Here is a 57671-nt window from a genome sequence, read left to right as displayed (position 1 = left end):
GGAGGTGATTCAAGCGGATTACTTTTGAGATTGAGCGATTTCAGTTTGGTGAGTTGTCCAATTTCCGGTGGCAGACTGCTCAGTTTATTACTGTTGAGGTCGAGCGATCGCAGGTTGGTGAGTTGTCCAATTTCCGGTGGCAGACTGCTCAGTTTATTACCGTTGAGGTCGAGCGATCGCAGGTTGGTGAGTTGGACAATTTCCGGTGGCAGACTGCTCAGTTTATTACTGTTGAGGTTGAGCGATCGCAGGTTGGTGAGTTGGACAATTTCCGGTGGCAGACTGCTCAGTTTATTACTTCTGAGATTGAGCGATTGCAGGTTGGTGAGTTGGACAATTTCCGGTGGCAGACTGCTCAGTTGATTACTACTGAGGTAGAGCGATTGCAGCTTGGTGAGTTGAACAATTTCCAGTGGCAGACTGCTCAGTGGATTGCTACTGAGGTAGAGCGATTGCAGGTTGGTGAGTTGTCCAAATTCTGGTGGTAGACTGCTCAGTTGATTACTGCTGAGGTAGAGCGATTGCAAGTTGGTGAGTTGTCCAAATTCTGGTGGCAGAGTCCTCAGTTGATTGCTTCTGAGGTCGAGCGATTGCAGGTTGGTGAGTTGTCCAAATTCTGGTGGTAGACTGCTCAGTTGATTACTTCTGAGGTCGAGCGATTGCAGGTTGGTGAGTTGTCCAAATTCTGGTAGCAGACTACTCAGTTGATTGAAACGGAGGTCGAGCGATCGCATCTGACTAAGTTGTCCAATTTCCGGCGGCAACGTTGTTAACTCTTTATTAGAAAGGTCTAACTCTGTCACGTTATCTCTGGCAGCTTGTTCGATAATTTGCAGCAGTTCTTGGTTACTCATGAGCAGGATTATTTGGCGATCGCACCAGTAAAATCAAGTTAATTAATAATTTAACCTGTATAAACAGTTGCATCTGACGTAGTTATACTTCCGAAAGCTAAGTTTTGTGTAAAAAGTGCGATTTTTCAAGCTCAGAACACCATCATTTGACTTCTGAACACGAAAGCTTGAGTTAAAAGTGCGATTCTTCAAGCTCAAAACACCATCATTTGACTTCTGAACACGAAAGTTTGTGTAAAAAGTGCGATTTTTCAAGCTCAGAACACCATCATTTGACTTCCGAAGGTGAAAGTTTGAGTTAAAAGTGCGATTCTTCAACCTCAGAACTCAACGCGAGAAGCTACAAGACGATAGAGCCAAGAACAAAATTCTTGATTAAGGCTGATCTCAACTTTAGATATTTAATTTATGCTGACTAAATGCCCTATTTTCTCTTAAGCTATGTCATTTGATATTTATGATGTTGTGATAGTCGGTGCTGGGCCTGTTGGATTGGCAACTGCTCTTGGCTTACGCAAGCGGGGAATTGAAAATATTTTGGTATTAGATCAAACTCGTGCTTTTCGTCAGGTTGGTCAAGTTTTGGATCTTTTACCTAATGGGTTAAAATCTCTCAAATATATAGATACTGATGCCTATGCAGCAGTGAAAAATGCTGCTTTTGATTTTTTCAATTCTCAACAATTAATTAGTCAAGAAAAAAAGACTCCTCAATGGTCTTTTAAAAACTTGCAAGGAGAAACAATTCGCTCTATTTCTCTGAGTTTTGATGAATGGTTGCAAGATTATGGTGAAGGTCGAGTGTCAATTCCTTGGTATGTTTTGCAAACCACTTTAAGACAGCAACTTCCTGAAGATAGAGTGAAAGCAAATCACCGTTGTATTCATGTTGTCGATGAGCCAGAGAATGAATGTGTCAGGATTGATTGTGTATCTGACACATCGATAGCAGCGAATCCCTATGCCTACTGGAATGAGGAAAAAGGGCAAAATTCCGAAAATGTTTCTCCGCAAACAGTGACAAAATCTTTCCGCGCTAAACTAATTGTTGCCGCAGATGGGATTAATTCTACTATGCGCCGAGTAATTTACCAAGATAGCCCATATCAAGATTTTGCTCAACCAGAATATTCTGGATATGCAGCTATATCTTGTCGGCAAATAGTCGATATTCCTCATGAATTGCAAGTAGAAATTGCTGATAAATTTTTACAAAACTCTCCCATTATTACTATCTGTCATGATGAATCTTCTAAAAACTCTGTGGGTGATGTAGAAGATACCAGAATGATGTTATTCCGTAATGCAAGTGGTGAATATGGATATCTGATACATCTGGCTGTAAGTTTAGCATCACTACAAAATCAGTCGGGAAATTCATTAATTGAAATAGCTTTGCAAGCATTGGAGAAAGCAGGATTTGCTAATGCACTCAAGCAGCTAGTGCATTTATCTCCCCCTCATAATATGCAGCAGCGTCCCTATTACATTCACCGGGTAAATATTGCCGATGATGAATCTCAGCAAATTCAACCTCCTTGGAGTGTAGGTAGAGTTGTCTTAGCCGGTGATGCAGCACATGGAATGCCTCCATTTATGGCACAAGGAGCTAATCAAGGATTGGAAGATGCGATCGCTCTAGTTACAGTAATTGCTAAAATTGCCAAGGAGCATAACTGGGACGACAAACCAGCCATAATAAGAGCCTTCCAGAAATATGAGTCACTGCGTCGTCCATTAATGGCTTATGTACAACAGGCAACCTTAGAACGATATCCCTATTCTTCACATCAAGACTGGCGGCATTATAGTCAACAGGTATACAGACGCGATTTTGACCAAATTCTCGCAGCGTTATTGTGAAATTGCTAGTCATAATTAAGTCAACTCACGTCTTGCATCCAGCCCTAGCGATTAGACATCGCGGCGATACCAACCAAGTCCGTGAAGGCTGACTAACGTAAAATCAAGCTTTTAACTCGCGTAGGCGGGTTTTGTCTGTGTAGCTGCGACTTCTAGTCGCTTGGTGCAACATATGAGTCAACTTCACTCAACACTAATGACCAATGACTATTGACTATTGACTATTGACTATTGACTATTGACTATTGACCAATGACCAATGACCAACTCAGTAGAGTTTTCTGGTTCTAGCTTGGTAGTCTAACAAAGCACCCTGACTAATTACCGTCCGTCCATTACTCCTGTGAGTGGGAATTTGTCCTTTTTGCAGAGCCATATACAGAGAGCTTTGATCCATCCCCAAAAATCGAGCAGCTTGGACAAGCGAAGTACCTTGTCTAGGCATACTCTGATTTCTTCTTCTACGGTGCGATAGAAATTTCAACATATCAAAATGTAAAGAACAACTTAAGAAAACTCAACTTTTCTCACAACAAATCGCAAAATTAACATTAATTCACAATTAAACCAAGCAGAGCTTGTGCTGCATCAGACGAAGGCAGCATCGGTAATTCGATCCAGCTCTAATTAGATTGAGATCGAATCGATTATAACAAATTATGAACAAAGAACAATTTCAGACCCTACTGCAATTTTTCAAAGCATTGGCTGACGAAAGCCGATTGAAGATTTTAGGGATTTTAGCAAATCAGGAGTGCAGCGTCGAAGAATTGGCGGTACTTATGCAACTCAAAGAACCTACTGTTTCTCATCATCTGGCAAAACTGAGAGAACTAAACTTAGTGACAATGCGTCCAGAGGGTAATAGCCGGATATATCAACTAGACAGTGAAGTCTTACAAACTATGAGTAAGGAAATTTTGACTCCAGAGAGAATAGCTTCTTTAGTAGACGATGTAGATACTGAAGCTTGGGAAAGTAAGGTGTTACAAAATTATCTGGAAATAGAACCCGGTACTACAGAAGGAATTCAGCGACTTAAAGAAATTCCGGCCAGCCGTAAAAAACGTTTGGTCATTCTCAAGTGGTTAGCTAGTAAATTTGAGTGGGAAATCAAATATCCCGAACGTGAAGTTAACAACATCCTCAAGCGCTACCATCCAGACTACGCCACACTAAGACGCGAGTTGATTGGTTATCAGTTAATGCAACGAGAGGATGGAGTTTATTGGCGAATATAGAGGTTAGGGGCTAGCCTCTAGCCTTTATTTCCCTAAATAAGCTTCTAAAACTTGGGAATTACTTTGAATTTCTGGTGGTGTACCATCGGCTAGATTCTGTCCTTCAGCTAGTACCCACACGCGATCGCACAAAGACATGATCACGTCCATGTTATGTTCAATAATTAAGAAAGTCATGCCTTCTTGGCGATTCCAAGTAATAATGCGATCGCAAATATCATCAATTAATCTGGGGTTCACGCCGGCGGCTGGTTCATCCAGCAAAATCAACTTGGGGTTCGTCATCAAAGCCCTACCCATTTCTAGCAGCTTGCGTTGTCCACCAGATAAACCACCAGCATATTCATGAGCTTTTTGTGCCAAACCCACAGACTCTAACAAAAACATCGCGCGTTCTTGCAATTGCTTTTCTTCCTTAGCAACTACGTGCGGTTGTAACTGCACCTGCCAAAAATTCTCCCCAGTTTGTTTTTGGGCTGCCAGTAGCATATTTTCTAACACCGACAACCGCGATAAGGTGCGGGCTACCTGAAAAGTCCGCACCATTCCTTGTTGGGCAATTTGATGCGGTTGTAAGTGCTGAATGGGTTCGCCGTCAAAAACGACACGTCCTTTGTCTGGGCGGATGAAATTGGAAAGTAAATTAAATAAAGTAGTTTTACCAGCACCATTGGGGCCAATCAAGCCAGTAATGCTACCTTGAGCAACTTCGATTTTTGCCTCCTTCACAGCTTTGATCCCGCCGAAACTTTTACAAAGTCCGGTAGCTGCTAATAAAGGCACAGGGCATGACTGGTTATTTACCAAGGGTGAGTTCCTCCTTTTTCCCTAAGATACCTTGAGGTCGCCAAATCATCAGCACCATCAAAATTAGACCAATCACCATGATGCGAAATGCACCCAACCTGGCTTCATCAAGGGGGACGATTTTTGGTAAAACTTCGCGGGTAATCGCATCATAGGCAAAATAAATGACTGCGCCTAAAATTGTGCCGATGTTATTCCCAGAACCGCCGAGAATGACCATAATCCAAGAGTCAAAGGTCAGTTGGGGTTGGAAATTATCGGGGTAAATAGCGCTAATTTGCCAAGCGAAGAAAGCACCAGCCACTCCAGCGATCGCACCCCCTAGCATGAGAGATTGAAGTTTATACCAAAAAACATTTTTTCCCATAGCTTTGGGGATTTCTTCATCTTCACGGATAGCTTTGAGGACTCGACCCCAAGGCGATCGCACTAGATATTCCAAGCGCCAGAAGACAAAACCCAGAACTAGCAAAGATACTAGCATCAAACCTGCTTTGGGAATGTAATTGTACAGGGTAATCACACCAGAAATATAAATGGCTGTTGCCAACAATCCTAAAACAATTCCCACTCCCAAACGAGAAACAAACTCTTGCTGGCTACTAGATTTGTGCAGCGTATCAGTCACCCGCGACTTCTGCGCGCGACGAATCCACCCCCACAAAGAGAAAACAGTTACAGCAAATAGCAGCGTCAACAACCCAATCATTAAAAATCGCCAGAATAAATTTGGTTCTGTTGACAAAGGGATGGGATAACTTTGCACACCAAACGCCCCAGACACCCAAGCATCACCCACCGGTAATTCCTGATTATTCACCACCAACCGGATCAGTTCCCCTGTGCCAATCGTCACAATCGCTAGATAATCTTCCCTTAAACGCAAAGTCGCAAACCCAATCACCAACCCCAACAAAGCAGCGACAATTGCCCCCACAATAGCCGATATAAATAAAGGCACACCCTTGAGGCTTAACAACACCGTGGTGTAAGCACCCAAAGTCATAAAAGCAATATGACCAAAGTTAATTAACCCTGTAAAACCCCACTGTAAATTCAGTCCTAAACCAAACAGGGCGAAAACGGCTGTAGAAATTGCGAGAAAAATTAGGTATTCAATCATTGGTCAATAGTCAATAGTCATTAGTCAATAGTCATTAGTCAATAGTCATTAGTCAATAGTCATTAGTCAATAGTCATTAGTCATTAGTCATTAGTCATTAGTCATTAGTCAATAGTCATTAGTCAATAGTCATTAGTCAATAGTCATTAGTCAATAGTCATTAGTTAGCACTCTCCGACTTCCGACTTCCGACTTCCACTCAGCACTCCCTCACTCCCCAAATCAGTTACCAGTTAATAAACGTTCACTGTTCACTGTTTACTGTTCACTGTTCACTGTTTACACCCCTCACTCCCTCACTCCCTCACTCCCTCACTCCCCAATCCCCTATTCCCTGTCACCTGTCACCTATCACCTGTCACCTGTCACCTGTCATCTGTTCCCAATCCCCAATGTAGTCTATCTTGCGTGACTCATCAGAAAAATGGGTTTGAAACCCCGTGCTTCTAGCACGGCTTTACATGATACAATGGGATGAGTATTTAACTCACTCCAATGCAAACTATATCTGTTAAATGCAAGCTTCAAGTACCTGTAGAGTTGCGCTCTGAGATAGACCTTACCTTGCAAGGATTTGCTGACGCTTGTAACCAGATATATGAAACCGCAAAACGCGAGAACTGTTGGAATACGACTAAGCTTCACCACATGGTTTATAAGGCAGTACGTGAAGCAACGGGCTTGAAGGCAAACCATGTGTGCCAAGCAATTCGTCGCGTGATTGGTAACGCTAAGGCAGTTAAACAAGTCCACAAGTTCAGACCAACATCGTTGAATCTGGATATTCGGACTTTTCAATACCTGGAAGAACTGCAAACCGTTGGCGTTACATTGATGTGTGGTCGAGTTAAGTTCAAGTTGAGTATTGGTAACTACCAGTTGGCATTGCTCAAAGGGCAATCCCCAACGGCTGCTACCCTCAACAAGACGAAACAGGGTGACTACTACATCAATATCTGTGTTGATATTCCAACCCAGCCTACGGGCAAAACTCCCAAGGCTAGCACTGAGCGTAGCCGAAGTGTAATCGGGGTTGATTTGGGTAGGCGCGACATCGCCACTACTTCTAGGGGTGAATCGTGGAGTGGTAAACAGATTCAATTGGTTCGTGACCGATACAGTAAGGTCAGGGCGAACGTTCAAAGCAAACGCACTCGCAGTTCTAGGCGACTGATGAGAAGGCTTTCTGGCAGAGAACAACGCTTTCAAAAGTGGTTGAATCACAACATTTCTAAACAGCTTGTTCATGACGCAAAACAGGCAAACGCGACACTGGCTTTTGAAGATTTGACTAATATTAGAGAGTCGCTTAATCAAAAGCCAAGAAGCAAGACTGAACGCCGTAGAACTAATAATTGGGCGTTCTATCAACTGCGTTTGTTCGTCGGGTACAAGGCAAATATTGCTGGCGTTCCAGTGGTATTTGTTCCACCTGCTTATACTAGTCAAACTTGTTCGCGTTGCCATCACGTCCACCCAGTCAAGGGGAAGTCGTATCGCAACGGGAAGGTCTTTAAGTGTGGGCATTGTGGATTTGAGCATGATTCTGATATAAACGCGGCTAATAATATTGCTGCTTTGGGGGCTTGTGTAAGCAGTCCCGAAAGTCCGGGGATGAGCTGTCAATTGCAGGGGCAAATGTCTCTGTTTCCGGTATCTCAAATCTGAGGCTAAAGCCTCGTACCTTTAGGTCGAGGTAAGCTTACCGTTAACCAATGGTAATTTTTGGGAACAATACCATTGTGTTTTGGGCAATGTGAGTAGTGTATGAACTTACTGAGAATCAGAATTCATCATTTAATTGAACAATTGGGTGATGAAGAATTGGAGAGTGTTTGGCTGGATATCCATGCTTTGCACTGTGACTTTTATATGACAAAAGCAATACAACAAGTCAAGCGATCGCAGCAACCGTGGGATATCTTAACCCAAGAAGAAGCAATACGGATGTTGATGTTTGTTTAAAACAGAGTAGTGAGTGCTGAGTAGTGAGTGCTGTTAGCGGAAGCGGGGCGTTTAGCCCGTGCTGAGTGCTGAGTTGTGAGTAGTCATTAATTATTCTCCCCTGCCCCCCCTCCCTGCCTCCCCTGCTCCCCCTGCCTCCCCTGCTCCCCCTGCCTCCCCATCCCCCTTACGGTGACTCTAGTGACTCTGGAAATGCGCTATGCTAGGTCTTTTTTAGTAGACCTGAAAAGTTTAGAGCCTGCTGCCTATCAGCGAGTATATGATTTTGTGTTTTTTGATTTTGCCGAAAAGTGGCCTTTGCATTGTTTGCCGGAATTGAGACGACTGGATGATGAAGGAATTTTTCATCGCTTTACGATAGATAATTATTTAATTGGCATAGAAATTCGCGGTGAGATTGTAAAATTTCTTCGGGTCATACCTATGCCAGATGTTTAGAGTGAGGAATTTTTCAACACTTAAAACTGTATAAGACTGAGCAGGGGTGGCTCTAAGCTTACATTAAACTTGATGTGGAAAGACACTTTACTAGAGATATCCCTATGGATGCAAAGGCACTTTGGCAACGATACCAAGATTGGTTATATTTCCACGAGGGATTAGGACTGTATCTAGATGTAAGTCGGATGCGTTTTGATGATGCCTTCGTGGAGTCGTTGCGACCGAAGTTTGACAAAGCGTTTGCGGATATGGAACAGTTGGAGAAGGGCGCGATCGCTAATCCCGACGAAAACCGCATGGTGGGACATTACTGGCTGCGAAACCCAGATTTAGCACCCACTCCAGAACTTACACAAGAAATAGTCCAAACCCTAGAACAAATCGAAGCCTTTGCGGAAAAAATCCAAACAGGTGCTATTCATCCACCCAAAGCTAACCGCTATACAGATATTATTTCCATTGGCATTGGTGGTTCTGCCCTTGGCCCCCAATTCGTCGCTGAAGCCCTAGCACCAGAATTTCCTCCCCTCAAAATCCACTTTATCGACAATACTGATCCTACTGGCATAGACCGGATTTTAACTCACCTGCGCAATCATCTTGCCAGCACCCTGGTAATCGTCATCTCCAAATCTGGAGGTACACCAGAACCCCGCAATGGCATGATTGAAGTCAAAAAAGCCTACGCTGGACAAAATCTAGATTTTGCTCAATATGCAGTAGCTGTTACTAGTGTTGACAGCAACTTAGACAAAATCGCTAAATCCGAAGGTTGGCTGGCTAGATTCCCCATGTATGATTGGGTGGGTGGACGTACCTCAGAATTGTCTGCTGTCGGCTTGGTTCCCGCCGCATTACAAGGTATTGATGTTCGTGCCATGTTAGATGGTGCAAAAGAAATGGATGACGCTACCCGCATCCCCGATGTCAAGAAAAACCCGGCGGCTTTGTTGGCTTTATCTTGGTATTTTTCTGGCAATGGTAAGGGTGAAAAAGACATGGTTGTCTTACCCTACAAAGATAGCTTGCTGTTGTTTAGTCGTTATTTACAACAGCTGGTGATGGAATCTTTGGGTAAAGAAAAAGATTTAGACGGCAATGTGGTGCATCAAGGTATTGCTGTTTATGGTAACAAGGGTTCAACAGACCAACACGCTTACGTCCAGCAGTTGCGCGAAGGTGTACCGAATTTCTTTGCTACCTTAATTGAAGTTCTCGAAGATCGTCAGGGTATATCCCCAGAAATAGATCCCGGTGTGACTGCAGGGGATTATCTGTCTGGTTTTCTCCAAGGAACTCGCCAAGCCCTTTACGAAAATCAACGCGACTCAATTACAGTGACAATTCCCCAAGCTAATGCTCGCACAGTCGGTGCATTAATTGCTTTATATGAACGCGCTGTTGGGTTATACGCTAGCTTGGTTAACATTAACGCCTACCACCAACCAGGAGTAGAAGCTGGTAAAAAAGCTGCTGCTGTGATTCTGGATTTGCAAACCAAAGTTGTCGGGTTACTGCAAACTGAAAAAACACCCCTGACTCTAGAACAAATTGCTCAAAAATTAGATGCAGTTGATCAAATTGAAGCAATTTATAAGATTCTGCGTCATTTGCACGCCAATCAACGCGGTATCGTCTTCCAGGGAAGTCTAGCAGAACCCGGCAATTTGCAAGTCTCTCTTGGCTGATAGTTGAAGATTAAGGACTGTAGGGTGTATGAGTAGCGTCACCCTACACCAAAATATCCATTGGGTTTTTTAGATCATGTTGGGTGACGCAAAGCCTCCACTCAACCTACATTTCTGGAAATCTCTTAACCCGCGTAGGCGGGTTTTGCCTGTGTAGCTGCGACTTCCAGTCGCCTGCTGCAAAATATGAGTTTCTACAATAATCCAGTTTTCAGGGCAACTAGTCCCAGCAAAATATGACTAAGAGTAACACTATACAGATTTTTGAACCGAATGTAATGATATCCCCAAATAAAACCAATTATTAGCGTCAATAATACAGTTGTTAAATCCCAGTAAATAGCATGGACAAAGCTATACAAAATAGAAGAAATAGCAAGGAAATATTGAGAAAAACCTAACTTTGAGACAAGATGCAATAGATAACCTCTATATAAAAATTCTTGTATAGGTGCAGATATAAAGATAAAAAATAAATAAAAGTACCACTGGAGAGTAGAATTATCAACTCGTGTTCCCTGAAGAAAATAACGCAGTGTAATTAATACAATAAATCCTAATGTTATCGGTAATATATCTCTTAGCGCCGGTAATAGATTGTCATCAGCAAAACCTAGCTCTTGTAAATTTAGATTTTTGACCATAGCAGATAAGATTACTAAAATAAAAACTATTATTAGTAATAAAAATCGATAGCCAAATGGGATAAAACCAACCAGCATTGAAGCAACCGGAAAGATATATAATGCTCCAATAATTAATGTCACTTTAATTTTTTCATATCCTGATGCAGCCATTTTATATTTCTCTGACGTTATGATCAATTAAATAAATGATTAGCAGAAACAAAAAAATAAAAAAGGCAATTGCTCCTAACCAAGTAATAAAGATACTGTTACTACTAATTCCAAACATCTGATCAATGAGAGATATGCCACCCCAAATCCTCATAAGATTGGTAAGCACTACCACAGCAATCACAATCAGACTTAAAGTATGGCGATACTTTGGTATTTTCAGCTGAGTCATCGTCACAATGAGTGTCAGCACTAATAGAGCAAATAGAAATAAGTATAAAAGTCCAGTGAGATTCGTTAATTCTGTTTGTATATTAAATAATAATGTCTTTGTGTTGTGTATATAATACGAATAAAATGGTAACCAAAGTAACAGTCCTGTATCGCAGAGAGTTAAATAAATAATATATTTGTGCTTCTTGAATACTGATGTAGGTTCAAGTAAGTTTTGAATCAGTAAAGCAAATAGCTCTGCTCCACAAAAAAAGATCACGAAGTAACTAAAAGCATAAAACCAACGACTGATAGATAATTGACTCTGCCATAGTTGATATTTTAAGGTAAGTTTTAGAAAACTATTGTAGCTTTGATAGTTTTGCTTCTGGTTATTTTGAAGCTTAACACTAATAATTTTTTGTACAGATTCTTCAATATATTGCTTTTTTATTCTCAGATTACCTGCTGAATCAATTAATTTAGTAACATCCAATAAATCTTGATTAATAGTTTTTATTTCATTTGAGAAGACTTTCTGCTCTTGATTAAATGCCTCACCCAGGTCTTGTGAATGTACAAATACCATTGCATTCGGTTTTAACTCTAACAGCAATGGGGGATCAGCACTTAAATCTAAAGCCAAAGAAATACAACTAAGAACAAATACTACTGCGGTGAAACTCCAAAATATCTTGGCCTTTTGGCGAATTAGGCAAATTGCTCGGTATAGTCCATATAGTGAGATGCCAAGAAATAGAGATGGATAAATGACAATATGTGGATAAAGTTGAGCATAAAGCTTGAAAGTCTGGAAATTTCCAAACTCTAACCAAATGCTGAGTGGTAGTCCTATAACTGCTAATAGCAAGATGGCCAAAAGCAGAAATTCCCATTTTCTATCTAATCGACGCTCAGTAAACATCCCATCCCAGGTGAGCGATCGCGCTTCCGGATTCGCTACAATTACAGGTAGCCAACTTTTACCAGGATGTTTACCATCTTCGTCAAACTCTTGGCGCAAAAACTCACGCGCTGTACGCATGGAAGCAAATAGCGATTTACCTTTGACAAAAGCGGTGAGCAAATGTCTCAATAGCCTCCGAGCCAACAAAGATTCGACAGGCTCACGCATGACGATACAGTAAGGTAAAGATAGAGAAGTTAGTTGATTTGCTAAACCCAAACCATCACAAGAATTAAAAATAGCTAACTGTAACTTATCTCGAATTAGCTTTTCTAATTGAGTTGTGAGATCATCAATAGGAATCCTTTCACCAAGTTTGATTTCAATCCAACCAATTTTACCGTTCTGATCACTGCCACTATGACCAGCAAAGAAAAATATATGCCAACCTTTTGGTTCTTGCAACGCTTTTTCTAAAGCTTCTCGATTTGGTTGGTGCAAAAATTCAATTAGTCCCCCATATTTTTCTAAACTGGCAATTAGACTCTTTTCTTCATCTAAATCTAGTGTTTCATCTCCAAAAACTGCCAGAATTCTCACTCGTGCATCTAACAAAAGTGTTTGTTTTTGCTCTGGACGCTTGAAATTTGTGGCACTAATCGATACTTCCGTATGAGAGTGATTAATAAAAAATCTTTGGAGTACGTCCCATTCTTGCCAAGGTAGCGCTCTTAAATCTCTATTTTCAGTTTGAATAAAAACCTGGATCTCTTCTTTACCTGCATAGTAACTTTCTAGAACTTGCTTAATTTTAGGATCTTGATTGCCATCTTCATTAATCCATCCACTTTCATTCAGCCATTGATTTAATCCAGTCTTAAAATTATTCGCTATTTGCTCAAAGTTAATATTGCTATCATCACTTTCAACATGATTATTTTTGGCTAGAGGTTCTAACTTAATTCGCCTGACAGAAGCATCATGAAGATTAGGTGCAACATATTTTTGCCATTGACGCAATGAATTTATCAGATTTTTAGGTAAAAGAGATAAATAAGAACCAGAACCCAGTTCTTGCAACAGTCCCACATCATCATAAACTGTGAGTGTGACAGGTAAAGCTGCTACAGTGACACGTTCTAATTGGACGCAAGACCCAAATTTCAGGTATATTCTTTTCACCATGACAAACAGCTACCCTGGAAAATCTTCTTGAATAGTTTCATTTCCCAAAGTTAAGCCAACACTAAAGCGATCGCTCAATTCACAAGTAAATCTTTGACCATAAGTAATATCCAGTATATTACTTTGAGCATCCGCAGATTTTTCGAGAATAATTTCGCCAAATTCATCAAAGATGCTGGCTTTTAATCCTACAGGTAAATACCCCTTACCTGCGAGTGGACGAACTTGCAAAAATATTTGAATTTCTGTTGGACTTAATGAACCTATTGTGATTAGCAGTTCTACAGAATTATCCTGAAATTTAATTAGCTTGATACCTGTAGTAGATTGGGTACTTCTGACAGCTGGTTGTAATCCCTTTTGCCAAAGACTATCTAACCAAACCCTGTATAAATCTAATTCCAATGCTGCTGTTGCTGGCTCAGATTCTAGTTGTTCAGCAGACACCATCTTCACATCTAAAACTTTTATATCTAAGAGGTTATTTAATTCGCCAGCTTCAAAAAGAGCTAGAATTTCGTCCAGTTCATCTTGAGGGCCTTCAATAATAAAAGTTTTGCGTTTTGGCATAATGTTATGTCTCTAATATTGGTTTAATGCTCAATGACTCGACTAATTTTGCTGTGGTAGCCTCTATTTTTTAAGAAAGATTGAAGTTCATCAGCACTGATATCACTTTCAACTAACATCAGATTTACTTGTCTTGTCGATGTACAAGTTTGTGCTATTTTATAGCCACTTTTTTCTAAAAATTCAGTAATATTTTTCCAGGGTGGCATACGTTGATTTTCATTTGTCAAATTCATTAATCGCTTAATATATTTGTGTATGCGATTAGACATTTCCGAATTCAAGTTTTTTATCTGCCTTTCTATATCTTTACAAGCAGCTAATTCTTGCATAGTGGGAATTTTATGTTTGTAAAAATAGTAAGCAATCTCTCCTTTGCTATAGCGAGATAGCGAAAGACAGAGGTATTTAATTTCTTTATCAGATAGCTCTTGACTTTGTGGATAATACTCATACTTGAACTGTGTAAGTTGCCACAACAAGCGTTTAACATCTATTCCCGACCTTTTTTGAGCTTCTAAGCACTCTGGACAAAGGCTTGCGTCTGTATTTGGGTGACACATATTAGTATCAGAATATACTTTTTTATTATATTTATTGATATCACTGTCTATTCATCAACCAAAAATCAAGGGTTTCAGTAATTTTGACAATGATATGAATGGTTACATAGTACCAGTATTTTGAAGCGTGTAAGCAAGAAGTGTCAACAGCCCAACTAATAGAGCTTAAATAGCCCAACTTATACTTAATTGTTGTGTAGCGTGTTGAGTCGGTGGAGCTGTAGGGTAGGTCACACTTCATCAGAACTTAATACACGAGTTAAGTAATAGGAGTTGAATATACGGAATTGAATAATTGATAAGTATGTCACGTATTCAAATTAAGACTGATGCGATCGCCTACACCCGACTGTAGATCATTGCTATCTTGATCAGACTGGTGTAGGCTTCATGGATTTTCATCCTTCTGAAAAAATTAAGTGAGAGGTAACAGAATTAATTTTATTAACTCCTGAGATTCAACCATAATCAAAAAAGAATTAGGAATCCAGAACCGAAAGGAGAACCATGCACATCCTATCCCTTAATTATCCCGATGACTTACTCATTACCTCCGGCAAATCACCCCAAGCATTAGAAGCAGAACTTATATTTTTGCTTGCTGTCAAATTATTTGAACTACGCCGACTATCGCTTGGTAAAGCGGCTGCTTTTTGCAACATGAACAAACCTCAATTCATGTACGAACTAGGGCGTTTGCAAATCCCTGTTATCAACCTAGATGATGACCAAATAGCCGACGAATTGCGTGATGATTAACTCTGTCATCGTTGCCGATAGTAGCCCTCTCATCTCGTTGTCAATTATCGCGCAACTAGAACTTCTACCCCAACTGTATCAACGAATATTAATTCCTCCAGCCGTATGGGACGAAGTAACAGTCCAAGGTGCAGGTTTACCAGGTTCACAAGCCATCAGTCAATTATCTTGGCTGGAAATTCAAACGCCTGAAGCCCTCATATTAGAGCCATTATCAATCCTAGTTGATCGTGGAGAAGCTGAAGCTATTGCTTTAGCTCAGTCCATTCCAGATAGTACAGTACTTTTGGATGATGCTCAAGCACGACGAGTTGCAGAACGTTTAGGAATTCGCCGGATTGGAACTCTGGGCGTTTTACGTCGGGCGAAAAAAACAGGTTTGATTCTTGAGGTTAAAGCATACATTGAGCAGTTACGTACTAATGGAATTTATATCCGATCTAGCCTCATTGATGCAGTGCTACGAGATGTCGGGGAAATAGACTAATCAGAGCTTCTATATCCCACACTTTTAATTGTGCGATCGCTATTTTAATAATTTGGCAGGAAAGTGCAAAGTACCGCTTGCACAAAAACTCTAATATACCTTTGTTGTGCAAAATTGGTTTCGCTCTAAATAACTAGCATAGAGAGAAGTATGTCATACATTCAACGAATTGCTACCCCTGTCGATAAATGTGCGATCGCTCTTTTGTGGAAAGCATTTATTGAAGTGCGATCGCCACTTTCACATTTTGGCACAAAGTGCAAACCACTGATCGCAGACAAATTCTAGTATACGTTTGTTCTTCAAAACTGGTTTTGCCACACAGGCGATCGCTCTTTGATGGAAAAGCTTTAAACCCAAATCACTAGCATGGAGAGAAGTATGTTATACATTCAACGAATTGCTACCCCAGAAGATAAATGTGCGATCGCTTCTTTGTGGAAAGCATTTATTGAAGTGCGATCGCTATTGCAGTTGGGCTGATATAAATCTCAAAAATTTTTCTTCATTCAATCAAATACTAGGAGTAAAACTAACATGGGTTTTTTTAGCGATTTCTTTGATGATGTTCTAGGGATAGACCCTAACGGCGGCGGAATTTACAGTTTATTTGATGATGTTCTGGGTATCGATCCAAATGGTGGTGGAGTTTTTACTTTTTTAAAAGATTTAGGTGTTGAAGCTGATCCTCAAGATTTTTATGATGCCTTAAATCAAGCAATATCCGATGGTTTAAAATTTATCATCGTCTATGTAACTGATATACCAATTAATGTTGACATAAAGTTGTTTAAGAATCCAAATCTATTTTTGGGTAATGATTTAATTAATGGTGGCCCAGCTAATGAGATATTTTACAGTAGGGGAGGAAATGACACTATTTCTGGTTTTGGCGGAAATGATGGAATTAATGGTGGTGATGGTGTTGACACTGCTGTTTACAGAGGAAATCGTGCTGAGTACCACATTGTTTTCTACTCCAACAATTTTACTCATGTCAGTGACTCTATTAACAGAGATGGTACGGATACTCTGTCTAACATAGAAAATGTTCGATTTGCAGATGGAACTTTTTCTTTAGCACAAATCAGAGAAATGGGCGCTCGTTTCTCTGGTCTTGATGGAGATGATGTTGTAACTGGCGGGGCTGGTAGTGACTTCTACATCGGTGGTAATGCTGGTAATGACAAGCTCTTTGGGCTTGGGGGTAACGATAACCTTTTCGGACAAGATGGTAATGACACCCTTAATGGTGGTTTAGGTAATGACACCCTTGATGGTGGAGATGGCAACGATACCGTTATTCTGACTGGTAAATCGATTGAATATAAATTTGATTTCAGTATATCAGGAAGTCTAACAATCACCGACACCAAAACCAATCGAGATGGTCAAGATACTTTGATTGGCTCTGAATTTATCCAATTCTCAGATCGTAATTACCGTATTTCAGAACTTAAAGACTTTGAGCAATTCTATCGTCTAATTAACAAAGATGTAGATAACGAAGTCAAAGTAGGATTAATTAACTCAGGGCTTCAACACTACGAATTATACGGCAAAAATGAAGGTAGATTAACAGCAAATGACTTTAATGAGCAATTCTATCGTCTGATTAATCAAGATGTCGATGCAGCAATCAAAGCTGGTACAATTCCTTCTGGAATTTTCCACTATATTAATTGGGGATATGGAGAGAAACGAGCAACTAATTTTCAGTTCGATCAAGCCTTTTATCGTCTAGTTAACTCAGATGTAGATAATGCTATCAAAGCAGGAATACAGCCTTCTGCTCTACACCACTACATCAACCATGGCTATTGGGAAGGACGAGTCACAAACCTCAATTTCGACGAACAATATTACCGCAGTAATAACTTAGATGTTGACCGAGATATCAAAGCGGGAATTTTATCATCAGCTATCTATCACTACATTAATTGGGGCTATCGAGAAGGACGAGTTGCTAAATTTAATGCTGTCAATAGCAATGCACCTCTTCGGGGTACTTCTAATTCCGATATCCTGCAAGTATCTCATGGTAATAATTTTCTAGACGGTGGAATTGGTAACGACACTCTAGTTGGGGGTGACGGTAATGACATCATGGTTGGTAGTTTAGGTAACGATACGCTTTATGGAGGTAATGGTAACGATATTGCCATATTCAAAGGCAATCTATTTGATTATTCAATAGTTTTTTTCCAAGACGGTTTTCATGTTAGCGATAGCATTCAAGGACGTGACGACACTGATTTCTTAAAATATGATATTGAAGCAGTACGCTTTGCTGATGGAGAATATTCCCTGCGCTGGCTCCAATCATTTGATAGTGTCTATCGTCAGATGTACCCAGAAATTGACTGGAGTAAATACAAGTCAGCCTTTGAATATCACTTATTTAAAGGCAAGAATGAAGCAAGATTAACCCTAAAAGATTTCAATGAATCCTTATATCGTATGATTCATACAGGAGTTGATCAAGCTTTGCGAGAAGGAACTATTCCCGATGCAATTCATCATCTTGTAAATCACGGTTTGAGTGAAGGTAGAGCTAGTAATTTCACTTTTGATGAAGCTGCTTACCGTGCGCGTTATCTTGATATAGACGCAGAAATCAAGCAAGGAAAAATACCATCTGCTCTCTATCATTACATCATTTGGGGATATCGTGAAGGTAGAATGGCTACCTTTGTGGTTAACAAAAATGGCAAGCTATTTGGCGGTAATGGTAATGATGAAATCAAAGGGAGTCAAGGTAATGATACTCTCTTGGGTGCAGAAGGTAATGACATTATCTTTAGCTTTAATGGAAACGATTTCTTAGACGGTGGTATTGGTAATGACACCATGATTGGTGGATTAGGCAACGATACATACGTTGTTGACAGTACAGGTGATGTTGTGACTGAAACCTCTACCTTAGCTACTGAAATTGATACAGTTCAATCCTCTGTCAGCTACACTTTAGGCGCAAACCTAGAAAAATTAATCCTCACAGGTAGTGCTGCTATCAATGGTACAGGCAACAGCCTAAATAACACTATTACGGGCAATACTGCTAACAATATCCTCAATGGTGGTGCTGGTAACGACACGATGATTGGTGGATTAGGCAACGATATATACATTGTTGACGCTACTGGTGATGTAGTGACAGAATCATCAACTCTAGCTACTGAAATTGATACCGTCCAGTCCTCTGTTAGCTACACTTTGAGCGCAAACTTAGAAAAATTGGTTCTCACAGGTAGTGCTGCTATCAACGGTACAGGAAACAGCATCAGTAACGCTATTACAGGTAATGCTGCTAACAATACTCTTAATGGTGCGGCTGGTAATGACATTCTTTCTGGACGAGCTGGAGCAGATATTCTCACTGGAGGACTAGGTGCAGATCGCTTTGTCTACCCTGATTTTAAAGATTCTCTCTTAGCTGCACCCGATCGCATTACCGATTTTAATCCATCTGGAGGCGATCGCATTGTCGTCAATACCCCAACTTCACTGCCCACCGCACTCTTCAATGCTGGTATTTTCTCAACCGCTAGCTATTCTACATTGAATGCTGCGGCGATAGCTGCTTATGCAGATGTCAATCCCAATTTGACTGGAACCCAAGCATTAGCAGTTAAACAAGCTGTATTCTTCGGTTGGAATGGAGGGACTTACCTATCAGTCAACGATAGTACTGCGGCATTTAATGCTACCACTGACCTCTTAATTAATGTCACAGGTATGACTGGTACGCTAGCTACTGGTGCGTTAACTCCAAACAACTACTTTGCTTTATGACATCTCAGTAGTCAATAAAGAGATTAGCTTTCTGGTACGCTATGCTTGGTGTATTGTGAGGATTGGTTTCTTGCAGACAAAAAAACAGTCAGATACAGCAATATTTCTCTGCCAATTGCTCTCAAATCTATATCAGCCCATTCAAATATTTCGTTACGACCAAACGTTAAAAACGCTTTACATTCAAGCTGGTAGAGCAGATGAAATTGCAGTCATAATTAATCAAGATGGGAATTGGAACTTCGTATTATGATGCAAAACCTTAGCCACATGACCAATACTGAGCTAAAACGTTTTCTCTCAGAAAACCGTAACAATGAAGAAGCATTTCGTGCAGCGTTAGAAGTTTTGATGAGTCGTCGCGATCCCGCGACACAGCAACCTTACCCATTTGATTTAGAAAATCCTGAAACTCAAGTAGAAGCTCTGTTAAGAGAGAAACTTGGTCAGTCTGAGTAGTTATTCACCAGATGCTTGTGCGACGATGCTCCGCCCCAAGCCCTACAAAAATTACCAAGTAGCGATAGTTCAGTATGGCCAAAGATATTTTTCATAACGCCGTTAAAACTGCGCTGCAAAAGGACGGTTGGACGATCACCCATGATCCTTACCAATTGCGCTACGGTCTTGTCGATGTCTATATTGACCTAGCCGCAGAATCGGCGATCGCAGCAGAGAAAGAAGGACGTAAAATAGCAGTAGAAGTAAAAAGCTTTGCTGGTGGCTCGACGATTTCTGAGTTTCATACAGCGTTAGGTCAGTTTCTCAATTACCAAGCTGCCTTAGACGTTTCCGATGAGCCAGAACGTATCCTCTATCTCGCTGTACCCAGAGATACTTATCAAACCTTTCTCCGCTTTGAACCAGCTAAAACAGTCATTGAAAAATATAAGGTGAGATTAATTAATTATCATCCTGTTCTGGAGGTCATAGAACAATGGATCGAATAGCAGAATATCGGCGAATTGTCTGTGATTTTTTACAAGAATTTACTATTTACGATGTGCAAGCGCAGTTGATTTTTGATCCAGTGCGCGATCGCTATTTAGTTATGCACAACGAATGGCGCAATGAATCCCGCATTTACGGATGTGCGATGCAGCTAGATATTATCGAGGGGAAGATTTGGATTCAGCATAACAGCACTGAGATTTTTATAGATCGAGAACTAATTCAGCGTGGGGTTGATCACAAAGACATTATTCTAGGTTTTCGTTCTCCCAGTGTTCGTAAGCTTCTGGCTGAGAAGAATTAAAAATAAAAATCCCTCAATTACCCCAGTTCTCTGCCTACAGAACTCTTTCATGCTGGGAGCGTCGTGATCCAGCGACACAACAATCTTACTCATTTGATTTAGAAAATCTTGAAACTCAAGTGTAAGCTCTATTGAGAGAGAAACTTGGTCAGTCTGAATGATCAGGTATTCATGGTAAAATTCTCTAAGTTTAGAAAAAAATCAAATAATTGTCGATAAAAGACAGGATTAAAACTATGAAATTATTTAAATTATTTCCAGCAGTCGGTATTACAATAACTTTAGCAGCTTATTCTATCGTTAGTAACTTACAAATAACGCAAGTATTGGCGCAGGGAATTCGAGGAAATTACTCATTTAGTTCTTATAATTTTCCAGATCGCTATATTCGTCATCGAAACTACTTAGGATATATCGAACCTGTCAATGATGAATTAGGAAGAAAAGATGCTACTTTTCGTCTTAGAAATGGATTAGCAAATTCAAAATGTACATCATTTGAATCAATAAATTTTCCAGGACATTTTTTAAGACATCAAGATTTCAGGCTGAAGTTGGCTAGAAATGATGGTAGTAGGCTATTTCAACAAGATGCTACTTTCTGTCAAAGAGCAGGAGTTGCAGGTACAGGAACGTCTTTTGAATCCTATAATTTTCCCGCACACTATATCAGACACAAAAATTTTGAACTTTGGATTGATCCTGCCGATGGTAGTGATCTTTTCAGAAAAGATGCTACTTTTATTCCTCAATCGGCTCTTTACTAAGTGTTTTGATAGCGTTACTTAAAAGCTCATTCAACTTGTCTTCAGTTAAACCACATTCTTGAGCTTTACGTCCGATACTTTCTCTAAATTGTTGAAATTCTTGAATATTAAGACGAGTTATGCGTTGATAATCTTCAATGGACATAATAACCGCAACATCACGATTTTGTTGACGGATAGTTACAGGTTCACGTTGCGCTTGATCAATGACTGCGGCAAAAGCTTGACTAGCTTCCGTGTCTGAAACAAATTACATAATCTCACCTTATTTGTTTTTATTATAGACAAATTTTCCATCACATTTTCCCTTAATTCAATATCCACACTGACTTTAATGGCGATCGCATTGTTCTCAACGATAGTATAGCGGCATTTAATGCTACCAGCGACCTGTTGATTAACGTGACAGGTATGACTGACACAATAGCTACTGGTAGGTCACCCACAATCCTTATTGAATGCGGCGGCGATTCTCTTTCAGAGAGGCTACGCCAACGCTGCCTATATTGAGAAATATAGGATTTCTGTATGGTTTTGTCTAATTTTCTTTAAACTATCGTTTAATTTCGGAAGCGAGAGTGTATTATTAATTCGTTAATTATAGCGGTTCCTAGTCAGATGACGTACAGTCTAGTATCTAATTTCCAGCCTCAAAAAAATATAACTAACTAAAGCGAGAAAATCTATACTCAAAAATTTTAATCTATTTTTACTAATAAAACATACAAACAAAGCAATTTTTTAGGAAGTGATATTTATGATACCTACTCTCATTGTTGCTTGGATCGTATTTATAATAGTTTGGAAAGTATTAAAAGCCACTATTAGCAATGCCTTAACGCTTGCGGCAATTCTTGTGTTACTCAACATCGGTTTTGGTATCACACCACAAGATATCTGGCATCAAATCATGAAATATGCTCAAACTTTATCACAAGTACAGATTGGTAAGTAAAAGATAGTCTCTGACTTGCCTAATTAGCTAGTTGTAGGGTGGTAAAGCTAAAATGTTACGAAAAAATTGCCAGTTGGGAAGCCACTGGGTTGCTTTGGTTTCTAATATTGTAGCAAGTGACTATAATCTTTAACGGTAATTTAGTAAGATTACTAATTATTGCCGTTCTTGTGGCTACTGCCGATGAGATTTCGACTGAAGAGACTGTCAAAGAAACGACCACAGCGAGTTCACATCAAAATTCAAGATGGACAATTTGAGATTATTGGCATGGGTGCATGGTACTCCTATTGGCGCGATCCTTATCATCTGCTGCTAAAAATTCCTTGGACTGGCTTCGTATTTCTGATTTGTCTTTTTTACATAGCGATTAACCTCCTATTTGCCCTAGCTTACTCACTAGGGGGAGATTGTATCGCCAATGCTCGCCCAGGATCTTTTGCTGATTTATTCTTTTTTAGCGTGCAGACACTCGCATCCATTGGCTATGGAGCGATGTACCCGAAGACAGTTTACGCTAACATCATTGTCACCATCGAAGCCATGATTGGTTTGATGGGAATTGCCGTCATGACAGGATTGGCGTTTGCTCGCTTCTCCCGACCAACTGCGCGTGTTACATTTAGCCGTGTTGCGGTGATTACACCCTATGAAGGTGTACCCACTCTCATGTTTCGCACAGCTAATCGTCGGCGCAATTTAATTTTAGAAGCACATATGCGGGTGTATTTGATGCGTGATGAAATTACCGCCGAAGGTCAATTTATCCGCCGCTTTCACGATCTTAGATTGTTAAGAAATCAAACACCTAGTTTTACATTAAGTTGGCTAGCAATGCACCCTATTGATGAGTTGAGTCCCCTGTATGGCATGACAGCAGAATCACTATCTCAGACAAACACCAATATTGTCATTTCTATTAGTGGCATCGATGAAACGGTAGCACAAGTAGTTCATGCTCGTCACAGTTATACACCTAGGAATATTTTATGGAATAGTCGATTTGTGGATATTTTTCACCACACTGATGATGGGCATCGTTACATTGACTATAAATATTTTCACGATGTTTTACCGATAGATTAGGGGTGTGGGGCTGTAAGGGATAAGGAGAAAATTATTTATGAGTTTTTCTCCTCATCGTCCTACTTCTTTATTGACCCAATAAAGATAGTATCTCTCGCTATCTACCCAAGCCTTTTTAAAGTTTTTTATTGGATTAATATTTAAATCGCTGCGGTTGAATTTTAGTTCTTTATTCAAGATTAGCAAAATTTTATTTGGTTCTTCTTGAGTTTTTAAAAGGAAACTAATTTGTCTTAATATTTCTGCTTGTGTAACACGCTGACGACCTTTTCTAAAAATTGTATAACTTCCCATTCGTTGCACTTCAGGATAATAAAACTGGCGCTTTAAATAACCAGATAAAGAAGCCATATTAGCATCTCGACTAGCCACAATAAATTCATTCTCTAGATGGGATTTTTGCAAGTAATGAGATGTTTCTCGTCCTGCCGAGAAGGGAATGAATAAATCTTTAGTAAAATTTGTGATTCCTCCTACAAGATGAGTGTAAAGAATAACCATAAATACCAAGGGATACCATCTTTGAGCAAATTTTAATAGATGATTCTGAATAGAAAGTCTATCTATTAAAAATGGGGAATCTTGATAATATTTCTCTAGCCACAGAGCTACTATCAAAACTAAATAGAAATGCCCAAAATGCCGTGATACACCAGTAAATCTTAAATAGGTGAATGCAAATATTAGAGAAGTACCTAGTATGTAAAAAAATAAAATTAATGGTTTCTTACATAATTTGATCGCAGTTAAAGTTATAATAAAGATGGCAATCAAAGCGCAAATAATTAAATCCAGCCATCTTTTATGTGATGGTACTATTAATAAATAACCACCAAATACTCTCCCTAAGCTTCTAAAAAGATGATGTAAGTCTAATTTGATTGACCATCCATCACTTAATCCACCATTGAGATAACTGTCTATTGGTGGAGTCATGATATAAATAGCCAGAAAGAAAGAAAATACAATAATTAAAATGCTTAACAATAAATCAAATTTTTGGCTTTGACTAAAATATTGTTGTCGATGTTCACTATCAAAAATAAATTCGACTGCCAAAGTTGTTAATAAACAAGTTGCTATAAATAAAGCATACAAATTACTGTTAGCTAATAATCCTAGCAATAGTGATAAATATACATAATTTTTTTTTCTAGACGAGAATATTGTACAAAAACTAAAGAGAAATAGTAAACTAAATGCGTAGTTCCTAGAAATTACCAGATATTCATAAAAAGGTAGAAACCCAAAAGCAAAAACAAATTTTTGTTTATGACTGAAAGGACTGTATAGGCAAAACATAGCAACTGAAGCGATAGCAATAGCTAAATGGAACAGTTGCATGATTACTGGATTATCAATAATTCTTCTGAGGAAGGCTAAAGAAAAATACCAGAGAATTGGATGACCTTCATAACGAATGTTGCCAATTAAATCTGTGAAAGATTGACTATCTCTAACAATTAACCAGGGATTTAATTCATCTCGCCACATGGCATGATTGAGAATACCTATTAAACCAAGAATAGAAAAAATAATGATAATCAACCAAGGAGAATTAACCAATGATGTGGGAAGGCGATCGCTAAGTTTTTTGGCTAACATTGATAGTCCAGTTTTGGGAAAAGTGATATGGCATAATACATCTCATTCAGGTCAAAAATTAACATACTGTCACAAGACTTATACTAATTTGTAGTTCGTAATTCCCTTGACATTAACATTAATGTCAAGGTTTAGCCTGGGAGTAGTTGTATATATGTCAATCTCATGCTCTACTCACAACGTTTTAGCCAATTTACCAAAGAACACGCCGATACTCTAGCAGCACTGCTTTGTGGAGTGTTACTGTTTTTTGGTTGGTTCGCTTTACATCTTGGTTGGTTAGGATGGGCGTTGCTACTTTTACCTGCGGCTTATGTCATTGGTGGCTATGAAAGCGCGCGTGAGGGGTTGACGACGCTAATTAAGGAAAAAGAACTGGATGTAGATTTGTTGATGATTGTGGCGGCTGTGGGTGCAGCCGGGTTGGGGTTGTGGCGTAGGGAGTACCATTTAATTGTTGATGGGGCAATTTTGATTCTCATCTTTGCCATCAGTGGCGCTTTAGAAGGTTACGCGATGCAGCGTACTGAGAAAAGTATCCGCAGTTTGATGAGTTTAACGCCGGATACAGCCAGAATGTTACATCAAGGGACGGAAGCAACTATTCCTATTAGCCAGTTACGAGTGGGAGATGAGATTGTTGTTAAACCAGGTGAGATGATTCCGACTGATGGCGTAATTGTGTCTGGTTATAGTACTCTCAATCAAGCGGCAATTACAGGTGAGTCGTTACCTGTAGAAAAAACAGTAGGAGAAGAAGTTTTTGCTGGCACACTTAATGGCTATGGGGCGCTGAAATTACGAGTACATAAACCAGCTGCTAGCAGTTTGATTCAACGTGTCATTCGTTTGGTAGAACAAGCACAAACTCAAGCACCACCTTCTCAACAATTTATTGAACGGTTTGAGAGGGGATATGCAATGGTAATTGTGATTGCTGGGTTATTGCTGGCAACTTTACCACCTTTTATTTGGGGTTGGGATTGGGAAACTACAATTTACCGCGCCTTAACTTTTTTGGTGGTGGCTTCTCCTTGTGCGCTGATGGCAGCAATTATGCCAACATTATTATCGGGTATTGCCAATGGAGCAAGACAGGGGATTTTATTTAAAAATGGCGCGCAGTTAGAGAAGATTGGTAAAGTGAGAGCGATCGCCTTCGATAAAACTGGTACTCTCACCACAGGACAACTACAAGTCTCACAAGTTATGTCCGCTAGTAAATACACACAAGCAGATGTATTAAAAACCGCAGCTACTTTAGAATCTTGTTCCGAGCATCCTATCGCTCAAGCTATTGTCCAGGCGGCTAGTGATTTAAACTGGGTACGTGCGGTTGAGGTGCAAGCGATACCAGGACAGGGAATTATGGGTATTGCTGATGGGCAGAAAATAATTGTGGGAAATGCTGCTTTTATGCAAGAGTATGTGACTCAATTACCAGAGGAATTACAAACAGCAGCTGAATCTCTGGAACATGAAGGGAAAACTGTTATCTGGGTAGCACAGAGTCGGCAAATTGGATATGAGGTAGCGGGTGCGATCGCTGTTGCAGATATGATTAGACCAGAAGCATCTGCAACAATCGCCAAATTGCGGCAGTTAGGGATAGAACAAATTGTCATGATTACGGGAGATAATCAACGAACAGCCCAAAATGTCGCCCAAACAGTGGGAATTACTCAAGTATTTGCCGAACTCCTACCGGAAGATAAGTTAGATGTGATTCGCAGTTTGCAGAAAAAGTATCACACAGTAGCAATGGTAGGCGATGGGATTAATGATGCACCAGCTTTAGCACAAGCCAGTGTGGGTATTGCGATGGGAGTCGCAGGTAGTGACGTAGCTCTAGAAACAGCAGATATTGTCTTGATGGCAGATAGATTAGAGAAAATTGCTGTAGCTATGCAACTAGGTAGGCGATCGCACAATATAATCAAACAAAATATAGCGATCGCTTTGGGATTTATTGCCATCTTATTAATTGCCAACTTTTTCGGTAACATCAACCTCCCTATCGGCGTAATTGGCCATGAAGGTTCGACAGTCTTAGTTACTCTCAGTGGTTTACGATTATTGAGGTAAAATACCTATATTAAACTTGGTTTTATATCATGCCTATTCAAATCAACGCCTGAATTAGTCAGAAAGTTTGAGACTCAATGATATCCATCATCTACTCAGAGAAATTCCTTCAACATGAAACAGGGTATATGCACCCTGAGCAACCAGAACGACTGACCACAATTGTGGATAGCTTAAGGACTTCAACAATAGCAGACCAAATTCAATGGTTAAATCCTTCTACTTCTAGAAATGCGATCGCCGAGATTGAACGAGTCCATTGTAGCAAATACATTGAGTTAGTTCGCGCCTATTCTACTAGAGGTTGGGGTTGTTTTGAATCAACACAGATTTCTCCCCAAAGCTTTGAGGTTGCTTGCCTGGCTGTGAATGCTTGGTTAGATGGGGTTGATAATATTTGGCAGCTTGGAAGACCGTGCTTTGTTTTGGCAAGACCCCCAGGACATCATGCACTTAAAGATCAAGGAATGGGATTTTGTATTTTCTGTAATCCTGCGATATCTGCCCTTTACGCTTTGGCAATGGGACAAATCAAACGAGTGGGAATTCTTGACTGGGATGTGCATCACGGTAATGGAACCCAAGCAGCTGTAGAAAATGAACCCAACATTGCTTTTTGTTCAATTCATCAATCACCAGGATATCCACACACAGGAACGTCCGACGAACATGGCAAATTTAACAATTTATTGAATCTTCCGATTGCTCCAGGTAGTTCAATACAAGACTACTGCAAGTTGTTTGAGCAGAAGGTTATACCTTTTTTCCAAAATTTTTACCCAGATATTTTGATTGTAAGTGCAGGATACGATGCTAACCAAGCTGATTTACTTTCTAAGATCAATTTACAGCCCCACGATTACGCCATACTAACTGATTATTGCCTCAAGATTACACCGAGAATTCTTTTCGGTTTAGAAGGTGGTTATGAATTAGAAAGCCTTTCTCTATCTATACTCGAGACAGTCAAACAGTGTTTAAACCATTAGATTTTTCCCTAGTGGAGTATGTCACAAGCCTGCTTAAATCAGCAAGCAGGATGATCTGATTAAATTAAACAGCAGCAATTGCACAAACCTGTAACCCAACAGGTGTGTGAATAATCACAGATTCTACACCAAAAACTTGGGCTATATTATCAGGTGTGAGAACTTGGATTGGTGTCCCTACTTGCCAAAGTTGACCTTGTTTTAATAAAGCAATCCGAGAACTGTAACGTGCTGCCAAATTCAATTCATGTAAAACTGTGATAATTGTGATCTCTTGCTGTTCGTTGAGATTTTTGAGTAATTCTAAAAGTTGTAATTGATAATTAATATCTAAATATGTTGTAGGTTCATCTAATAATAATACCTTGGGTTCTTGGGCTAGAGCCAAAGCTAAAAAAGCTCGTTGTCTTTCACCACCTGAGAGATTTTCAACTAGGCGATCGCTGAATTTTTCAAGCTGGGTTTTTTGTATTGCCTCCTCAACTTTGTGCCAATCTTCGGGGGTTAATTCCCATTGCCACCAAGGTTGATGAGGTGTACGTCCTAAACTGACTAATTGTCGCACTGTTAAGCCTACGGGTACTGTTTGTTGTTGGGGTAACAATGCTAGTTTCTGCGCTACTAAATGTGCTGGTTGTGAGTGAATAGCTTTACCATCTAGTAATACTTTTCCTTGCTGTGGTGCAAGAATACGACTGAGTAATTTGAGTAATGTAGATTTACCCGAACCATTCGCACCAACTAAACTTAACCATTCTCCTGTTTGTAGAGTGAGGTTAATATCTTGAATGATGGGAATTGTGGTGTAGCCACCAGTGAGATGTTGTAATTCTAGAGGCATTTGATCAATTCAAAATTCAAAATTCAAAATTTGATTATGCAAAGACGTGGCGATGCAGTGTCTCTATTTATTCAATCCTGAAGAACGGCGATATAGTAACCAGATAAATAATGGTGAACCTAGTAAGGCGGTGACAGAACCTACAGGGAGTTCGACTGTGCCTAGTCTGGAAAGTAAATCTGCAAAAACCAGTAACCATGCACCGGCTAGGGCTGATAATGGTAGCACAAAGCGGTGATCTGTACCGACAATTAGGCGGACACCGTGAGGTACAACTAGACCAACAAACCCGATTAAACCACTGATGCTGACTGCACCTGCGGCTAATAGAGTAGCCACACCACCAATTAAAAGACGCGATCGCGTTAATGATACACCCAAACCCACAGCTAAATCATCACCCAAAGCCAGCACGTTGACTGACCTAGCTAGTAACCATCCTGCCAACAATGCAACCATAATGTAAGGGCCAGCCGTGTAAATTTCTTGCCAACCCCTACCATTTAAGCTACCCACCAACCAACTGAGGGCAATTTGAATTTGTCCATCTTCAGCCAAGAGCAACAATGTGCTTTGCACTGCGCCTAATAATGAACTAACTGCTACTCCCCCTAAAATCAATCTCTCAACGGAAATACCAGAACCCGCACGACCAAGTAAAATCACAATAGCTGAAGTCAAAATTCCCCCTATCCATGCCGCCAGAGGAATGGCGATAGGTAAGACTTGTAAGACAATCATCACAATGACTATTAGTCCTGCACCGGCGGAAATGCCCAAAATAAAGGGATCAGCCAAACTGTTGCGTAACATCCCCTGTAATAGCGCTCCTGACATTCCCAAAGCTGCACCAACGATGAGCGCTGCCGTAATGCGTGGGAGACGCAAATCCCAAATAATTGTTTGTTTAATGGGATCACCTTGACGAAGCAGTGCTTGCCACAATTCACTGGTAGTTAAGGGTACAGCTCCTTGGGAGAGAGAAAGTACTAAAGTTATAGCTAGTACTGTGATCAGGAGTAAGATAGCCCAGGATATGCGATTTTGCGTAAAAATGCTGGGGAATTTCCTAGTCAAATCACTTTGCATCATGAGATTTAGATATTTTACAGCGATCGCCTACGCCATCGCATTTTTAATGGGTAAATAGAGCGAACGCTATCAAGTGGACGGAGATCGAAAGGTAACTTAATCGTAAAAGTGCTACCTTTACCAAATTCACTTTGCACATCTATCCTACCGTGATGTGCCAAAACAATTGCTTGGGCGATCGCTAGTCCTAATCCTGAACCGCCTGTCTTACGAGAGCGATCGCTATTTACTCGATAGAAGCGGTCAAAAATTCGAGTCAAATCCTGCTGCGGAATTCCTATGCCCGTATCTTGAACCTGAATTACAGCATAATGGTCACTGCGATCTAAGTCAACAGTTATCTTTCCTCCTTTTGGCGTGTATTGAATTGCATTGATAATTAAGTTAGAAAACAAGCGATAAAGCTGATCTACATTCCCAATCACATTCAAAGAAGTTGACACCCAGACTGAAGATGTCAATGTTACACCAGATGCGATCGCCAATGCGGCAAATTCCTCTACTAAGTCATTCACAATATCATCTAAGCAGCAAATGTCTCGTGTGATTGGTGCTGGTTGACGATCTAAGCGAGTTAGTAGTAATAAATCTGTAACCAGAGTTGTGAGTCGCTGATTTTGACGCTGTAGAGTTTGCAGAATGTCCCGCGCCTCTATTTCATCTATTTGGGGCATCAAAAGAGCTGATTCTACTGTCGCTTGGGTTGCTGCTAGCGGTGTTCTTAACTCGTGTGCAGCATCGGCTGTAAATTGTTGAATCTGTCTATATGAGCGATAAATTGGCTGTATTGCTAATCCTGCTAACCACCAACTAGCAACACCAACCAAAACCATGATTAGAGGTAATCCTAATCCTAAAGTCAGTTTCACAGCCACAAGATAACTATTGAAATCTGCCAGACTCCGGCCTACTTGAATGTAACCCCAATCACGATTGTCTTGGGTGTGTAGAACAAAAGAAATTTGGTGGTATGAATGTCCTTTGCTATCTTTAAGATTTTGCCAAAGTTGCTTGTTAAAGACTAGGGGTAATCCTTCTGGATAAGTGCCGGCTAGAGCAATCAAACGTCCAGAATTATCAAAAAAACGCACATAATAATTACCTTGATTGATGGCACTTAAAATATGGCGTTGGGAATTTAACTCCTCTTGGATACAGCTTTGATCAACGACACAGATATTAGGTAAAAGCTTTTGTACAACTGGTTCTAATTCACCCGGTTGCTGTAATTTTAGCTCAATACTGTCATGTAAAGTTCCTGCAACAGACTCCAGTTCTCGATCTAATGTCATCCAATGAGCATGAGCGATCGCTCTGTAGATACCAAATCCGCATAGGCTTAAAATCAAAGCCATAACCAGTGCATACCACAATGCTAAACGCAAGCGGGTTTGTTGAAACAGTTTATTTTGATTCATGGTGTGAAATTAAGACGATATCCTGTACCATGCAAAGTTTCAATCATATTTTCACAACCACTATTAGCTAGTTTGCGCCGCAGCAAACGCATTTGAGCCGCCACCACATTACTAATGGGTTCTGCACTCACCTCCCAAAGCTGATTACGAATTTGTTCGGTAGTGATAATTTGGTTTGGGTGTTTCATAAAATATTCTAGTAGTTGGAATTCCTTATTAGTCAGGGAAATCTCCTGTTTTTCGCCTACAATATTTTGACTAATAACTATATTGTTGCCGTAATCCAGTGTCAGATTACCAACAGTTAATTCCTGGGGCTGAAATTGAGGCGATCGCCTTTGTAATGCTCTCAACCTAGCCAGTAATTCTGCCATGCCAAAAGGCTTGACTAAGTAGTCATCCGCACCTGCATCCAGCCCAGTTACTTTATCTTCCATTCTGTCTTTAGCTGTCAGCATTAAAACAGGTAAAGGATTTTGATGAGAACGTAGCCTTTTACACAACTCTAAACCTGATATTCCCGGCAACATCCAATCGAAAATAGCTAGCGTGTATTGTGTCCACTTATTTTCTAGATATGCCCAGGCATCATTACCATCCAGTACCCAATCAACTAAGTACTTCTCCTGGGTAAGAGTCCGCTTCATCGCAGCACCCAAGTCTGGTTCATCTTCAACTAGCAGCACTCTCATATATTTCACCTGTTAAAAGTAAGTTGCTATATCGGCATCCCGTTTGATTTCTGATGTTGGGTGGCGTGCAGTGCAACCCAATATAAATTTACTAAGTATGACAAGATTCTATTGAGACAATCACAATATTGTCTCTACTGATTTTTGGGAATTTTTCAGGCAAAATCGGAAATTTCATCTTGATTTCATACTTATATTTCAGCATATAAATATCGGCTTTATTTATCTTATATCTTGCCGATATCAGACTAAACCGTAAATAATTAAGTTGCTAAATTAGCGATTCAATTAACTTCCTGAAAGTTATCATTTTCTAGATATTTATATGAATTATCTTCCCCCATCTTTATCATTCGAGAAACTTTCTAGTTCACAATACAAAAATCTTCAGAGATATCAAAAAAATGTATCTGTCGATGTTACTCAGGCATTAGGAAATGTCCCGATTGTCCGCTTGGGAAACATCTCTCCTATCTGTCTGGAATCAGAGTGTTTATTAAAACTTGAGAGTTGTAATCCTGGAGGATCAATTAAGGAAAAAAATGCAGTTTATCTCGTTACCCGTGCAGAAGAAGAGGGATTACTTGTGCCTGGTGGTACGATTATCGAGTCTAGCTCAGGTAATTTCGGTATTGGTCTAGCGATGGTAGGGGCAGTCCGGGGATATCGAGTGATGATTGTGGTCGATGCCAAAACTGCACCACCGTTTAGACGAATGCTGAAAGCATATGGTGCGGAACTTGTCGATGTCCCACTAGATGAAGCAGACGAATCAGGCTCGATGCAAAAGGCCAGAATGAAACGAGCGCAAGAGCTTGCTGCCACTATCCCTAATGCTTGGTATCCATGTCAGCACTTGAATCCTGAGAATACTGAGGCACATTCATACTACACTGCGCGAGAAATTGCAGCCCATTTTAGTGATGAACTTGATGCTGTCGTGGTTGGTGTGAGTACGGCGGGACAAATCATGGGAATAGCCCGTTATCTCGTACCACGATTTCCTAAAATACGTATTGTTGGCGTTGATGTTGAAGGTTCAGTGATTATGGGAACGCCAGCCAAACCATATAAGATGACGGGTATTGGATTATCGTTCTTTCCACCTAATTTGGATATTTCGCTGCTAAATCGTGCTTACGTCATACCAGAGGCGATCGCCTATTCAGTTTGTCATGCACTGGCAAGGCGTGAAGGATTGCTTCTTGGTGCATCCACAGGGGCAATTGTCGCTGGTGGCCTGCATCTGGCACGCGCTCTTGGTGCTGGTGCGCGGATTCTGATGATTAATCCAGACCGGGGTGATAGATACCTGGAGACAGTTTACGATGCTGATTGGCTGGAGCGTCATCAATTTACCCTCAAAGAAGGAGAACATCTTGATGATGCGATCGCCTCACTGACTCCTGTGTATTTTTAGTGAAAAATATCAAACATCATGAACACCTCACCCCAGCAAGAACAGGAAAGTCATAACACAGCTTCAGAGCGATCGCTATTGATGCTACTTACTCAGTTCATCCCTCTTTCCTTGACTGATGTGGCTATGACTCTCGGAGATCCGCTTCAGACTGCTGCACTCAGTCGCCTAGACTTTCCCCAAGAGACATTAGCTGGAGTTGGCGTAGTCAAAGGAGTTGCTGTATTTCTGGAAAGCCCCATTATCATGATTCTTCATGCCTCAAATGCTCTGGGCGGCAACATTGCATCTCGGCGCGCACTTTGGCAATTTACAATCATTGCGGGACTTTCTCTGAGTGGGATTTTTCTGTTACTCACTTGGGAGCCTTTATACAACTGGCTACTTTTAAAAGTATTTGGCGTTAGCCCATTTATCGCCGCGCGGGGAAGAACTGCTTTTCTCCTGATGTTCTTGTGGCCTTTCGTGATTGCTTGGCGACGATTGTTTCAAGGGTTACTGATCCGCGCCCGCAAGAGCGTAGCCGTAGGATGGGCAAGTGTCGCGCGATTAACTTGGGTAATTGTGGCGCTAGCAGTAGGAGTCAGTCTCGGTAGTGATGGAGCCTTTCTGGCAGGTGTCACCATGATGGGAGCAATAATTATTGAAGCGGTGCTGGTGACATGGTTTTGCTCACGTCTGAATATTACCTCTATTCTTGATCAGCAGATACACGAGAATACGAAAAAACTTCCTAAAACTTTCCCAGGTGTAACACTCTACTATCTTCCTCTTGCCTCAACCATGCTTCTAATTTGGGGCGCTAGGGCAATACTCTTGAGTTTCGTGGCGCGCTCCTTCGATGGTAGTCTGGCTCTGGCTGTGTGGCCAGCAGCCTGGGGACTGGTTCTTTCCATTGCCAACGGTACACGAATGGTTCAACAAGTAGTAATTTCCTCTTATGAAGAAACATCAAAGCGGACACTTGCGACTTTCGTAATTCTTGTCGGGTTGAGTTTTACCTCAATACCCTTTTTTCTGGGGTTTACAAGCCAAGGATTCTCCCTGCTGCGGCAGTTTTTTGGCGATAACCCATCTTTGATAGCAGCAGCACTTCCAGTCATCCAACTGCTTTCTTGCTTACCTCTCCTGCTCGCTCTCCAAAATACATTTCAAGGACTTTTAATTCACAGTACCCAGAACTGGTTCATTAATTTTGCCACCTTAGTAGCCACAGCCCTCACCTTGATAGTATCTGGAACTCTCATTTTCACCGAACATAGTGGAGCTATTTCTGCTGCGTATGGGATGATTGCCGGAATTGTTGGTGAAATTCTCGTACTTATGTTCGTATTTAAACGGAAATAGTTATGTTAAAAGTCGGAAAGCAGGTTAATTGAGTGTTATCGGCTATAAATACTGGAATATGCACATTTAAGCTTAAAAAAAACCCCCCTTTGGGGGATAGGGTAATAGATGTTTGTTCGTAGTAAGATTGAAACTGTATAGTTAATTCGTCTACGATCACGGTTATCACTGTGATCGTTTTTTCTATTTTAAGTTGTCCAAGCATAAATCGGGGTGAGGGGTGACAACTCCCATCACATACCATACCCAAAAAGTTTACCCTAGAAACATTAACTAAAATCTAGCGCTGCACACAGATAAGTTCCAATCTATGCCAGAGGCAAAGAAAAACGAAACGTACTACCGACACCAATTTCGCTGTTTACCTGAATTTCGCCACCTTGTAATTCCACCAAACGCCTAGTGATCGTTAAACCAATTCCCGTACCTCCAGAATGGCGATCGCGTGATTGATCAGCTCGCCAGAAACGCTCAAACACGTGAGATAAATCCTCTGGATTCATACCAATTCCCGTGTCAATCACGGCAATCCAAAGTTTCCCGCCTTCACTCCAAGTACGGAGAGTAATAGAACCCTCTGCTGTATAACGGATAGCATTACCCAACAAATTTACTAGTACTTGTTCTGTGCGATCGATATCTGCCAACACAAGCGGTATTTGAGATGGATATTCTGAACGCAAAACCGGCCCATCTTCTAACAGCTGATCGTTAAATTTCTCCACCAATGACTCTAGTAAAGGATATAAATTTACAGGTTGTATATTAATCGGTAAATAACCAGCCTCCGCCTTAGATAACTCTTGTAAATCATTCACCAAACGCTCTAAACGTCTTGTCTCTGTCACCAACCGCCGATAAATCTCTGGTGACGGTTCCATCCCTCCATCAGCCAGTTCCTCTAAATAACCACGCACCACCGTTAAAGGTGTCCGTAGTTCATGAGTCATATCACCAATCAATTCTCTCCGCCTTGCCTCCACCCCTTCCAAACTAGCAGCCATCCGATTAAAACTCGTACCCAATCGATTCAGTTCTGGAATTTCCGATAAAGGTAGTCTAGCTTCTAAATGTCCAGCAGCAAACTTTTGCGTGATTTGTTCCATTTCTTTTAATCGCAGCATAATCCGTTTAGAAACCCAAAAACTTAATCCTCCCGCCGCACTAGTACCAACTAAAACTGACCAAATAGTACTACGCTGCCAAGCAGTCTCAAATCCCTGCACTAAATCTGTACGGATATCGATTAAATCCCACCCTTCACTTTCCAATCTTTGTAAATGCAGCACAAAAAAGCGGGGAGAAGAGACTTTGCTAATCACCACAAGACTAATTACTCCCACAATCATCACTACCAAGTGGGACAAAAACAGTCTAGATGCTAAAGGCAAGGATTTTGTCCAACGCCAAGCGATTTTGTTCATGCTGAAACTACAGGCGAGTCTTCAAATTTATAACCCACTCCTACTACAGTTTTAATAAAACTAGGGTTAGCCGGATCAGGCTCTATCTTTTTTCTTAAACGAGCTACATGAGTATCAACCACACGTTCATCACCAAAAAAGTTATCTCCCCACAGCTTGTCAATCAATTGGGTACGGTTCCACACCCGCCCAGGATTACTCACAAAAGTAGTCAACAAATTAAATTCTAAGGTAGTCAAATCCAGAACTTCTGACTCCTCGGCATTCATTTGACGGCTGGCAGTCCGTTGGTCTACATCTACTATAAAATGTTGGGTGCGATTAACTTGAGTTTGTCCCCCTTGACGCAAGCTACGCCGCAATAAAGCTCGTACCCTCGCCACCAACTCTCTAGGGCTAAAAGGTTTAACCATGTAATCATCAGCACCAGTAGACAAGCCGATAACCCGATCTATTTCCTCACCCTTCGCTGTCAGCATGAGAATATACGGATCTTTCGCACCTGGTTTTTGGCGAATTCTCGCGCAAACTTCCAACCCATCCAACCCAGGAATCATTAAGTCTAGGATAATTAAATCTGGTGCTTGTTCCTGAAACAGTCGTAGCGCATTCACCCCATCGCGGCTAGTGCGACAAGAAAATCCCTCTTTTTCTAGAGAATGTTGGATTAACTGAGCAATCTCTGATTCGTCCTCAACAATTAAAATATCCATTTTGACTAAGATTTCAATACGCAGAGTTCCTGGCTTGCCATTTTACTATACTCAGTATTGAGTGCTGAGTGCTGAGTGCCGAGTTTTGAGTGCTGAATTCTCAGGAAAAGAAAAATTACTCAGCACTCCTCATTCTAGTTGTAGAGGTTATACCATTTCACGTTAATCATGACATGATACACATAAATTATGTAGAGACGTTGCAATGCAACGTCTCTACCGTTCACACTTAAAGGAAATTGGTATTAGATGTAGGATCAGGGTGTTGGGTTCCGTTCCTCCATTCGACCTACATTTTTGGCTAAAGATTAGTATTAGAAAGCGTGCGATAGCCATATCCTAAATGAGAATCTTTTTGGATATGTTGTTTGATACTATCTAGGTCGATGAAATAGTCAGCTACGTCAATTAAATGATCATTTGTCATAGTCCGCAGACTTACGACCTCTACCCGCACTCCTGTACTGCTAACTGCATTGACAGCATAAGCTAAGTCTCCATCTCCACTAACTAAGACAGCCGTGTCGTAGTAGGGAGCTAAAGTAATCATATCCACAGCAATTTCTACATTCACATTAGGTTTTTTCGAGTTCTCTGTGAGTTGAATATCTTTAGTGACTACACGATAGCCATTACGACGCATCCAAAAAAGAAACCCTTGCTGTTTATCATTAGTGCGTTGACGTGTAGGATTTGGTCTAGAGTTGTCAATTCCTGTGTAGAAGAAAGCACGGAGTAGCCGCGAACCAGCAGTTAAACGACACAATAATTTGAGATAATCAATTTCAATACCGAGTTGTAAAGCAGCATGAAATAAGTTACCACCATCAATAAAAATAGCTACTCGTCCACGATTCATGTCATTAGTAATAGACAAATCAGTCCTTGGTTCTCGCTGCTTGGGGACTTCGTTTTTGCTACCATTTTTTATCTGAATTTTTGTTGGGAGATGATGTTCTTCCGCAAGGTGGCTATATGTATTTTTACCTTTCGTAAAACTAGTGTTAGTCATTGATTCCTCTGGATTTTTAAATCTGGCAGGGCTTTTGAGGTAATTGACAATAGACCATCTGTGCTGATTACTCAGCAAAATAACAATTGATATTCAGTCACTGGTACTACACTCAAATTTTCGTAACTGTGTAGATTCCAAAGTTTAACGACCCAGAGTATGAAACTCTTTTCAGGACAAGTTTTACGAGATATCCCCTCTGCCTATAAATATGCTGAACGTCTCCTACCACTACAGCCAATCAACGAACAAGTAGCTGTAATGGTCAATTCAAGCATCAGCCGTTGGCATCTATTCTTATTGTACATCTCTCTTTAAAAAGCCTTACATTAAGGCTTTATTTACATATATAGGAGTTCGACTTGATTATTGAAATTACTTGCGTAGGTAGGTAACAGGTAACAGGTAATAGGTAATAGGGAACAGGAAAAGAAGTAACAGATGTATACTGAGTTTTTCTAGAAATCAAATAGGAGTTCTATATGACTATTATTGATTTTTATTTTTGAATTACCAGTAGGTGTAGGTTGGGTTAAACGCAGCGCAACCCAACATGGATCTCAAAAACTTAGTATGGATCTGATGTTGGGTTTCCCAAAGCCTCAACCCAACCTACAATTTTATTGCACTATTTTAGCCTTGCCACGCTATTACATATACTTAGATTTTTTGTGTAAGCACAGGCTACGCCAACAGAAATAAAATCGGATTCCTATAGTAATCCTACTAAAGCGATAAATTAAATACATTTATTTATAACTGGGGGAGAATTTAATATTAAACAACCATGTTTATAAAAGAAATTACAGGTATTACACATTCACAGTCACATACATATGCTCATGGGTTTTTGTGTAGACCTATCTGATGTACTCAGGTAAAAAATAGGGACAAACAATCATGTCAAATCAAGAAGTTCAATCTGATTTACTGGTAGAGCTATCCGCAGAAAACCAAGAAAAACTTGCAGGTGGTAACTTGTGGGGACGAGCCTGGTTTGGACGCGGTGGTTTCTGGGGACGCGGTGGTTTCTGGGGACGGTCTGGACGTAGATTAGGTGGTTTTTGGAGGTAATCTCATTCCCATCTCTGTGTCTCTGTGTCTTTGTGTTTAAAAAATCTTTTTATCGACTATTAAAGACACAGAGAAAAATATATTTGTGTTTTTGCTAACTAATGACTTGAGAATTACTTTCGAGTGTTTGAGATTCTATTGTTCTTGTTTGCTCCCAAATCCAATCTTGTAAAATTGGGTTGACTAATTCGGGTGCTTCATCTTGGGGACAATGTCCGACTCCTTCCAAAGGAATGAACTTGAGGACTTGGGGATAGTTAGCTAGTTTTCGTCCCAAGTCTACTGGTTCCCAAGGATCTGCTGTACCCCAGACAATAATTGCTGGACAAGGTAACAGGGGTAAAAGGTCTTCTGGTAGGGGGCCGGAAGAATATGAGGTAAAAGCCAGGAAGACGGCTACAGCACCAGGATCATTCGCTGGTGCTGTTAAAATATCTACTAGTTCTTCTGTGACTGTCTCAGCGTGAGCGTAGGCTTGGAGGAGAATTTTTCTCACGGTTTTTGGTTGAGCCACCTGCCGAAAAAAGAACTGACCGACTGGTTTAATGGCTAGTATACGTTGGAGTAAAGGCGCACCAACACGACGAGACCAGGGTAAGGTTGGTCGTTTGCGATCGTGCAATAATCGCAGAGAACAGTTGAGTAAAGCCACGCTTAAGGTAGTGTCTGGGTTACTGACTGCTGTTTGCATGACAACAATACAGCCAATGGAATTTCCTACTAAAAAAGCTGGTTCTCTTACTATTTCACGACAAAAATCTGCAACTTGTTGTCCCCAAGTTTCTAGTGTGTAAGTAATTTCTGTATTTGGTTCAGGTTTAGCTGAACCTCCAAAACCGATTAAATCAATAGCATAGACACGAAAATTGTTTGCTAGGACAGATATGTTTTTTCGCCAATGCCAACTAGAAGCACCAAAGCCATGCACTAGAACAACGGCTGGGCCTGTATCTCCTTTGGTTTGATAGGAGATGGGGAAACCTCGCCAAATCCAAGTTTTTGTAGAATTAGGATTAGTCATAGAATTTTAGGAATACTTAAGATATTAAAGTAGAGTATTTGACAGTATAGTGTGCTTTTTTGATGGTGGTGAGATTTATCAAACAGTCAGCTATCAATTTTGAAGCAGAGTATGTCAAAAAGCAAGCTATTAATTGTTATGAGTGAAAGCTCCTTTATGTAAATATTCTAGCTGGAGAATTTTATCTTGTCCTACTAGCCACCAGGGTTTTCTTCAGGAAGGCGATCGCTACAGAAAGAAAATGTCAAAATATCTAGCAATATTTCATACTTACATCTTTACAATATCTGTCTCTTAGTTACCAGTTTCACGTGGCTTGGTTGACATATATACTAGTAATAAATATACGTTAAGGCTCAGTAAAGAAATAGTAGATGATTATTTATGCAATGGTTATAATTTAAAATTTTTCCAGAAATGTGAAATTAGCATGAATACAGATTCAGTAGTTTTACAATTTCCGCAATTGAGTGATACGGATACAATACGAGGTAGCTGATACCTGAACAGTAACGCTAATTTTCACTGCAATTTTTGTTCCTAGTGCATTACGGCTAAAGAAGATGATTAGACTAGAAACAATTGATACTCCTGTTGGTAGCTACGCGCCAGATTTTGAATTGCCAGGGATTGACAATCAAGTCCACCATCTTCGCCGTTATTTGGAGAATTTTCGGGCGGTTGGTGTTGTATCTATGTGCAATTACTGCCCTTATGTAAATTTTTATTTAGACAGACTAAAAAATATTCAAGCGGAATTTGCTCACCAGCGTTTTACCCTCATCGGCATGAATGCCAGTGATTTTAGTGAACGAACTGGGTCAAGTTTGGCAAGTATGCAAGCTTTTGCCCAAGAAAAAGGCTTAAATTTTCCTTATTTATGGGATTCAACGCAAGAAGTAAGTCGTAGCTTTGGCGCGATCAAAACTCCCACAGCCTTCTTGATCGACACTCATGGTATATTGCGGTATAGAGGACAGATTGACAATCATCCTCAAAAATCATCATTTTTAGGTGAAAACTACCTGCGAAATGCGATCGCTGCTCTGTTTAAAGGCGAAGACATCTTAGTACCTGAGACGGAACCAGTAGGCACTTCAATAATCTGGCGTATATAGACATAGATAGTCACTGTACTGCTATCTTAAATTGGAGGCAATTGCAACTTTTTTGATAAAGCGTAACTTCATGGGAACGAATTACCGACGGGTTTTACTCAAACTAAGTGGTGAAGCCTTAATGGGCAACATGGGCTATGGGATTGATCCAGAAGTGGTCAAAGAGATAGCACAAGAAATAGCGGAGGTGATAGCAACTGGTGTGCAAATTGCTATCGTTGTAGGTGGGGGCAACATTTTTCGAGGTGTGAAAGCAGCATCGGCGGGGATGGATAGAGCAACTGCCGACTACATCGGCATGATTGCCACGGTAATGAATGCCATGACACTGCAAGATTCGCTAGAACGCATAGGAGTGCAGACGCGAGTGCAAACAGCGATCGCCATGCAAGAGTTAGCAGAACCCTATATCCGCCGCCGCGCCATCCGTCATCTAGAAAAAGGACGGGTGGTTATTTTTGGTGCTGGTTCAGGAAATCCATTTTTCACGACCGACACCACAGCCGCCTTAAGAGCCGCAGAAATTGATGCTGAAGTCATTTTTAAAGCTACTAAGGTAGATGGTGTGTATGATGCCGATCCGCAAATCTATCCTAACGCTAAACGTTACACTAGCATCACCTATGCCCAGGTTCTTGCTCAAGACTTGCGGGTTATGGATAGTACAGCGATCGCCCTGTGCAAAGAAAATAATATCCCCATTCTTGTCTTTGACCTAACAGTGCGAGGTAATGTTCGTCGCGCAGTTTTAGGAGAATCAATCGGTACCCTTGTGGGAGGTTCTTGTGAAATTAGCTGAAGCTCAAAATAAAATGCAAAAAACTGTTGAGGCAACTCAGCAGGCTTTTAACACCATTCGCACTGGTCGTGCCAATGCCAGTTTATTAGATAAGGTGTTAGTGGACTATTACGGTTCACCCACCCCCCTAAAATCACTGGCGAATATCAGTACACCAGATGCCACAACCATCCTGATTCAGCCCTACGATAAAAGCAGTTTAAATATTGTCGAGAAGGCAATTTCTCTGTCAGATGTGGGTTTAACCCCCAGTAATGACGGTGCTGTAGTGCGGCTAAACATTCCCCCCTTAACAAGCGATCGCCGCAAAGAATTAGTCAAACTAGCAGCCAAGTATGCTGAAGAAGGTCGTGTCGGTATTCGTAATATCCGCCGTGATACCTTAGACTCAATTCGCAAACAGGAAAAAGCCTCGGAAATTTCTGAGGACGAATCCAAAGACCAACAAGATAAACTGCAAAAACTCACCAATCAGTACACAACCAAAATTGACGAGTTGTTGACAGAAAAAGAAAAAGACATCACCACTGTCTAAACATAATTAAGGCTGGAGATTTTTGTGCTTCAGCCTGAATTATTGGGAAATAAAAAACTTTGATTATAGGACTTATGCACTCAACCAAGAAACCATAAAAGAAGGTGGTCAATGGTCAATGGTCAATGGTCAAAACAGCCAGAAAACTTTGTGACACTGCGTAAGTCCTAGATGATTGAATCTTGACAAAAATTAAGTTTCTTAATTTTGAATTTTGAATTTTGAATTGTTATGTACAATGCCATTGTTGTTGGTGCTGGGCCTGCGGGTGGAACAGCAGCTTATCATCTAGCCAAAAAAGGACACTCAGTATTAGTGTTAGAAAAAGCATCCCTACCCAGATATAAACCATGTGGGGGGGGTGTATCACCAGCGATCGCTGAGTGGTTTGACTTCGACTTTAGTCCAGCAATTTCTGTCAAAGCCGACTCATTTCGCTTTACCTGGAACTTAGGCGACCCCGTAGAAGCTAAAATTGACACCAAAGAACCAGTTTGGATGGTGCGTAGAGATATTTTTGACCATTTTTTAGTCCAGCAAGCCCAAAAACAAGGGGCTGAACTCCGAGATAATACGGAAGTAACGGGTATTGAATTTAAAACTGACTATTGGCAAGTCAACACAGCTGATAGTTCATTTACCAGTCGTTATCTGATTGCGGCTGATGGTGCTAAAGGATCAATGGCCAAATGGTTGGGTTTTAAAGATCGTCAACGCCGTTTAGCTGGGGCTTTAGAAGCAGAAGTTCCCGCCAATGTGGTGAATAAATCTACAATTCACCTAGAGTTTGGCTTAGTGAAAAATGGCTATATCTGGAACTTTCCCAAAGATAATGGTTATTCCATCGGTGTAGGTACATTTATTGGTGGTCAACCCCAAGATTTTAAGAAAATTTTGGCTGAATATGCCCAATTGTTTAATATAGATGTACAAACTAGCAAACAATATGGTCATCCAATAGCCATTTGGAATGGTAATCAAAAGTTACATACCCAAAATGCCGTATTGGCAGGGGAAGCAGCTTGTATAGTTGATCCGATCACGGCAGAAGGTATTCGTCCGTCAATTTATAGTGGTTTAATTGCCGCAGGAGCCATTGATCAAGCCTTGGCTGGTGATATTAACGCTTTAGAAAAATATACCCAAATCATCCAGGAAAGTTGGGGTACAGAGATGGCCTGGGCGCAAAAATTAGCTGGGGCTTTCTATCGCTTTCCTGGTATTGCTTACAAAGTTGGTGTCAAGCATCCTGCTGCACCTAAATTTATGAGTCAGATTCTCTGTGGTGAACTATCTTATAGTAGTGTTACAGATCGTGCGATCAAGCGCTTAATCCGTGGTTTTGGCAGATAGAGAATTTGCTATCTAGCCAGCCAGTAGACGTAGGTTGGGTTAAGCGCAGCAACCCAACATGGATCTTAAAAACCCAGTATGGATATTGGTGTTGGGTTTCGCAAAGCCTCCACCCAACCTACAATTTTTTTTGCTTACTTAATTGGTCTTTACTGGTAAATTAAACTGCTTTTATGAATCAATTGACAGCTAAAGATTGGATACTTATCAAACAGCGCTTGACTCCTTATTTGTTCTTGCTACCTGCTTTGATTTTATTGGGGTTAACTGTCTTTTGGCCAGCATTGCAAGCGTTTTATTTAAGTTTTACCAGCTATGAAGACCTCAGCCAACCACCTCAATGGATAGGTTTGACAAACTTCTTGCGTCTGTGGAAAGATACTGTTTTCTGGAAAACGCTAGAAAACACTTTTCTCTACCTTGTTGGTGTCGTCCCAATTTTAGTAATTACGCCTTTGGGGTTAGCAATTTTAGTGAATCAAAAATTGCGGGGAATTAATTGGTTTAGAGCCGCTTATTACACCCCAGTAGTAATTTCTATGGTGGTGGCGGGTATAGCTTGGAAATGGTTATATGCAGAAAATGGTTTGCTCAATCAGTTATTAAAAACCGTAGGTCTTTTCCCCGATGGGATTCCCTGGCTTACCAGTCCAGCTAAACTTTTCGGTATTGTCCCAATTTCTTTAGCCAGTGTGATGGCTGTAACAATCTGGAAAGGACTTGGTTATTACATGGTAATTTATTTAGCTGGATTGCAATCAATTCCCGCAGATGTGTATGAAGCTGCTGCGATTGATGGCTCAGATGGTATGCGTAAACATTGGGATATTACCATACCTTTAATGAAGCCTTATTTGGCATTAGTGGCAGTAATTTCGGCAATTTCGGCGACTAAAGTATTTGAAGAAGTTTATATTATGACTCAAGGAGGGCCACTAAATAGTTCCAAGACAATTGTGTATTATCTCTACGAGCAAGCTTTTGATAACTTAGAAATTAGCTATGCTTGCACAATTGGCTTAGTCTTATTTTTAATAATTTTAGCTTTATCTGTATTGCGATTAGTGATTAGTCAGCCAGGGGGAGATGGGTTGATTTAAGGTCAATGGTCAATGGTCAATGGTCAATAGTCATTAGTCAATGGTCAATAGTCATTAATCAATGGTCATTGGTCATTAGTTATGAGTCATTAGTCATTAGTCATTAGTTATGAGTCATTAGTCATTAGTCGTTAGTCGTTAGTCAAGGGGAGCCAGCTACAAGTCGGGAAACCTGCTCACGGGGGTGAACAGGAACGCACTATCTCACGATTGACTATTGACAAAAAAGCCAGAAAATTTGGTGATACTGCGTAAGTCCTAGAATGGTTCACCCGATTGGGTGAATGCGATCGCCTCATCAGGAACTAACCTGAAGTAAGAAGCGGTTTTGCTGCTGCTATGGATGATGCTGATAGCATCACTATTCTGAAAAACTGTCAAAATAGCTATGATAACCGTTAATAATACATTATTTGCTGGTATATCTCAGGGTCAAAGAGTGGATGAAACGATAAAATTATGGTATCAACCAGATAATCAACAACAGATAATTAATAACTGGGAAAAGGTTGCAGCCAATTTACCAGGAATAATTTTTCAATTTCTTGTCCAGCAAGACGGTTCTCAATGTGCTATTTACGTCAGTTCTGGTAGTCGAGACTTGTATGAATTAGAGCCTGAAGTCATCCAACTAGATTTACCAGTATTTCACAAACTAATTCATGTAGAAGATTTAACCAGCTTTACTGAATCGATCGCTCTAGCCACAGATACAATAAAACCTTGGCATTGGCAAGGGCGAATTGTTACCCCCAGTGGTAAAGTCAAGTGGATTCACGGTGCATCCCAACTAGAATTACAGGCTAATGGTGACATTCTGTGGGATGGATTGGTCATGGATATTACAGACCACAAACAGACACAAATACAATTGCAAACAACGGAAGCACGGTATCAAGCTATTTTGAATGCTATTCCTGATTTAATATTTCGTCTTAGCCGTGATGGTAAGTATCTGGATTTACAAGGTGAAGCAACAAACATTACTTGTTGTCAGGAAGAAATCATTGGGCGTAACTTGCGGGATGTTTTACCAGCAGATGTGGCAATTAATGCTCAAGAAATCATTGCAAAAACTTTAGATACCGGAACCTTACAAACCTGTGAGTATCAGTTATCAACACCTTTAGGAATGCGAGATTATGAGGCGCGTTTGGTAGTCAGCAGTCCAGATGAAGTTTTAGCGATTGTCAGAGATATCACCGAACGCAAACAAGCCGAAAGTACTTTGCAAAATTTTGCCCAAAAATTTTCTAAAGCTTTTAATTGCAGTCCTGATCCTATTACTATTAGTACTCTCCACGAAGGACGCTTTATAGAAGTCAATGACAGTTTTGTGCAACTTTCCGGCTATGGGCGAGAAGAAACAATTGGTCACACTGCTTTAGAATTAAATATTTGGGTGAATGAAGACGATCGCCTAAAATTAATTCAACAATTGCAGACACAAGGAGTAATTCGCAATTGGGAAATAGCCTATAGGTGTAAATCGGGCGAAATCATGACATCATTGCTTTCTGCCGAGGTGATTGATTTAGATGGTATACCTTACATTTTGGCAGTTAACCATAATATTACTGAACGCAAACAAACCGAAGCCCAATTACGCCTGAGCGCACAACGCGATCGCATCTTAGCAGAAACCTTAGTCAGAATTCGTTCTTCACTCAATTTAGAAGAAATTCTCCAAACTACAGTTACAGAAGTCCGGCAATTTTTGCAAGTAGACCGGGTATTTATTGGTATCAGTGATGACAGTGTAGGGATTAGAACTGTCGCTGAATCCGTAGATGTGAGATATCCCTCAATCTTAGGCTGGACGAACAAGGATCAAACTTATCTACAAGAATTAAAAACAATTTTCACCAGCAATCGCTTGCGTGTGGTAGAAGACGTAAATAAAACCGCAGCCTCGCCCCAATGTCAAGCTGTTTATCAACAATTTCAAACCAAAGCTTCCCTAGCAGTACCGATATTTTTAGGTGATGAATTGTTTGGTGCGATCGTAGCCAATCAATGTTCTGCACCCCGTAATTGGCAACCCATAGAAATCGACTTGCTACAGCAGATGTCTGAACAGTTAGCGATCGCCATCCAACAAGCCAAACTATATCAAAAATTAGCAGACTTAAACACCAATTTAGAACATCAGGTAGAAGAACGCACCGCCCAATTACAAGAAAAAATGCGAGAACTAGCAGAAATGCAGCGCGTAAAAGACGTGGTACTCCACACCGTAGCCCACGATTTACGCACTTCCGTCATCGGGAACCTGATGGTACTCAAAAATCTCCAAACAGGAACCAAAAACCCCACCTCCCCCAGTCCCCAGTCCCCAGTCCCCATCCCCTGCTCAATTATCGAGCGAATGATTCAAGGTAATGACCGTCAATTAGCCATGCTGGATTCCTTGCTAGAAATTCACTACTGTGAAGAACAAGGAATGACTCTCCAGCCAGAATTAGTGCCTTTTGGCGCATTTTTAGAAAGGATTGTGAGAGATTTGCAACCTATCTTCAGCCAAAACCAAGCGACTTTAGAAAACCTAGTGGGGCAAAATCTACCTTTGGTGATGGTAGACACGATGCGGTTAGAGAAAGTATTGCTGAATTTGTTTACCCATAGCTTGCAACACAACCCCCCAGGATTAAACTTTAGCCTCAAAGCCACAGTTGCAGATGGCATGATCCGCACACAAATTCAAGATAACGGCGTGACCATGAGTAAGTTAGAATGCGATCGCCTCTTCGATTTATACATCCGCGATCCTCAAGCTCCCTGTTCTACAGCCATTAGTCTCAAAATGTATCTCTCTCGCCAAATCATCCAAGCCCACGGCGGGAAAATTGGTGTCACCAGCAACCGTCAGCGTGGCTTAACGTTCTGGTTCACTCTACCTATCAGTAATTCTTAATAAGTAGGATGAATGATTTGTGTTAGCGTAGCCTGTGCTGGCACATAAAAACTCAGTACACCTCTATACCCCAATACAGTTCAGTTAAGGCTAAAAACTACAACTGGTGTAGGTTGGGTTGAAGAATGAAACCCAACGGTATCAAGACTTTGTTGGGTTTCGCTGTCGCTCAACCCAACCTACTTTTCTGCTTAACTAGAGGCTTCGCCCTGAGCGTAGCTATGCCGTAAACTTTACGACTGCGCTCAGTACAAGTTATACCATTTCACTTTAATAATGATACAAATACGTGAGTCCGTCAGTCCGTCAGGGATTGTAAATCCCTGTCTCATAGCTAAAGTCCTCTCAAGAGGACTGAATATCAGAGTCCATTTTAATGGACTTAAGCTATGAGACCACCGTTTTAACGGTGGGCGGACAATACCCAACGAGTAAGCTATATGTATCAGGATTTTTGTGAATTGGTATTACCTATCACCCATTACCCATTACCTATTGTATTCACACTCACAAATTCATAATTGGTAGTTGTTAACATTGCACACATAAGAATTTTGTATTCGCAATATACTAAAATAGCAAACAAAGATACATTATAAAATACTTGTTTTTGCTAATCAAAAGATTTTCACAAAATTGTTGTAATTACTTTTGACAACTACTAAAAAAATCCTTAAGCTAATAAATAGGTCTCACCAAATCACCGGATAACAGCAATTTTAGCGGGTAAATTTAAAATCGCTGTTGCAAAGTATCAGTATGAACAAATGAATTAACCTTAATCATCGACTATAAATAATAGCCTCACCAAATTTGTTGATAATAAGGCTAATACTGGCGTGACCGGATGGCGCTACGAACATCTGATGAATAAATCCTGGTCATGTGTGAACGCCTATTTTGATGAGTTTAGTGTCATGTGTTGAAGTTTTACTGAGGTGTAATAGATATGTTTAGGAGAGGACGATGCTTGATTTTCTTACATCCTTGAATGACCACAATTTACCTTATCCAGATACAATTCATCCCATCGTTGTTCACTTCGTAATTGCGATGGTAGTATTTGCGTTTGCTTGTGATTTAGTTGGTTATTTTACTGGCAAAACTCGCCTATTTGAGGTGAGTTGGTGGAATATGTTTGTGGCAACGATCGCCATTTTTGTCGCCATTATTTTTGGTCAGTTTGAAGCCGGTTTAGCTAAACCTTATGAAGTAGCTAAGTCAGTATTAAATCTGCACACTCTACTTGGTTGGTCACTTTCAGGAATTATTGCTGCACTGACAGCATGGCGTTATGTCATCCGTACTCGCAACCCACAGAAAATCCCCTTTTATTATCTGGGAGCCGGACTACTTTTAACCCTGATTGTCGGTGTACAAGTATATCTCGGTGATCAACTAGTGTGGGTATATGGACTGCACACCGTACCAGTTGTTGAAGCCATTAAGGATGGGATGCTGCCATGAATCCAGAACTGATTGAACAATTAAAAGTCCAACTAGGGGCTAATGGGCTACCCTACACCATACCCATTCATCCCAACCTAGTCCATTTAACTCTCGGTTTATTCATCATTGGTATCACCTTTGATATTGTGGGTGTGCTGTTTCCTACACAGAAATGGGTCTTCAAATTTTTGGCAATTACTGTAGAACGGGAAAACTTTTTTGATGTTGGTTGGTACAACATGGTAGCTTCCACCATCATCACGTTCTTTACAGTCAGTGCAGGTTTTTATGAAATGCTGCTAGCTGCACCACCAACCGATATTAAAAGCGCATGGGGATTACAAGCCATGCAAACGATGCTTTGGCATGGAGTCGGTGGAGTCGTCCTCTTTGGATTAATTGCGATTATGACTCTCTGGCGAGGATGGCAGCGCTATGTCTGGTCTGAAGGTGAAGACAGACAAGTGCAGTGGAGTTATTTAGCAGCTGGTGCAGTCATCATGTTTTTGATGTACGTTCACGGAACTTTAGGCGCACAACTAGCAGCTGAATTTGGCGTACACAACACCGCAGATAGATTGCTGCGACTAGGCGAAGACCTCAACACCATCCTCAAATAGTGTAGGGGATAGGGAATAGGCAATAGGCAATAGGAGAAGAATCTTGACCAATGACTAATGACCAATGACCAATGACCAATGACTAATGACCAATGACCAATGACTCTTGACTATGAACATCCCAAAGCCTTCAAACATTATCACATTGGTAGTAGGTGCGATCGCTATTACCATTATCAGTTTCTGGATAGGTAAACAGGCTTACACTTGGTTACCTCCTCAAGCGGCGGCTGAATCTCACTTAATTGATGATTTATTCAGCTTCTTAGTGACCCTTGGTGCGTTCATTTTCCTGGGAGTCACCTGTACTCTCATCTATTCTCTACTTTTTCATCGCGCTGCCAAAGACGACTTCAGCGATGGCCCCCACATTGAAGGTAACGTCACTCTAGAAGTTGTTTGGACAGCCATACCCATTCTTTTAGTATTCTGGATTGCTGGTTATAGCTACCAAATTTACGAACAAATGGGGATTCAAGGGCCGACTGCCTTGGTACATCTGCATAACCCGATGGGAATGGAGTCAGCCTATGCAGCCACCAACGATGGTTTAGCTGAACCTGTAGAAAACATTGATGTTTTGGCTAAACAATGGGCTTGGGTGTTTCACTATCCCGAACAGGATGTTACCAGTACCGAATTGCATTTGCCAAGCGATCGCCGGGTAAAATTAGCTCTCCACTCAGATGATGTCCTCCACGGCTTTTACATTCCAGCCTTCCGCCTCAAGCAAGACATCATCCCCAATCACAATATCGACTTTGAATTTACCCCCATCCGCCCAGGTCAATATAGCCTCACCGATTCCCAATATAGCGGCACATACTTTGCCACCATGCAGGCAAACGTAGTCGTGGAATCACCAGAAGAGTATCACCAATGGTTAACTACTATCGCTAACCATAGACCTACACCTGCTCACAATCAAGCGGCGACTGAGTATGCCCAAACCGTTAGTGAGTCAGTCAAAAATGGTTGGAAAACAGTAGCACCCGCAGCTGCACCTCTGGTTAATTACCCAGGTTAAAAGGAACTCCATCAATGACCAACATCCCTATTGATAGGCTCAATCTCCCTGTAGAAGAGCCTCAGCATGAATTCCCTGGAGGCTGGAAACGATACTTCAGCTTTAGCACAGATCATAAAGTCATTGGTATCCAGTACCTCGTTACCGCGTTCATTTTCTTTCTCGTTGGCGGTATCTTCGCAATGGTGCTGCGAGGAGAACTGATTACACCAGAAGCAGACCTAATTGACCGCACCGTCTATAACGGAATGTTCACCATGCACGGCACTGTCATGCTGTTCTTATGGACATTTCCCTCCCTCGTTGGTTTAGCTAACTACCTAGTCCCTCTGATGATTGGGGCGCGAGACATGGCGTTTCCTCGCCTCAACGCCGTTGCCTTTTGGATGGTTCCTGTTGTGGGGATTCTCTTGATGTCTAGTTTCTTTGTCCCTGGTGGCCCTGCTCAAGCAGGTTGGTGGGCTTATCCTCCAGTCAGTCTCCAGAATCCCACAGGTAACTTAATTAATGGTCAGGTAATCTGGCTATTAGCGGTAGCTATTTCTGGTGTCTCCTCAATTATGGGGGCTGTGAACTTTGTCACCACCATCGTCAAGATGCGTGCGCCAGGGATGGGTTTCTTTCGGATGCCTTTATTTGTTTGGGCAGTATTTAGCGCTCAGATTATTCAATTGTTTGGCTTACCAGCCCTGACAGCCGGTGCTGTGATGCTGCTATTTGATATCACCGTGGGAACCAGCTTTTTTGACCCCAGCAAAGGTGGTAATCCAGTCATGTTCCAGCACTATTTCTGGTTTTATTCCCACCCGGCTGTTTATGTCATCATTCTGCCCATCTTTGGTGTCTTCTCCGAAATCTTTCCCGTCTATTCTCGCAAACCCCTATTTGGCTATAAAGTAGTTGCTATTTCCTCATTATTAATTGCCGTCGTCAGCGCTATTGTCTGGGTACACCATCTATATGTCAGTGGTACACCTGCTTGGATGCGGATGTTTTTCATGTTGACGACGATGTTAGTATCTGTACCCACTGGTATTAAGGTATTTGCCTGGGTAGCAACTATCTGGGGCGGGAAAGTGCGACTCAACACACCCATGTTATTCGCCTTGGGTGGATTGATTCTATTTGTCTTTGCCGGTATTGTCGGCATTATGCTTTCGTCTGTACCTGTTGATGTTCACGTCAATAACACTTACTTTGTGGTTGGACACTTCCACTACGTCCTCTTCGGTACAGTGACGATGGGTGTCTATGCAGCTATTTATCACTGGTTCCCCAAGATGACAGGTAGAATGTACCACGAAGGTTGGGGTAAATTGCACTTCTGGCTAACATTCATAGGTACTAACCTCAACTTTTTACCTATGCACCCCTTGGGATTACAAGGAATGTTACGCCGAGTTTCTTCTTACGCCCCAGAGTATGAAGGCTGGAATATCGTTGCGAGTTTAGGTGCATTCTTACTGGGTATGTCTACATTACCCTTCATCTTCAATATGGTGGTTTCTTGGATGCAAGGTGAGAAAGCACCAGATAACCCTTGGCGGGCAATTGGTTTGGAATGGTTAGTCGCTTCTCCCCCGCCTGTAGAAAACTTTGAAGAAATCCCCGTGGTGATTTCTGAACCTTACGGTTATGGCAAGTCTGAACCATTAATCGCTGAAGCTAACACGCATCACTAACAGTTAGTTAGTAGTAAGAACTTTAGCTCTTATTTCTCACAAAACGGTAGGGGCGGGTTTACAAATATGCTTCAATCATTCACGAATATCTGGTGAACCCGCCCCTACAGCTTCTGAATTCTTCTTCAAAAATTTCGTGAGCAATTCGAGTAAAGTGCTTACTACCAACTATGAGAAAACTTAACGACACAATATTAATGAAGAATTTTGCCAATGGATAGCTACATAGTTTCAGATGACTTGCAGCAACCTCAGCATCACGCAAGCGGCGAACATGGTCATGATGAAGAAGGCAATAAAATGTTTGGTTTTATTGTTTTCTTACTATCAGAAAGTGTGATTTTCTTGAGCTTTTTTGCTGGATATATTGTCTACAAAACAACTACTCCTAACTGGTTGCCCGTTGGCATTGAGGGGTTAGAAATTAAAGATCCAGCAATCAATACAGTTGTGTTAGTTGCTAGTAGTTTTGTCATTTATTTTGCAGAACTTGCTCTCAAACGGCAAAACATCAAGTTATTCCGCCTATTTTTATTGGCAACAATGGCAATGGGTAGCTACTTCTTATTAGGACAAGCTATTGAATGGAGTCATTTAGAATTTGGCTTTACTTCTGGTGTGTTCGGGGGAATGTTCTACTTGTTAACAGGATTTCACGGTTTGCACGTTTTTACTGGTATTTTATTACAGTTGATAATTTTTGGGCGATCGTTTCTTCCTGGCAATTACGATACAGGTCACTTCGGTGTCAATGCAACTTCTTTGTTTTGGCACTTTGTTGATGTGATCTGGATTGTTTTGTTTATCCTCATCTATATTTGGCAGTAAAAACAAACTCAAACACAATAAAATTGCGGCTGAATCATTCATAAGCCAGAGAGTTTATTCTCTGGCTTATCATTTATTGTGCAATATCAGACTAAGTTGGCGTTATACTTGGTTATTCGTAGTAGAAGTTTCAAACTCATTGTGACTGACGAAAACCTTTATCTCAAAAGATTTTTAGATCCTATAAAAGTTTGTAGACGCTACAAACCAAAGTTTGGTTTGGGCAATAAAGAGGAAGGACTCAATTTAGAAAGTTTTTTATCACTTTATGGTGCAGATCCATTTTACTCTTGGATCGGGCTGGACTCAGACTTGATGTATGCTGCCCATAAAGCTGCTGGCGGTATGACCTCAGTTTATCGACAAGTCGGCAAGGGCTGTGAAAATCTCTTTAGACAAATAGTCATAGATAGTGCAGGATATGAAGATCCACGCAACGCTACATGGTCTTACATTGCTAAAACAAAAAATGATAAGGATAAAACGCTGTCATTGGATGCTCGATTAGAACTTAGTGCTATACAAAACTTAGAGGTCAAAGAAAGGGTGATTCAGTGGATAATTAATTACAGTACATTTCTGATGGTTCCTACTCCAAAAAATGGTGCAGTGTTTGAAGTTCGGCAGGGATATAAAAGCAAAGACAGCAAGAGACAAAATGCAGACATAGATAATATTGCTGTTGCTTGGGCTAATGGTTATTTACCAATCTTTGCAATTTTTTCTTCACAAATTGACGCGGATTTAGTCCTGCGATATCGAAATAGTCGCGGAGGTATAATTATTGGAACTACATCAGGTACAACTCAAACCTCCCTGTTTGTTTTCTGCCAGGAAGTTTTAGGATATGATTTGGCAGGTTTCTTTCGTAGCCACTCTGAGCAAATTAAGAGCGAGGTTTACGAAACATTGGCAGCCTTACTTAGTGCAAACTGATGCTATCTATTGTTAAGCAGAAATCTGAATATACATTTAAAGCAAACCGTAATCTTGGACGGCATGCATGGTTACGACTTACACCGGCATATGGTGTGAAGCTAGTTGAAAAGTTGATCACCTCTGTCGCAGAAGAAGCAGTGATTCTTGATCCTTTTTCTGGTACAGCGACAACGGGACTTGTAGCTGCTGAAAAAGGATACCGAGCGATCGCTTTTGATATTAATCCATTTCTGATTTGGCTGGGAAATGTTAAGTGTAACAACTATTCTCAAAATCACTTAACTGATCTTTATACAGGAGTGGAAAAAGCTCTAGAAGAGTATAAATGTTTAACTCAACAAAAACATTGGACACCACAAATATTTAATATCGAGAGATGGTGGTCAACAAACACGCTTAATTTTATTGCTGGACTAAGGGCTGCTTTAGTCCATCAATTTGGTGAACCAACAGAAGATAGTATTTATAATTTAGTTTGGGTTGCTTTTTGTCGATTAGTGATTGAAACTTCATCAGCAGCATTTAATCATGTTTCTATGTCATTTAATGACACGAAAAATAATTTTGAGATTGATTACATCCCAGAGCTTTTCTTAAGCATTTTTGATTTTATTCTCAAAACTGCTGCAACTAGGATTGCTGGCTCTGCTCAATTCATTGAAATGGATGCTCGTCATATTACCACTTTAGATAATATCAAAATTAATAAAGTAATAACTTCACCTCCTTACCCAAATCGAATAAGTTATATTCGGGAACTTCGTCCATATATGTATTGGACGAAATTTTTGCATGAGGCAAAAGAAGCAGGCGAACTAGATTGGTTAGCAGTTGGAGGAACTTGGGGAATTGCGACTAGTCGGCTTCTCTCCTGGCAAATGCAGGAAGAGAACTTACCGCAAGAAGTCTTTTCTGTTGTAGATAAAATTAAATGTTCTGACGGAAAAAATGCTCAACTTTTATCTATTTATGTACTGAAGTATTTTCATGATATGCACTTACACCTAAGTTCGCTGAGGTCAATTTTGCATAATGACGCTGAACTAAATTATATAGTAGGTAATTCAACTTTCTTCGGCAATATGGTTGATACCGCATCATTGATGATTGCTTCTATGCACATACTTGGGTACTCAGATATTAACTTAGAAATAATTAGAAAACGTAATTGCAATAAGGCACTTTATGAGTATTGTATTTCCGCAAAATGGTTTGGTAGCTAAAAATAAGCTTCTCTCTAATTGAGAAACAAATCAAACTGATCAACACAAGCAGCGATCGCACTCATTATGTACACACAAATTCCATGCGATCGCCATATTCTTGTCAAGTTCCTGTGTGATATTCAGATCAGGCTAAAAGATAAGCTCTGTATAAAGGTGGGGATTCCTACCTTTTACTTATTTCTAGGTCAAAAATGCGACTTTTGAGTTGATTCCATCCACTATTTCGTTACACTAAGAAAAGTCAAGAAGTGTAAAGAATATAAACCAGTGGAAACAATTACCTTGGGGAAAAATGGCCCGGCTGTTACACCTCTGTGCATTGGTACTTGGGCTTGGGGTGATAAGCTTTTTTGGAACTATGGCAATGGTTACGGACAAGAACAGTTGCAAGCAGCATTCACAGCAGCCCTAGAAGTTGGTATTACTTTCTTTGATACCGCCGAAGTTTATGGGCTAGGGCTATCAGAGCAATTGTTAGGACAGTTTATCAAACAGACTCAGCAACCTGTACAAATTGCCACGAAATTTGGCCCGTTACCTTGGCGATTTAGTGGACAATCAGTATCCGATGCTTTAACGCATAGTCTCACACGTCTGCAACTTGAGCGTGTTGAGCTTTACCAAGTGCATTGGCCTTTTGCTTTCTTTTTAAGTCAAGAAACTTTATTAAACACTTTAGCTCACGAAGTCAAGGAGGGTAGAATTGCCGCAGTGGGTGTGAGCAATTACTCAGCAGATCAAATGCGGGAAGCGCATCAAATACTAGCAGCGAAGGGAGTACCTTTAGCGGTTAACCAAGTACCCTACTCTTTGCTAAATCGGCAAATCGAAAGCAATGGTATTTTAGCAACTGCCAGTGAATTAGATGTGACTATTTTGGCATATAGCCCACTAGCTCAAGGATTACTAACAGGTAAATATACTCCGGAAACTGCTGATATTCCTAGTGGAGCGAGAAAAATAGATCCCAGATTTAGCAAAGAAGGACTGCAAAAAATTGCCCCAGTGATATCTCTACTACGTAGCTTAGGGGAAAAGTTTGATCGTACACCTGCCCAAGTTGCCCTGAATTGGTTGATTGCACAAGGGAACGTCATCCCCATTGCCGGTGTCAAAACTGTGGCACAAGTTCGACAAAATGCCGGTGCTTTAGGTTGGAAATTAAGCGACGATGACATTCAAGAGTTAGACAAAGTGAGTCGTCTTGAGAAATAGGGGAGTGAAGTTTTCTCGGCTACACGCCTAAAATAATAAAAATGTTTACTTACTAACAAAACAGGATGGTAATTTGTGACAAGTTCAATTGCGCCAAACCCTACCTCAACGGTGGAACTTAAACCTAGTTACAATATCCCCATAGTTTTAGCGATCGCAGCTATTCCTTTATTATTTGTTCAAGCTGGGGTAGGCATTTTCGCAGGATTGTTGGGTTTATTTCTGTTGTTGCAAACAGTTAGTCTGCGTGTGCAATTTACGGCTACGGACTTCGATCTTTACCGAGGCGACAAACTCATTCGTCGTTTTCCCTATCGAGAATGGCAAAATTGGCGGATTTTTTGGGATAGAGTGCCTATCTTGTTCTATTTTAAAGAAATTAACAGTATTCACTTTCTCCCCATTCTCTTTGACCCCAAAACCCTCAAAGCTTGCCTAGAAGAACGTTGTCCCCGGATTTAGCTGTGAGTTCAATCTTTACCCCCATACTTCCTTACTCACCAATTCCCAGTTTCGAGTTACACTGAGAAGCTAGATATTTCTGCAAGCTAGATTATTCGCATCAGAGGAATTGCACTATAGTTTATGAACCCCGACGAAACTCAAACTCCAGAACCGATTGATGAGTGGTTGGAGCAAATACAACCAGAAAACCCTAAGTTGGAAAATCCAGAAAGCTCATCTGTAGAGTCAGTTCTGGAACTCGAAGGGCAAACACCATCAGATGAACTACCCATAGAAAATTTAGCATCAGTAGCACCTGGAGATGATTTACCATCAGAGTCATCTGGTGATACATTACTGGCATCAGA

59 protein-coding genes and 1 pseudogene (2 of these 60 running past the window's edge) are annotated in these 57671 nt (G+C 40.7%); 40 read left to right on the top strand and 20 right to left on the bottom strand.

What is annotated here, in order from left to right; all coding sequences use genetic code 11:
* Nucleotides 1-854: the 5' end (the start) of a COR domain-containing protein gene (locus FD725_RS05175; RefSeq protein ID WP_179047135.1), read on the bottom strand. The gene continues 1966 nt to the left of window position 1, outside the view; the window shows 854 of its 2820 coding nt (coding positions 1-854); its start codon is at nt 852-854; the stop codon falls past the left edge of the window.
* Between the two features lie 441 nt (nt 855-1295).
* Between FD725_RS05175 and FD725_RS05170 the strand changes: the two genes are divergently transcribed.
* A complete protein-coding gene (locus FD725_RS05170) occupies nt 1296-2717 on the top strand; it encodes an NAD(P)/FAD-dependent oxidoreductase (RefSeq protein ID WP_179047134.1) in 1422 nt (473 codons plus the stop codon).
* 268 nt (nt 2718-2985) lie between these two features.
* On the opposite strand, the gene FD725_RS05165 is transcribed toward FD725_RS05170, so the two are convergent.
* Nucleotides 2986-3162, bottom strand: a complete 177-nt coding sequence (locus tag FD725_RS05165; RefSeq protein WP_179047133.1) for a helix-turn-helix domain-containing protein — start codon at nt 3160-3162, stop codon at nt 2986-2988.
* 214 nt (nt 3163-3376) lie between these two features.
* Between FD725_RS05165 and FD725_RS05160 the strand changes: the two genes are divergently transcribed.
* Nucleotides 3377-3958 carry a metalloregulator ArsR/SmtB family transcription factor gene (locus tag FD725_RS05160; protein ID WP_179047132.1) on the top strand — a complete coding sequence of 194 codons (582 nt, stop codon included), beginning with the start codon at nt 3377-3379 and terminating at the stop codon, nt 3956-3958.
* A 24-nt stretch (nt 3959-3982) separates the two neighbouring features.
* Here FD725_RS05160 and FD725_RS05155 read toward each other — a convergent pair whose 3' ends face one another.
* Nucleotides 3983-4765 (bottom strand): ABC transporter ATP-binding protein, encoded by a 783-nt coding sequence (locus tag FD725_RS05155; RefSeq protein ID WP_179047131.1) that lies wholly within the window; start codon nt 4763-4765, stop codon nt 3983-3985.
* Nucleotides 4755-5888 (bottom strand): branched-chain amino acid ABC transporter permease, encoded by a 1134-nt coding sequence (locus FD725_RS05150; RefSeq protein ID WP_179047130.1) that lies wholly within the window; start codon nt 5886-5888, stop codon nt 4755-4757. Before FD725_RS05150 ends, FD725_RS05155 begins: the two co-directional genes overlap by 11 nt.
* 648 nt (nt 5889-6536) lie before the next feature.
* Between FD725_RS05150 and FD725_RS05145 the strand changes: the two genes are divergently transcribed.
* The 4 genes from FD725_RS05145 (at nt 6537) to FD725_RS05130 (ending at nt 9982) form a co-directional block, all read left to right on the top strand.
* Nucleotides 6537-7556, top strand: a complete 1020-nt coding sequence (locus FD725_RS05145) for a transposase (RefSeq protein WP_256871855.1) — start codon at nt 6537-6539, stop codon at nt 7554-7556.
* 99 nt (nt 7557-7655) lie between these two features.
* On the top strand, nt 7656-7853 hold the full coding sequence (locus tag FD725_RS05140) for a hypothetical protein (protein ID WP_179047128.1): 198 nt from the start codon (nt 7656-7658) through the stop codon (nt 7851-7853).
* A 180-nt stretch (nt 7854-8033) separates the two neighbouring features.
* The gene (locus FD725_RS05135) at nt 8034-8291 is read left to right on the top strand and encodes a cytotoxic translational repressor of toxin-antitoxin stability system (protein WP_179051428.1); all 258 of its coding nucleotides are present in this window, start codon (nt 8034-8036) and stop codon (nt 8289-8291) included.
* Nucleotides 8292-8395: 104 nt separating this feature from the next.
* Nucleotides 8396-9982 carry a glucose-6-phosphate isomerase gene (locus tag FD725_RS05130; RefSeq protein WP_179047127.1) on the top strand — a complete coding sequence of 529 codons (1587 nt, stop codon included), beginning with the start codon at nt 8396-8398 and terminating at the stop codon, nt 9980-9982.
* A 194-nt stretch (nt 9983-10176) separates the two neighbouring features.
* Here the strand turns inward: FD725_RS05130 and FD725_RS05125 are convergent, their stop codons facing one another.
* From FD725_RS05125 to FD725_RS05110, 4 genes are read right to left on the bottom strand one after another with little or no spacing between them, the layout of a single operon-like run.
* Nucleotides 10177-10779, bottom strand: a complete 603-nt coding sequence (locus FD725_RS05125; RefSeq protein WP_179047126.1) for a CPBP family intramembrane glutamic endopeptidase — start codon at nt 10777-10779, stop codon at nt 10177-10179.
* Between the two features lies 1 nt (nt 10780).
* Nucleotides 10781-13084, bottom strand: coding sequence for a CHAT domain-containing protein (locus FD725_RS05120; RefSeq protein ID WP_179047125.1), 2304 nt, complete (start codon nt 13082-13084; stop codon nt 10781-10783).
* A gap of 9 nt (nt 13085-13093) precedes the next feature.
* Nucleotides 13094-13654 (bottom strand): DUF1822 family protein, encoded by a 561-nt coding sequence (locus FD725_RS05115; RefSeq protein WP_179047124.1) that lies wholly within the window; start codon nt 13652-13654, stop codon nt 13094-13096.
* Nucleotides 13655-13677: 23 nt separating this feature from the next.
* Nucleotides 13678-14217 carry a hypothetical protein gene (locus FD725_RS05110; RefSeq protein ID WP_179047123.1) on the bottom strand — a complete coding sequence of 180 codons (540 nt, stop codon included), beginning with the start codon at nt 14215-14217 and terminating at the stop codon, nt 13678-13680.
* 507 nt (nt 14218-14724) lie between these two features.
* On the opposite strand from FD725_RS05110, the gene FD725_RS05105 reads away from it, so the two are divergent.
* From FD725_RS05105 to FD725_RS05050, 9 genes are all read left to right on the top strand, one after another.
* The gene (locus tag FD725_RS05105) at nt 14725-14976 is read left to right on the top strand and encodes a UPF0175 family protein (protein WP_179047122.1); all 252 of its coding nucleotides are present in this window, start codon (nt 14725-14727) and stop codon (nt 14974-14976) included.
* Nucleotides 14969-15463, top strand: a complete 495-nt coding sequence (locus FD725_RS05100; RefSeq protein WP_179047121.1) for a DUF3368 domain-containing protein — start codon at nt 14969-14971, stop codon at nt 15461-15463. Before FD725_RS05105 ends, FD725_RS05100 begins: the two co-directional genes overlap by 8 nt.
* A 150-nt stretch (nt 15464-15613) precedes the next feature.
* Nucleotides 15614-15751 (top strand): hypothetical protein, encoded by a 138-nt coding sequence (locus FD725_RS05095; RefSeq protein ID WP_179047120.1) that lies wholly within the window; start codon nt 15614-15616, stop codon nt 15749-15751.
* A 249-nt stretch (nt 15752-16000) separates the two neighbouring features.
* A complete protein-coding gene (locus FD725_RS32095; RefSeq protein ID WP_218653155.1) occupies nt 16001-19258 on the top strand; it encodes a bluetail domain-containing putative surface protein in 3258 nt (1085 codons plus the stop codon).
* Nucleotides 19248-19511, top strand: a complete 264-nt coding sequence (locus tag FD725_RS05070; RefSeq protein WP_256871854.1) for a hypothetical protein — start codon at nt 19248-19250, stop codon at nt 19509-19511. The genes FD725_RS32095 and FD725_RS05070 overlap by 11 nt, the downstream gene beginning before the upstream one ends.
* On the top strand, nt 19508-19717 hold the full coding sequence (locus FD725_RS05065) for a hypothetical protein (RefSeq protein ID WP_179047119.1): 210 nt from the start codon (nt 19508-19510) through the stop codon (nt 19715-19717). The genes FD725_RS05070 and FD725_RS05065 overlap by 4 nt, the downstream gene beginning before the upstream one ends.
* Before the next feature lie 74 nt (nt 19718-19791).
* Nucleotides 19792-20208, top strand: a complete 417-nt coding sequence (locus FD725_RS05060; RefSeq protein WP_179047118.1) for a XisH family protein — start codon at nt 19792-19794, stop codon at nt 20206-20208.
* Nucleotides 20196-20513, top strand: coding sequence for a XisI protein (locus tag FD725_RS05055; protein WP_179047117.1), 318 nt, complete (start codon nt 20196-20198; stop codon nt 20511-20513). Before FD725_RS05060 ends, FD725_RS05055 begins: the two co-directional genes overlap by 13 nt.
* A gap of 236 nt (nt 20514-20749) precedes the next feature.
* Complete coding sequence (locus tag FD725_RS05050; protein ID WP_179047116.1) at nt 20750-21280, top strand: AbfB domain-containing protein; 531 nt, start codon at nt 20750-20752, stop codon at nt 21278-21280.
* Here the strand turns inward: FD725_RS05050 and FD725_RS05045 are convergent.
* Together FD725_RS05045 and FD725_RS33080 are read right to left on the bottom strand one after the other, a co-directional pair.
* Nucleotides 21255-21425 (bottom strand): hypothetical protein, encoded by a 171-nt coding sequence (locus FD725_RS05045; RefSeq protein ID WP_372726706.1) that lies wholly within the window; start codon nt 21423-21425, stop codon nt 21255-21257. The two genes, FD725_RS05050 and FD725_RS05045, sit on opposite strands and share 26 nt — an antisense overlap.
* 3 nt (nt 21426-21428) lie before the next feature.
* A pseudogene (locus tag FD725_RS33080) lies at nt 21429-21488 on the bottom strand (prevent-host-death family protein); the annotation flags it as partial.
* Between the two features lie 110 nt (nt 21489-21598).
* Between FD725_RS33080 and FD725_RS33075 the strand changes: the two are divergent.
* The 3 genes from FD725_RS33075 to FD725_RS05035 all read left to right on the top strand — a co-directional run bounded on the left by FD725_RS33075 (nt 21599) and on the right by FD725_RS05035 (nt 23321).
* Nucleotides 21599-21790, top strand: coding sequence for a bluetail domain-containing putative surface protein (locus FD725_RS33075; RefSeq protein WP_372726722.1), 192 nt, complete (start codon nt 21599-21601; stop codon nt 21788-21790).
* 247 nt (nt 21791-22037) lie between these two features.
* Nucleotides 22038-22235 (top strand): hypothetical protein, encoded by a 198-nt coding sequence (locus FD725_RS05040; RefSeq protein WP_179047115.1) that lies wholly within the window; start codon nt 22038-22040, stop codon nt 22233-22235.
* Nucleotides 22236-22418: 183 nt separating this feature from the next.
* Nucleotides 22419-23321: an ion channel gene (locus FD725_RS05035; protein WP_179047114.1), complete on the top strand. Its 903-nt coding sequence runs from the start codon at nt 22419-22421 to the stop codon at nt 23319-23321.
* Nucleotides 23322-23372: 51 nt separating this feature from the next.
* Here the strand turns inward: FD725_RS05035 and FD725_RS05030 are convergent, their stop codons facing one another.
* On the bottom strand, nt 23373-24926 hold the full coding sequence (locus tag FD725_RS05030; protein WP_179047113.1) for a hypothetical protein: 1554 nt from the start codon (nt 24924-24926) through the stop codon (nt 23373-23375).
* Between the two features lie 165 nt (nt 24927-25091).
* Between FD725_RS05030 and FD725_RS05025 the strand changes: the two genes are divergently transcribed.
* Nucleotides 25092-27011, top strand: coding sequence for a heavy metal translocating P-type ATPase (locus FD725_RS05025; RefSeq protein ID WP_179047112.1), 1920 nt, complete (start codon nt 25092-25094; stop codon nt 27009-27011).
* Nucleotides 27012-27139: 128 nt separating this feature from the next.
* A complete protein-coding gene (locus tag FD725_RS05020; protein ID WP_306296892.1) occupies nt 27140-28000 on the top strand; it encodes a histone deacetylase in 861 nt (286 codons plus the stop codon).
* Between the two features lie 64 nt (nt 28001-28064).
* Here FD725_RS05020 and FD725_RS05015 read toward each other — a convergent pair whose 3' ends face one another.
* The 4 genes from FD725_RS05015 to rppA form a co-directional block, all read right to left on the bottom strand.
* The gene (locus FD725_RS05015) at nt 28065-28841 is read right to left on the bottom strand and encodes an ABC transporter ATP-binding protein (protein WP_179047110.1); all 777 of its coding nucleotides are present in this window, start codon (nt 28839-28841) and stop codon (nt 28065-28067) included.
* A 63-nt stretch (nt 28842-28904) separates the two neighbouring features.
* Entirely contained in the window at nt 28905-29933 is a 1029-nt protein-coding gene (locus tag FD725_RS05010; RefSeq protein ID WP_256871853.1) for an iron ABC transporter permease, read from the bottom strand.
* A gap of 14 nt (nt 29934-29947) precedes the next feature.
* Entirely contained in the window at nt 29948-31351 is a 1404-nt protein-coding gene (gene rppB / locus FD725_RS05005; protein WP_179047109.1) for a two-component system sensor histidine kinase RppB, read from the bottom strand.
* Nucleotides 31348-32043 (bottom strand): two-component system response regulator RppA, encoded by a 696-nt coding sequence (gene rppA, locus FD725_RS05000; protein ID WP_179047108.1) that lies wholly within the window; start codon nt 32041-32043, stop codon nt 31348-31350. Before rppA ends, rppB begins: the two co-directional genes overlap by 4 nt.
* 325 nt (nt 32044-32368) lie before the next feature.
* Here rppA and FD725_RS04995 point away from each other — a divergent pair, with 325 nt between their 5' ends.
* On the top strand, nt 32369-33463 hold the full coding sequence (locus FD725_RS04995) for a cysteine synthase family protein (RefSeq protein WP_179047107.1): 1095 nt from the start codon (nt 32369-32371) through the stop codon (nt 33461-33463).
* An 18-nt stretch (nt 33464-33481) separates the two neighbouring features.
* Nucleotides 33482-34810, top strand: coding sequence for a hypothetical protein (locus FD725_RS04990; RefSeq protein WP_179047106.1), 1329 nt, complete (start codon nt 33482-33484; stop codon nt 34808-34810).
* 308 nt (nt 34811-35118) lie between these two features.
* Here FD725_RS04990 and FD725_RS04985 read toward each other — a convergent pair whose 3' ends face one another.
* From FD725_RS04985 to FD725_RS04975, 3 genes are all read right to left on the bottom strand, one after another.
* Nucleotides 35119-36234: a cell wall metabolism sensor histidine kinase WalK gene (locus FD725_RS04985; protein WP_179047105.1), complete on the bottom strand. Its 1116-nt coding sequence runs from the start codon at nt 36232-36234 to the stop codon at nt 35119-35121.
* A complete protein-coding gene (locus FD725_RS04980) occupies nt 36231-36947 on the bottom strand; it encodes a response regulator transcription factor (RefSeq protein ID WP_179047104.1) in 717 nt (238 codons plus the stop codon). The genes FD725_RS04985 and FD725_RS04980 overlap by 4 nt, the downstream gene beginning before the upstream one ends.
* Before the next feature lie 301 nt (nt 36948-37248).
* Nucleotides 37249-37959 (bottom strand): NYN domain-containing protein, encoded by a 711-nt coding sequence (locus FD725_RS04975; protein WP_179047103.1) that lies wholly within the window; start codon nt 37957-37959, stop codon nt 37249-37251.
* Between the two features lie 159 nt (nt 37960-38118).
* Between FD725_RS04975 and FD725_RS04970 the strand changes: the two genes are divergently transcribed.
* Nucleotides 38119-38277 carry a hypothetical protein gene (locus FD725_RS04970; RefSeq protein ID WP_179047102.1) on the top strand — a complete coding sequence of 53 codons (159 nt, stop codon included), beginning with the start codon at nt 38119-38121 and terminating at the stop codon, nt 38275-38277.
* A 582-nt stretch (nt 38278-38859) separates the two neighbouring features.
* Nucleotides 38860-39033 carry a hypothetical protein gene (locus tag FD725_RS04965; protein WP_179047101.1) on the top strand — a complete coding sequence of 58 codons (174 nt, stop codon included), beginning with the start codon at nt 38860-38862 and terminating at the stop codon, nt 39031-39033.
* Nucleotides 39034-39127: 94 nt separating this feature from the next.
* Here the strand turns inward: FD725_RS04965 and FD725_RS04960 are convergent, their stop codons facing one another.
* Nucleotides 39128-40054 (bottom strand): alpha/beta fold hydrolase, encoded by a 927-nt coding sequence (locus FD725_RS04960; RefSeq protein WP_179047100.1) that lies wholly within the window; start codon nt 40052-40054, stop codon nt 39128-39130.
* A 563-nt stretch (nt 40055-40617) separates the two neighbouring features.
* On the opposite strand from FD725_RS04960, the gene FD725_RS04955 reads away from it, so the two are divergent.
* The 5 genes from FD725_RS04955 to FD725_RS04935 all read left to right on the top strand — a co-directional run bounded on the left by FD725_RS04955 (nt 40618) and on the right by FD725_RS04935 (nt 44959).
* Entirely contained in the window at nt 40618-41172 is a 555-nt protein-coding gene (locus FD725_RS04955; protein ID WP_179047099.1) for a thioredoxin family protein, read from the top strand.
* A 70-nt stretch (nt 41173-41242) separates the two neighbouring features.
* The gene (gene pyrH / locus FD725_RS04950) at nt 41243-41971 is read left to right on the top strand and encodes a UMP kinase (RefSeq protein ID WP_179047098.1); all 729 of its coding nucleotides are present in this window, start codon (nt 41243-41245) and stop codon (nt 41969-41971) included.
* Nucleotides 41958-42506 (top strand): ribosome recycling factor, encoded by a 549-nt coding sequence (frr, locus tag FD725_RS04945; RefSeq protein WP_179047097.1) that lies wholly within the window; start codon nt 41958-41960, stop codon nt 42504-42506. The genes pyrH and frr overlap by 14 nt, the downstream gene beginning before the upstream one ends.
* A gap of 231 nt (nt 42507-42737) precedes the next feature.
* Nucleotides 42738-43859 (top strand): geranylgeranyl reductase family protein, encoded by a 1122-nt coding sequence (locus tag FD725_RS04940; RefSeq protein ID WP_179047096.1) that lies wholly within the window; start codon nt 42738-42740, stop codon nt 43857-43859.
* 173 nt (nt 43860-44032) lie between these two features.
* On the top strand, nt 44033-44959 hold the full coding sequence (locus FD725_RS04935) for a carbohydrate ABC transporter permease (protein WP_179047095.1): 927 nt from the start codon (nt 44033-44035) through the stop codon (nt 44957-44959).
* Nucleotides 44960-45217: 258 nt separating this feature from the next.
* Here the strand turns inward: FD725_RS04935 and FD725_RS32315 are convergent, their stop codons facing one another.
* Nucleotides 45218-45340, bottom strand: a complete 123-nt coding sequence (locus FD725_RS32315; protein WP_256871852.1) for a hypothetical protein — start codon at nt 45338-45340, stop codon at nt 45218-45220.
* A 7-nt stretch (nt 45341-45347) separates the two neighbouring features.
* Between FD725_RS32315 and FD725_RS04930 the strand changes: the two genes are divergently transcribed.
* The 11 genes from FD725_RS04930 to FD725_RS04880 form a co-directional block, all read left to right on the top strand.
* Nucleotides 45348-47873 carry a PAS domain S-box protein gene (locus FD725_RS04930; RefSeq protein ID WP_179047094.1) on the top strand — a complete coding sequence of 842 codons (2526 nt, stop codon included), beginning with the start codon at nt 45348-45350 and terminating at the stop codon, nt 47871-47873.
* A 966-nt stretch (nt 47874-48839) separates the two neighbouring features.
* A complete protein-coding gene (locus tag FD725_RS04925; protein WP_179047093.1) occupies nt 48840-49340 on the top strand; it encodes a DUF2231 domain-containing protein in 501 nt (166 codons plus the stop codon).
* Nucleotides 49337-49942: a DUF2231 domain-containing protein gene (locus FD725_RS04920; RefSeq protein ID WP_179047092.1), complete on the top strand. Its 606-nt coding sequence runs from the start codon at nt 49337-49339 to the stop codon at nt 49940-49942. The genes FD725_RS04925 and FD725_RS04920 overlap by 4 nt, the downstream gene beginning before the upstream one ends.
* Nucleotides 49943-50054: 112 nt before the next feature.
* Nucleotides 50055-50969: a cytochrome c oxidase subunit II gene (locus FD725_RS04915; protein WP_179051424.1), complete on the top strand. Its 915-nt coding sequence runs from the start codon at nt 50055-50057 to the stop codon at nt 50967-50969.
* A 14-nt stretch (nt 50970-50983) separates the two neighbouring features.
* A complete protein-coding gene (gene ctaD / locus FD725_RS04910; RefSeq protein ID WP_179047091.1) occupies nt 50984-52651 on the top strand; it encodes a cytochrome c oxidase subunit I in 1668 nt (555 codons plus the stop codon).
* A 213-nt stretch (nt 52652-52864) separates the two neighbouring features.
* Nucleotides 52865-53479 carry a heme-copper oxidase subunit III gene (locus FD725_RS04905; protein WP_179047090.1) on the top strand — a complete coding sequence of 205 codons (615 nt, stop codon included), beginning with the start codon at nt 52865-52867 and terminating at the stop codon, nt 53477-53479.
* A 141-nt stretch (nt 53480-53620) separates the two neighbouring features.
* Nucleotides 53621-54415 carry a hypothetical protein gene (locus FD725_RS04900; RefSeq protein WP_179047089.1) on the top strand — a complete coding sequence of 265 codons (795 nt, stop codon included), beginning with the start codon at nt 53621-53623 and terminating at the stop codon, nt 54413-54415.
* Nucleotides 54415-55641 carry a DNA methyltransferase gene (locus tag FD725_RS04895; protein WP_179047088.1) on the top strand — a complete coding sequence of 409 codons (1227 nt, stop codon included), beginning with the start codon at nt 54415-54417 and terminating at the stop codon, nt 55639-55641. Before FD725_RS04900 ends, FD725_RS04895 begins: the two co-directional genes overlap by 1 nt.
* A 270-nt stretch (nt 55642-55911) precedes the next feature.
* Nucleotides 55912-56859, top strand: a complete 948-nt coding sequence (locus FD725_RS04890; protein WP_179047087.1) for an aldo/keto reductase — start codon at nt 55912-55914, stop codon at nt 56857-56859.
* Between the two features lie 75 nt (nt 56860-56934).
* Entirely contained in the window at nt 56935-57321 is a 387-nt protein-coding gene (locus tag FD725_RS04885; protein ID WP_179047086.1) for a DUF3119 family protein, read from the top strand.
* Between the two features lie 123 nt (nt 57322-57444).
* Nucleotides 57445-57671: the 5' portion of a DUF3086 domain-containing protein gene (locus FD725_RS04880; protein ID WP_179047085.1), read on the top strand. Its footprint extends 994 nt past the window's final position; the window shows 227 of its 1221 coding nt (coding positions 1-227); it begins with the start codon at nt 57445-57447; its stop codon lies off the right edge, out of view.

The organism is Nostoc sp. TCL26-01 (genome assembly GCF_013393945.1).
GTDB lineage: Bacteria > Cyanobacteriota > Cyanobacteriia > Cyanobacteriales > Nostocaceae > Trichormus.
Note: the sequence above shows the minus strand (reverse complement) of the source record. Positions and strands in the feature narration are given on the sequence as shown.

What these genes read in the sequence shown, in the direction of transcription:
- FD725_RS05115 (WP_179047124.1), bottom strand. Translation starts at nt 13,654, where the DNA reads ATGCCAAAACGCAAAACTTTTATTATTGAAGGCCCTCAAGATGAACTG.
- FD725_RS05170 (WP_179047134.1), top strand. Translation starts at nt 1,296, where the DNA reads ATGTCATTTGATATTTATGATGTTGTGATAGTCGGTGCTGGGCCTGTT.
- FD725_RS04960 (WP_179047100.1), bottom strand. Translation starts at nt 40,054, where the DNA reads ATGACTAATCCTAATTCTACAAAAACTTGGATTTGGCGAGGTTTCCCC.
- FD725_RS05065 (WP_179047119.1), top strand. Translation starts at nt 19,508, where the DNA reads ATGATGCAAAACCTTAGCCACATGACCAATACTGAGCTAAAACGTTTT.
- FD725_RS05060 (WP_179047118.1), top strand. Translation starts at nt 19,792, where the DNA reads ATGGCCAAAGATATTTTTCATAACGCCGTTAAAACTGCGCTGCAAAAG.
- FD725_RS05025 (WP_179047112.1), top strand. Translation starts at nt 25,092, where the DNA reads ATGCTCTACTCACAACGTTTTAGCCAATTTACCAAAGAACACGCCGAT.
- FD725_RS04975 (WP_179047103.1), bottom strand. Translation starts at nt 37,959, where the DNA reads ATGACTAACACTAGTTTTACGAAAGGTAAAAATACATATAGCCACCTT.
- FD725_RS05110 (WP_179047123.1), bottom strand. Translation starts at nt 14,217, where the DNA reads ATGTGTCACCCAAATACAGACGCAAGCCTTTGTCCAGAGTGCTTAGAA.
- FD725_RS04985 (WP_179047105.1), bottom strand. Translation starts at nt 36,234, where the DNA reads ATGAACAAAATCGCTTGGCGTTGGACAAAATCCTTGCCTTTAGCATCT.
- FD725_RS04995 (WP_179047107.1), top strand. Translation starts at nt 32,369, where the DNA reads ATGAATTATCTTCCCCCATCTTTATCATTCGAGAAACTTTCTAGTTCA.
- FD725_RS32095 (WP_218653155.1), top strand. Translation starts at nt 16,001, where the DNA reads ATGGGTTTTTTTAGCGATTTCTTTGATGATGTTCTAGGGATAGACCCT.
- FD725_RS05050 (WP_179047116.1), top strand. Translation starts at nt 20,750, where the DNA reads ATGAAATTATTTAAATTATTTCCAGCAGTCGGTATTACAATAACTTTA.
- FD725_RS04955 (WP_179047099.1), top strand. Translation starts at nt 40,618, where the DNA reads ATGATTAGACTAGAAACAATTGATACTCCTGTTGGTAGCTACGCGCCA.
- FD725_RS05035 (WP_179047114.1), top strand. Translation starts at nt 22,419, where the DNA reads ATGAGATTTCGACTGAAGAGACTGTCAAAGAAACGACCACAGCGAGTT.
- FD725_RS04970 (WP_179047102.1), top strand. Translation starts at nt 38,119, where the DNA reads ATGAAACTCTTTTCAGGACAAGTTTTACGAGATATCCCCTCTGCCTAT.
- FD725_RS04930 (WP_179047094.1), top strand. Translation starts at nt 45,348, where the DNA reads ATGATAACCGTTAATAATACATTATTTGCTGGTATATCTCAGGGTCAA.
- FD725_RS04980 (WP_179047104.1), bottom strand. Translation starts at nt 36,947, where the DNA reads ATGGATATTTTAATTGTTGAGGACGAATCAGAGATTGCTCAGTTAATC.
- FD725_RS05015 (WP_179047110.1), bottom strand. Translation starts at nt 28,841, where the DNA reads ATGCCTCTAGAATTACAACATCTCACTGGTGGCTACACCACAATTCCC.
- FD725_RS05160 (WP_179047132.1), top strand. Translation starts at nt 3,377, where the DNA reads ATGAACAAAGAACAATTTCAGACCCTACTGCAATTTTTCAAAGCATTG.
- FD725_RS04895 (WP_179047088.1), top strand. Translation starts at nt 54,415, where the DNA reads ATGCTATCTATTGTTAAGCAGAAATCTGAATATACATTTAAAGCAAAC.
- rppA (WP_179047108.1), bottom strand. Translation starts at nt 32,043, where the DNA reads ATGAGAGTGCTGCTAGTTGAAGATGAACCAGACTTGGGTGCTGCGATG.
- FD725_RS05125 (WP_179047126.1), bottom strand. Translation starts at nt 10,779, where the DNA reads ATGGCTGCATCAGGATATGAAAAAATTAAAGTGACATTAATTATTGGA.
- FD725_RS05020 (WP_306296892.1), top strand. Translation starts at nt 27,140, where the DNA reads ATGCACCCTGAGCAACCAGAACGACTGACCACAATTGTGGATAGCTTA.
- FD725_RS04990 (WP_179047106.1), top strand. Translation starts at nt 33,482, where the DNA reads ATGAACACCTCACCCCAGCAAGAACAGGAAAGTCATAACACAGCTTCA.
- FD725_RS04965 (WP_179047101.1), top strand. Translation starts at nt 38,860, where the DNA reads ATGTCAAATCAAGAAGTTCAATCTGATTTACTGGTAGAGCTATCCGCA.
- FD725_RS04915 (WP_179051424.1), top strand. Translation starts at nt 50,055, where the DNA reads ATGAACATCCCAAAGCCTTCAAACATTATCACATTGGTAGTAGGTGCG.
- FD725_RS05105 (WP_179047122.1), top strand. Translation starts at nt 14,725, where the DNA reads ATGCACATCCTATCCCTTAATTATCCCGATGACTTACTCATTACCTCC.
- FD725_RS05100 (WP_179047121.1), top strand. Translation starts at nt 14,969, where the DNA reads ATGATTAACTCTGTCATCGTTGCCGATAGTAGCCCTCTCATCTCGTTG.
- FD725_RS05165 (WP_179047133.1), bottom strand. Translation starts at nt 3,162, where the DNA reads ATGCCTAGACAAGGTACTTCGCTTGTCCAAGCTGCTCGATTTTTGGGG.
- FD725_RS04905 (WP_179047090.1), top strand. Translation starts at nt 52,865, where the DNA reads ATGGATAGCTACATAGTTTCAGATGACTTGCAGCAACCTCAGCATCAC.
- FD725_RS04940 (WP_179047096.1), top strand. Translation starts at nt 42,738, where the DNA reads ATGTACAATGCCATTGTTGTTGGTGCTGGGCCTGCGGGTGGAACAGCA.
- FD725_RS04935 (WP_179047095.1), top strand. Translation starts at nt 44,033, where the DNA reads ATGAATCAATTGACAGCTAAAGATTGGATACTTATCAAACAGCGCTTG.
- FD725_RS05120 (WP_179047125.1), bottom strand. Translation starts at nt 13,084, where the DNA reads ATGGTGAAAAGAATATACCTGAAATTTGGGTCTTGCGTCCAATTAGAA.
- FD725_RS05095 (WP_179047120.1), top strand. Translation starts at nt 15,614, where the DNA reads ATGTCATACATTCAACGAATTGCTACCCCTGTCGATAAATGTGCGATC.
- FD725_RS05140 (WP_179047128.1), top strand. Translation starts at nt 7,656, where the DNA reads ATGAACTTACTGAGAATCAGAATTCATCATTTAATTGAACAATTGGGT.
- FD725_RS05045 (WP_372726706.1), bottom strand. Translation starts at nt 21,425, where the DNA reads ATGTCCATTGAAGATTATCAACGCATAACTCGTCTTAATATTCAAGAA.
- FD725_RS05130 (WP_179047127.1), top strand. Translation starts at nt 8,396, where the DNA reads ATGGATGCAAAGGCACTTTGGCAACGATACCAAGATTGGTTATATTTC.
- FD725_RS04925 (WP_179047093.1), top strand. Translation starts at nt 48,840, where the DNA reads ATGCTTGATTTTCTTACATCCTTGAATGACCACAATTTACCTTATCCA.
- FD725_RS05030 (WP_179047113.1), bottom strand. Translation starts at nt 24,926, where the DNA reads ATGTTAGCCAAAAAACTTAGCGATCGCCTTCCCACATCATTGGTTAAT.
- FD725_RS05055 (WP_179047117.1), top strand. Translation starts at nt 20,196, where the DNA reads ATGGATCGAATAGCAGAATATCGGCGAATTGTCTGTGATTTTTTACAA.
- pyrH (WP_179047098.1), top strand. Translation starts at nt 41,243, where the DNA reads ATGGGAACGAATTACCGACGGGTTTTACTCAAACTAAGTGGTGAAGCC.
- FD725_RS05145 (WP_256871855.1), top strand. Translation starts at nt 6,537, where the DNA reads ATGGTTTATAAGGCAGTACGTGAAGCAACGGGCTTGAAGGCAAACCAT.
- FD725_RS05150 (WP_179047130.1), bottom strand. Translation starts at nt 5,888, where the DNA reads ATGATTGAATACCTAATTTTTCTCGCAATTTCTACAGCCGTTTTCGCC.
- FD725_RS05040 (WP_179047115.1), top strand. Translation starts at nt 22,038, where the DNA reads ATGATACCTACTCTCATTGTTGCTTGGATCGTATTTATAATAGTTTGG.
- FD725_RS05010 (WP_256871853.1), bottom strand. Translation starts at nt 29,933, where the DNA reads ATGATGCAAAGTGATTTGACTAGGAAATTCCCCAGCATTTTTACGCAA.
- FD725_RS04920 (WP_179047092.1), top strand. Translation starts at nt 49,337, where the DNA reads ATGAATCCAGAACTGATTGAACAATTAAAAGTCCAACTAGGGGCTAAT.
- ctaD (WP_179047091.1), top strand. Translation starts at nt 50,984, where the DNA reads ATGACCAACATCCCTATTGATAGGCTCAATCTCCCTGTAGAAGAGCCT.
- rppB (WP_179047109.1), bottom strand. Translation starts at nt 31,351, where the DNA reads ATGAATCAAAATAAACTGTTTCAACAAACCCGCTTGCGTTTAGCATTG.